The 57671-nt window shown below is 61.5% G+C and carries 51 protein-coding genes and 2 pseudogenes (2 of these 53 running past the window's edge); 21 read left to right on the top strand and 32 right to left on the bottom strand.

Going from position 1 to position 57671, the window contains the following annotated elements; all coding sequences use genetic code 11:
* The 3 genes in view from A3CW_RS0127890 to A3CW_RS0127880 are tightly spaced (at most 51 nt apart) and all read right to left on the bottom strand, a layout consistent with a single transcriptional unit that may run on beyond the window.
* A protein-coding gene (locus A3CW_RS0127890; protein ID WP_028206493.1) for an electron transfer flavoprotein-ubiquinone oxidoreductase crosses the window boundary here: on the bottom strand, window positions 1-1197 show its 5' portion. It extends 468 nt beyond the left edge of the window; only the first 1197 of its 1665 coding nucleotides appear in the window; the start codon lies at window positions 1195-1197; its stop codon lies off the left edge, out of view.
* 51 nt (window positions 1198-1248) lie between these two features.
* Window positions 1249-2487: a CaiB/BaiF CoA transferase family protein gene (locus A3CW_RS0127885; protein ID WP_028206492.1), complete on the bottom strand. Its 1239-nt coding sequence runs from the start codon at window positions 2485-2487 to the stop codon at window positions 1249-1251.
* A gap of 5 nt (window positions 2488-2492) precedes the next feature.
* Window positions 2493-3680 (bottom strand): acyl-CoA dehydrogenase, encoded by a 1188-nt coding sequence (locus A3CW_RS0127880; RefSeq protein ID WP_028206491.1) that lies wholly within the window; start codon window positions 3678-3680, stop codon window positions 2493-2495.
* Between the two features lie 360 nt (window positions 3681-4040).
* Here A3CW_RS0127880 and A3CW_RS0127875 point away from each other — a divergent pair, with 360 nt between their 5' ends.
* On the top strand, window positions 4041-4952 hold the full coding sequence (locus tag A3CW_RS0127875; RefSeq protein ID WP_028206490.1) for a LysR family transcriptional regulator: 912 nt from the start codon (window positions 4041-4043) through the stop codon (window positions 4950-4952).
* A gap of 126 nt (window positions 4953-5078) precedes the next feature.
* Here the strand turns inward: A3CW_RS0127875 and A3CW_RS0127870 are convergent, their stop codons facing one another.
* Window positions 5079-6233 carry a porin gene (locus A3CW_RS0127870; protein WP_028206489.1) on the bottom strand — a complete coding sequence of 385 codons (1155 nt, stop codon included), beginning with the start codon at window positions 6231-6233 and terminating at the stop codon, window positions 5079-5081.
* A 447-nt stretch (window positions 6234-6680) separates the two neighbouring features.
* Here A3CW_RS0127870 and A3CW_RS0127865 point away from each other — a divergent pair, with 447 nt between their 5' ends.
* The 10 genes from A3CW_RS0127865 to A3CW_RS52560 all read left to right on the top strand — a co-directional run bounded on the left by A3CW_RS0127865 (window position 6681) and on the right by A3CW_RS52560 (window position 16003).
* Window positions 6681-7643: a C-terminal binding protein gene (locus tag A3CW_RS0127865; protein ID WP_028206488.1), complete on the top strand. Its 963-nt coding sequence runs from the start codon at window positions 6681-6683 to the stop codon at window positions 7641-7643.
* A 36-nt stretch (window positions 7644-7679) separates the two neighbouring features.
* On the top strand, window positions 7680-8699 hold the full coding sequence (locus tag A3CW_RS0127860) for a phosphotransferase family protein (protein WP_028206487.1): 1020 nt from the start codon (window positions 7680-7682) through the stop codon (window positions 8697-8699).
* Window positions 8700-9026: 327 nt separating this feature from the next.
* Window positions 9027-9614: a cupin domain-containing protein gene (locus tag A3CW_RS0127855; RefSeq protein ID WP_035514151.1), complete on the top strand. Its 588-nt coding sequence runs from the start codon at window positions 9027-9029 to the stop codon at window positions 9612-9614.
* 86 nt (window positions 9615-9700) lie between these two features.
* Window positions 9701-11002, top strand: a complete 1302-nt coding sequence (gene eno / locus A3CW_RS0127850; protein ID WP_028206485.1) for a phosphopyruvate hydratase — start codon at window positions 9701-9703, stop codon at window positions 11000-11002.
* A gap of 120 nt (window positions 11003-11122) precedes the next feature.
* On the top strand, window positions 11123-12124 hold the full coding sequence (locus A3CW_RS0127845; protein ID WP_028206484.1) for a VOC family protein: 1002 nt from the start codon (window positions 11123-11125) through the stop codon (window positions 12122-12124).
* Window positions 12125-12153: 29 nt separating this feature from the next.
* Entirely contained in the window at window positions 12154-12687 is a 534-nt protein-coding gene (locus A3CW_RS0127840) for a carboxymuconolactone decarboxylase family protein (RefSeq protein ID WP_028206483.1), read from the top strand.
* Window positions 12688-12885: 198 nt separating this feature from the next.
* Entirely contained in the window at window positions 12886-13986 is a 1101-nt protein-coding gene (locus tag A3CW_RS0127835) for an alcohol dehydrogenase catalytic domain-containing protein (RefSeq protein WP_245623759.1), read from the top strand.
* A 340-nt stretch (window positions 13987-14326) separates the two neighbouring features.
* A complete protein-coding gene (locus A3CW_RS47850) occupies window positions 14327-14677 on the top strand; it encodes a DUF4148 domain-containing protein (protein ID WP_081771843.1) in 351 nt (116 codons plus the stop codon).
* A 164-nt stretch (window positions 14678-14841) separates the two neighbouring features.
* Window positions 14842-15615: a fumarylacetoacetate hydrolase family protein gene (locus A3CW_RS0127825; protein ID WP_028206481.1), complete on the top strand. Its 774-nt coding sequence runs from the start codon at window positions 14842-14844 to the stop codon at window positions 15613-15615.
* Between the two features lie 106 nt (window positions 15616-15721).
* Complete coding sequence (locus tag A3CW_RS52560; RefSeq protein WP_154678055.1) at window positions 15722-16003, top strand: hypothetical protein; 282 nt, start codon at window positions 15722-15724, stop codon at window positions 16001-16003.
* A gap of 435 nt (window positions 16004-16438) precedes the next feature.
* Here A3CW_RS52560 and A3CW_RS0127820 read toward each other — a convergent pair whose 3' ends face one another.
* The 4 genes from A3CW_RS0127820 to A3CW_RS50625 form a co-directional block, all read right to left on the bottom strand.
* Window positions 16439-17389, bottom strand: a complete 951-nt coding sequence (locus A3CW_RS0127820; protein ID WP_028206480.1) for a LysR family transcriptional regulator — start codon at window positions 17387-17389, stop codon at window positions 16439-16441.
* A 76-nt stretch (window positions 17390-17465) separates the two neighbouring features.
* Window positions 17466-17783 carry a hypothetical protein gene (locus tag A3CW_RS0127815; RefSeq protein ID WP_028206479.1) on the bottom strand — a complete coding sequence of 106 codons (318 nt, stop codon included), beginning with the start codon at window positions 17781-17783 and terminating at the stop codon, window positions 17466-17468.
* A 163-nt stretch (window positions 17784-17946) separates the two neighbouring features.
* A complete protein-coding gene (locus A3CW_RS0127810) occupies window positions 17947-18288 on the bottom strand; it encodes a hypothetical protein (protein ID WP_154678054.1) in 342 nt (113 codons plus the stop codon).
* An 891-nt stretch (window positions 18289-19179) separates the two neighbouring features.
* Window positions 19180-19545, bottom strand: coding sequence for a response regulator (locus A3CW_RS50625; protein WP_028206477.1), 366 nt, complete (start codon window positions 19543-19545; stop codon window positions 19180-19182).
* 482 nt (window positions 19546-20027) lie between these two features.
* Between A3CW_RS50625 and A3CW_RS0127795 the strand changes: the two genes are divergently transcribed.
* From A3CW_RS0127795 to A3CW_RS0127780, 4 genes and pseudogenes are all read left to right on the top strand, one after another.
* Complete coding sequence (locus A3CW_RS0127795; RefSeq protein WP_028206476.1) at window positions 20028-21071, top strand: hypothetical protein; 1044 nt, start codon at window positions 20028-20030, stop codon at window positions 21069-21071.
* A gap of 66 nt (window positions 21072-21137) precedes the next feature.
* Window positions 21138-21374 (top strand): annotated as a pseudogene (locus tag A3CW_RS51295) (aldehyde dehydrogenase family protein); the annotation flags it as partial.
* A gap of 196 nt (window positions 21375-21570) precedes the next feature.
* Window positions 21571-22632, top strand: a complete 1062-nt coding sequence (locus A3CW_RS0127785) for an ABC transporter substrate-binding protein (protein WP_035514149.1) — start codon at window positions 21571-21573, stop codon at window positions 22630-22632.
* A gap of 76 nt (window positions 22633-22708) precedes the next feature.
* The gene (locus A3CW_RS0127780) at window positions 22709-24388 is read left to right on the top strand and encodes a GMC family oxidoreductase (protein WP_028206474.1); all 1680 of its coding nucleotides are present in this window, start codon (window positions 22709-22711) and stop codon (window positions 24386-24388) included.
* Between the two features lie 41 nt (window positions 24389-24429).
* Here A3CW_RS0127780 and A3CW_RS0127775 read toward each other — a convergent pair whose 3' ends face one another.
* The 6 genes from A3CW_RS0127775 to A3CW_RS0127750 all read right to left on the bottom strand — a co-directional run bounded on the left by A3CW_RS0127775 (window position 24430) and on the right by A3CW_RS0127750 (window position 30790).
* A complete protein-coding gene (locus tag A3CW_RS0127775) occupies window positions 24430-25857 on the bottom strand; it encodes an aldehyde dehydrogenase family protein (RefSeq protein ID WP_028206473.1) in 1428 nt (475 codons plus the stop codon).
* Window positions 25858-25877: 20 nt separating this feature from the next.
* Window positions 25878-26678 (bottom strand): ABC transporter permease, encoded by an 801-nt coding sequence (locus A3CW_RS0127770; RefSeq protein WP_028206472.1) that lies wholly within the window; start codon window positions 26676-26678, stop codon window positions 25878-25880.
* Window positions 26679-26683: 5 nt separating this feature from the next.
* Window positions 26684-27592, bottom strand: coding sequence for an ABC transporter permease (locus A3CW_RS0127765; RefSeq protein WP_035514146.1), 909 nt, complete (start codon window positions 27590-27592; stop codon window positions 26684-26686).
* A complete protein-coding gene (locus tag A3CW_RS0127760; protein ID WP_028206470.1) occupies window positions 27593-28927 on the bottom strand; it encodes an NAD(P)/FAD-dependent oxidoreductase in 1335 nt (444 codons plus the stop codon).
* A gap of 2 nt (window positions 28928-28929) precedes the next feature.
* On the bottom strand, window positions 28930-29643 hold the full coding sequence (locus A3CW_RS0127755; protein WP_028206469.1) for an HAD-IA family hydrolase: 714 nt from the start codon (window positions 29641-29643) through the stop codon (window positions 28930-28932).
* Window positions 29644-29713: 70 nt separating this feature from the next.
* Window positions 29714-30790, bottom strand: a complete 1077-nt coding sequence (locus tag A3CW_RS0127750; RefSeq protein WP_028206468.1) for an ABC transporter ATP-binding protein — start codon at window positions 30788-30790, stop codon at window positions 29714-29716.
* A 100-nt stretch (window positions 30791-30890) separates the two neighbouring features.
* Here A3CW_RS0127750 and A3CW_RS0127745 point away from each other — a divergent pair, with 100 nt between their 5' ends.
* The gene (locus A3CW_RS0127745; protein ID WP_028206467.1) at window positions 30891-31862 is read left to right on the top strand and encodes a LysR family transcriptional regulator; all 972 of its coding nucleotides are present in this window, start codon (window positions 30891-30893) and stop codon (window positions 31860-31862) included.
* A gap of 25 nt (window positions 31863-31887) precedes the next feature.
* On the opposite strand, the gene A3CW_RS51290 is transcribed toward A3CW_RS0127745, so the two are convergent.
* The 6 genes and pseudogenes from A3CW_RS51290 to A3CW_RS54465 all read right to left on the bottom strand — a co-directional run bounded on the left by A3CW_RS51290 (window position 31888) and on the right by A3CW_RS54465 (window position 37085).
* Window positions 31888-32181: an FAD-linked oxidase C-terminal domain-containing protein gene (locus A3CW_RS51290; RefSeq protein ID WP_245623758.1), complete on the bottom strand. Its 294-nt coding sequence runs from the start codon at window positions 32179-32181 to the stop codon at window positions 31888-31890.
* A gap of 65 nt (window positions 32182-32246) precedes the next feature.
* Window positions 32247-32488 (bottom strand): annotated as a pseudogene (locus tag A3CW_RS51285) (transposase); the annotation flags it as partial.
* A gap of 190 nt (window positions 32489-32678) precedes the next feature.
* Complete coding sequence (locus tag A3CW_RS0127730; protein WP_028206464.1) at window positions 32679-33833, bottom strand: porin; 1155 nt, start codon at window positions 33831-33833, stop codon at window positions 32679-32681.
* A 213-nt stretch (window positions 33834-34046) separates the two neighbouring features.
* Window positions 34047-34214: a hypothetical protein gene (locus A3CW_RS52555; protein ID WP_154678053.1), complete on the bottom strand. Its 168-nt coding sequence runs from the start codon at window positions 34212-34214 to the stop codon at window positions 34047-34049.
* A complete protein-coding gene (locus A3CW_RS0127720; RefSeq protein WP_028206463.1) occupies window positions 34211-34954 on the bottom strand; it encodes a DUF4198 domain-containing protein in 744 nt (247 codons plus the stop codon). The genes A3CW_RS52555 and A3CW_RS0127720 overlap by 4 nt, the downstream gene beginning before the upstream one ends.
* A gap of 73 nt (window positions 34955-35027) precedes the next feature.
* A complete protein-coding gene (locus A3CW_RS54465; RefSeq protein WP_081771840.1) occupies window positions 35028-37085 on the bottom strand; it encodes a PepSY domain-containing protein in 2058 nt (685 codons plus the stop codon).
* Window positions 37086-37188: 103 nt separating this feature from the next.
* Between A3CW_RS54465 and pdxR the strand changes: the two genes are divergently transcribed.
* Window positions 37189-38706, top strand: coding sequence for a MocR-like pyridoxine biosynthesis transcription factor PdxR (gene pdxR, locus A3CW_RS47845; RefSeq protein ID WP_051481754.1), 1518 nt, complete (start codon window positions 37189-37191; stop codon window positions 38704-38706).
* Here pdxR and A3CW_RS0127705 read toward each other — a convergent pair.
* The 12 genes from A3CW_RS0127705 to A3CW_RS0127650 form a co-directional block, all read right to left on the bottom strand.
* A complete protein-coding gene (locus A3CW_RS0127705; RefSeq protein ID WP_028206461.1) occupies window positions 38693-40486 on the bottom strand; it encodes a methyl-accepting chemotaxis protein in 1794 nt (597 codons plus the stop codon). The two genes, pdxR and A3CW_RS0127705, sit on opposite strands and share 14 nt — an antisense overlap.
* Before the next feature lie 130 nt (window positions 40487-40616).
* Window positions 40617-41369 carry a cupin domain-containing protein gene (locus A3CW_RS0127700; RefSeq protein ID WP_028206460.1) on the bottom strand — a complete coding sequence of 251 codons (753 nt, stop codon included), beginning with the start codon at window positions 41367-41369 and terminating at the stop codon, window positions 40617-40619.
* Between the two features lie 251 nt (window positions 41370-41620).
* Window positions 41621-42787 carry an NAD(P)/FAD-dependent oxidoreductase gene (locus A3CW_RS0127695; protein ID WP_028206459.1) on the bottom strand — a complete coding sequence of 389 codons (1167 nt, stop codon included), beginning with the start codon at window positions 42785-42787 and terminating at the stop codon, window positions 41621-41623.
* On the bottom strand, window positions 42784-44187 hold the full coding sequence (locus A3CW_RS47840; RefSeq protein WP_035514144.1) for an FAD/NAD(P)-dependent oxidoreductase: 1404 nt from the start codon (window positions 44185-44187) through the stop codon (window positions 42784-42786). The genes A3CW_RS0127695 and A3CW_RS47840 overlap by 4 nt, the downstream gene beginning before the upstream one ends.
* Complete coding sequence (locus A3CW_RS0127685; RefSeq protein ID WP_028206458.1) at window positions 44166-44486, bottom strand: (2Fe-2S)-binding protein; 321 nt, start codon at window positions 44484-44486, stop codon at window positions 44166-44168. Before A3CW_RS0127685 ends, A3CW_RS47840 begins: the two co-directional genes overlap by 22 nt.
* A complete protein-coding gene (locus A3CW_RS0127680) occupies window positions 44483-46312 on the bottom strand; it encodes an ABC transporter ATP-binding protein (protein ID WP_028206457.1) in 1830 nt (609 codons plus the stop codon). The genes A3CW_RS0127685 and A3CW_RS0127680 overlap by 4 nt, the downstream gene beginning before the upstream one ends.
* Window positions 46309-47265, bottom strand: a complete 957-nt coding sequence (locus A3CW_RS0127675) for an ABC transporter permease (RefSeq protein WP_028206456.1) — start codon at window positions 47263-47265, stop codon at window positions 46309-46311. Before A3CW_RS0127675 ends, A3CW_RS0127680 begins: the two co-directional genes overlap by 4 nt.
* The gene (locus tag A3CW_RS0127670; protein WP_028206455.1) at window positions 47262-48218 is read right to left on the bottom strand and encodes an ABC transporter permease; all 957 of its coding nucleotides are present in this window, start codon (window positions 48216-48218) and stop codon (window positions 47262-47264) included. Before A3CW_RS0127670 ends, A3CW_RS0127675 begins: the two co-directional genes overlap by 4 nt.
* 67 nt (window positions 48219-48285) lie before the next feature.
* Window positions 48286-49902 carry an ABC transporter substrate-binding protein gene (locus A3CW_RS0127665; protein WP_028206454.1) on the bottom strand — a complete coding sequence of 539 codons (1617 nt, stop codon included), beginning with the start codon at window positions 49900-49902 and terminating at the stop codon, window positions 48286-48288.
* A gap of 27 nt (window positions 49903-49929) precedes the next feature.
* Entirely contained in the window at window positions 49930-51204 is a 1275-nt protein-coding gene (locus A3CW_RS0127660) for an NAD(P)/FAD-dependent oxidoreductase (RefSeq protein ID WP_028206453.1), read from the bottom strand.
* A 31-nt stretch (window positions 51205-51235) separates the two neighbouring features.
* On the bottom strand, window positions 51236-51904 hold the full coding sequence (locus A3CW_RS0127655; protein WP_028206452.1) for a haloacid dehalogenase type II: 669 nt from the start codon (window positions 51902-51904) through the stop codon (window positions 51236-51238).
* Between the two features lie 214 nt (window positions 51905-52118).
* Complete coding sequence (locus A3CW_RS0127650) at window positions 52119-53597, bottom strand: aldehyde dehydrogenase family protein (protein ID WP_028206451.1); 1479 nt, start codon at window positions 53595-53597, stop codon at window positions 52119-52121.
* 240 nt (window positions 53598-53837) lie between these two features.
* Here A3CW_RS0127650 and A3CW_RS0127645 point away from each other — a divergent pair, with 240 nt between their 5' ends.
* From A3CW_RS0127645 to A3CW_RS0127630, 4 genes are all read left to right on the top strand, one after another.
* Window positions 53838-54722 (top strand): GNAT family N-acetyltransferase, encoded by an 885-nt coding sequence (locus A3CW_RS0127645; RefSeq protein ID WP_028206450.1) that lies wholly within the window; start codon window positions 53838-53840, stop codon window positions 54720-54722.
* A 250-nt stretch (window positions 54723-54972) separates the two neighbouring features.
* The gene (locus tag A3CW_RS0127640; RefSeq protein WP_028206449.1) at window positions 54973-55899 is read left to right on the top strand and encodes a 2-hydroxyacid dehydrogenase; all 927 of its coding nucleotides are present in this window, start codon (window positions 54973-54975) and stop codon (window positions 55897-55899) included.
* A 169-nt stretch (window positions 55900-56068) separates the two neighbouring features.
* A complete protein-coding gene (locus A3CW_RS0127635) occupies window positions 56069-57484 on the top strand; it encodes an aspartate aminotransferase family protein (RefSeq protein ID WP_028206448.1) in 1416 nt (471 codons plus the stop codon).
* 34 nt (window positions 57485-57518) lie between these two features.
* Window positions 57519-57671 carry the 5' portion of an Lrp/AsnC family transcriptional regulator gene (locus tag A3CW_RS0127630; protein WP_028206447.1) on the top strand. 345 nt of this gene lie beyond the right edge of the window, so only the first 153 of its 498 coding nucleotides appear in the window; its start codon is at window positions 57519-57521; its stop codon lies beyond the right edge, outside the window.

Genomic DNA, 57671 nt, shown 5'->3' with positions numbered 1-57671 from the left:
GCTCATCCACTGCTTGAAGTTGCGCGCCCTGTACAGNTCCNTGTAAAGCCACGACTGCTTGAACGCTTCCGGGTAGGCCGCGAGTTCATCGCTCTGGCGGCCTGCCTGCACCGCTTCGAACGCCGCATCCGCGGCCAGCATGCCGGTCTTGATCGCCGCGTGGCTGCCCTTGATGCGCGAGGCGTTCAGGAAGCCCGCATCGTCGCCCACGAGCGCGCCGCCCGGGAACACGAGCTTGGGCAGCGACATCAGNCCNCCNGCNGTGATCGCNCGCGCGCCNTACGACACNCGCTTGCCGCCTTCCAGATACTTGCGGATCTCCGGATGCGTCTTGTAGCGCTGGAATTCCTCGAACGGCGAGAGATACGGNTTCTGGTACGCNAGACCNACGACAAANCCCACCATCACCTGGTTNTTGTCGATGTGGTACAGNAACGAGCCNCCGTAGGTGTCGNNNTCCAGCGGCCAGCCNGCGGTNTGGATCACGAGNCCNGGCTNGTGCNTNGCNGGATCGATNTCCCACAGTTCCTTGATGCCGATGCCGTAGACCTGCGGATCCGANTCCTTGCCNAGCTTGAACTTCTCGTTNANCTGNCGGCCCAGNTGNCCNCGGCAGCCTTCGCAGAACAGCGTGTACTTCGCGTGCAGCTCCATGCCGAGCTGGAAGTTCCCGGTGGGCTCGCCGTCCTTGCCGACACCCATGTTGCCGGTGGCGACGCCCTTGACCGACCCATCGTCGTTGTAGAGCACTTCGGCGGCCGGAAAGCCNGGGAAGATTTCCACGCCCAGCGCCTCGGCCTGCTGGCCCAGCCAGCGCGTGACGTTCGCGAGGCTGATGACGTAGTTGCCGTGGTTCTTGAAGTTGTCCGGCAGCGCCCAGTTCGGCACAGCCTTAGCCCCCGTTTCGGAAAGAAAAAGGAATTTGTCCTCGGTCACGGGCACGTTCAGCGGTGCGCCTTGCTCTTTCCAGTCCGGAATCAGCTCGTTCAAGGCACGCGGATCCATGACCGCGCCCGAGAGGATATGCGCCCCGATTTCCGAGCCTTTCTCCAGCACGCAGACGCCGATTTCAGCGCCTTTTTCCGCGGCCAGCTGCTTCAGGCGGATCGCGGCAGACAGCCCCGCGGGGCCGCCGCCGACGATCACCACGTCATATTCCATCGACTCTCGCGATACACCACCGACATTACCATTCATGTCTTTTCATCTCGTGCTCGTGTTGATCGTCTGTCGCGCGCCTTCTCACGCTCAAAGAACGCTGGCGTTGCGTAGCGCTTGAACGTCCGCGTCATCCATGCGCAGCCAGTCAAGCAGGACATCGTCCGTGTGTTCTCCCAGGGTTGGCGGCGCGTTGCGATACTGGACCGGCGATTCGGAGAACCGGACGGGGTTCGCGACCATGGCTACGTTGCCGCCCAGGGAGTGGCGCATCTCAACCCGCACGTTACGCTCCTGCACGTGTGGATCGGCGAACACCTCTGCGAGGTTGTTGATGGGCCCACATGGCACTCCTGCGGCCTCCATCGCTTCAACCCATTCCCGGGTGGTACGCTCCCGCGTGGATGCTTCCATCATCGCGACGAGTTCCGCGCGGTGCTTGACTCGCTGCGGATTCGTGAGAAAGCGTGCGTCGCTTCCCCACTCTGGTCGTCCCAGCACTTCACAGCAGTGGCGAAACTGACCGTCATTACCCACCGCGATAATCATGTGACCGTCGGCCGTGGGAAACTCCTGATAGGGAACGATGTTCGGGTGCGCGTTGCCGAGGCGCTGCGGCACCTTTCCGCCGACAAGGTAGTTGGACGCCTGGTTCGCGAGACTGGCAATCTGTACGTCAAGCAGCGCCAGGTCGACGCGCTGTCCCAAACCCGTGCGCTCGCGCCGCGCCAATGCTGCGAGGACGCCGACAGTCGCGTACAGGCCCGTCATCACATCAGTCAGCGCGACGCCTGCCTTGATCGGACCGGCGCCCTCTGTCCCAGGCGCGCGGCCCGTGAGGCTCATCAAACCACCCATGCCCTGAATCAGGAAGTCATAACCCGCGCGACTCGCGTACGGACCGTCCTGACCGAAACCCGTAATGGAGCAGTAGATCAGCCGGGGATTGACCTCTTTTAACGCTTCGTAGTCGAGGCCATATTGTGCAAGCCCTCCTACCTTGAAGTTTTCGATAAGCACGTCAGCTTCGGTAGCGAGGCGCCTGATGACTGTCTGGCCGTCCGGGTGGCTCATGTCGACCGTCACAGACCGCTTGTTGCGATTTGCGCACAGGTAGTACGCTGACTCACCCGTTGCATCGCCATCGGCGTCGGATAGCCACGGCGGCCCCCAGGCCCGGGTATCGTCTCCTGTTCGCGGCCGCTCGATCTTGACCACATCCGCGCCAAGGTCGGCCAGCAGTTGGCTCGCCCACGGACCTGCGAGCACTCGCGAGAGGTCCAGAACGCGCAGCCCCTCGAGCGCTCCTCGTGATTGCGTCTTGTCCATTTTCGTCAGAAGGCTGCAATACCCGTGATAGCGCGACCAAGAATCAGCGCATGGATGTCATGGGTGCCCTCGTAGGTGTTGACGACCTCGAGGTTGACGAGGTGGCGTGCGATGCCAAATTCATCGCTAATGCCGTTACCGCCCAGCATGTCGCGCGCAACACGGGCAATATCAAGGGCTTTGCCGCATGAATTGCGCTTCATCAGCGACGTGATCTCGACAGCAGCTGAGCCTTCATCCTTCATGTGGCCCAGGCGCAGGCAACCGCTCAGACCGAGGGTGATTTCTGTCTGCATGTCGGCGAGCTTTTTCTGCACGAGCTGGTTGGCGGCCAGCGGTCGTCCGAACTGCTTTCGGTCGAGAACGTATTGACGTGCGCGGTGCCAGCAATCTTCCGCGGCGCCAAGCGCGCCCCACGCGATACCATAACGCGCGCTATTCAGGCAGGTGAACGGGCCCTTGAGGCCTCGCACATCCTGGAACGCGTTCTCCTCGGGGCAGAACACACCATCAATCACGATCTCCCCCGTGATGGACGCACGCAAGCCGACCTTGCCGTGAATCGCCGGTGCCGAGAGCCCCTTCCAGCCTTTCTCGAGAACGAAACCGCGAATGGCGCCTTCGTCATCCTTCGCCCATACGACAAAGACGTCTGCGATGGGGCTGTTGGTAATCCACATCTTGCTGCCAGTCAGCTCGTATCCGCCGTCGACCTTCCTCGCGCGCGTGGCCATGCTACCCGGGTCCGAGCCGTGGTTCGGTTCGGTCAACCCGAAGCAGCCAATCCATTCGCCGCTCGCCAGTTTCGGCAGGTACTTTTGCCGCATCGCGTCAGATCCAAATTCGTCGATCGGCACCATGACGAGTGACGACTGCACACTCATCATCGAACGATATCCGGAATCCACGCGCTCCACTTCACGCGCTACCAGCCCGTAGCTCACATAGTTCAGCCCGGCACCACCGTACTCCTCCGGAATGGTGATACCGAGCAAGCCGAGTTCGCCCATCTCACGAAAGATGGCAGGGTCGGTGGACTCGCGACGAAAGGCTTCGAGCACACGCGGAGCCAGACGGTCCTGGCAATACGCGTTGGCCGAATCCATCACGAGGCGCTCCTCCCCGGTGAGTTGTTGCGCGAGAAGGAGCGGGTCGTCCCACTGGAACGAGGGCGACTTGTGCTGAACAATCATGATATGCACCGTGCTGGAGGAAATGCGTCCAATCTATCGAGGCATATGTCGCGTCACAACCGATTTGTTTGCACTAATCTGTGCGTGAAACGCACAGAAACCATGGATACGTTCCATCACGTAGCTATAATGATTCGCGTACGTCTGGACAGGAGTCATCCTCGTGAAAGTGCAATGATCCAGGTGGACGAAGCGAGAACTCAACACTTCTCTGGGTCAACCCCGATCCGCTCGTCCAGCGCGTTGCAAGATGCGTGAGTGAAAAACCTTCGCCATCGCGAAACGCGGCTTTCCCTGCACCGCGTAGCGCTATCGAAGTGCGCTTTTTGTCGACTAGATATCTCCCGGTAAAGGTTAGGCATGCGACGCAAGATTCCATCGACGATTGCCCTCTCCGCATTCGAAGCTGCTGCGCGGCACCAGAGCTATACAAAAGCGGCTGATGAACTCGCGGTCACACAGAGCGCGATCTGCCGACAGATTTCGGCGCTCGAAGATTATCTGGGCGTGGAGCTGTTCGTCCGGGACCGGCGTGGCGTTCGCCTCACGGAAGCGGGGCAGCTTTACAGTCGCAAGGTCGCCGCGCGACTCGATGAGGTAGAGCGGGATACGCTGGAACTGATGTCCAGGCGGGGGCATGGCGGAACGCTTGAACTCGCGGTCGTTCCAACGTTTGCGACAAAGTGGCTGCTGCCCAGGATGCCGCACTTCAACGCGCAGTACCCTGACATTACCGTCAACCTCTCATCACGGGCGCGGCCTTTTCTGTTCGACGGTACGGAACTGGATGCGGCCATTCATGCGGGCGTGTCAACCTGGCCGGGTACACAAGGCATCTTTCTCATGCGTGAGAGCCTGATTGCCGTATGCAGTCCAATGCTTGTTTCGCCACGCAGGAAGCTCACCGCGCAGGATTGGAACCGGCTAACGCTTCTCCAGCAGAGCACGCGCCCGTATGCCTGGCGGGACTGGTTTGCCTCCCGCGGCATGCAGGTTGAGGCAGACATGGCCGGGCCACGTTACGAGCTTTTCTCGATGCAGGCTGAAGCGGCTATCCAGCGAATCGGCATCGGGCTCATCCCCCGACTGCTCATTGAGGACGAACTGGAGCGCGGCGTGCTCGTCGACGTCGGGTCGTATGCCCAGTTGAGCGACCGCACATACTATCTGCTCTATCCGGAGCACAAGGCCGCGAACCCGGCCCTTGCTGTCTTCCGCGACTGGATCCAGGCTCAGGCTGAGCGGTATCGCGAACCAATGGGACTCGCGTAGCAGATTCAGGGTGGAGTTACTACGCGGTTGCGCGGAGACGCGCGGCACCGGGTACCGCGCTAAAAGGGATATCAGGATACTATCCCGGGCAGCGATCACGCCGTCTGCCCGGCGAGCACATGCGGACTAGAACTTCACGCGGAGCCCGGCGCTTGTGAGGAACTGTTTGTTCGTCGACGAAGGTCCGCCACTGCCGCCGATGAACGCGCCACTGAATATCGTGTTCTGCGCGCCGGTTACGTGCTGATATTCAGCCATCAGGTACACGTCGGTCCGCTTCGACAAGGCATAGGCCGTCATCAGATTGAACTGACTCCAGCGCGGCTTCGCCTGCACTGCCGCGTTTGAGTACTTGCCGTCCGTAAAGGTGTAGGACGCGGCGATCGTCCAGGCGGGCGTCACGAGATAGCGAATATTCGCTTCATAGTTGTCGAATTTCAGGTCGGTCGGTTGCCCGGTTGGCGCCGGCGCCTGGGTGCTACCGCGATAGACCGCAGTCGTGTTGGAGTACGCGGAGTGGCTCCAGACGAGGCCGAACGTTGCCGGTCCGAGCTGATACGAGGCGCCTGCGCCCCACACCTGCTGAAGTGCTGCATGGAATGTGGCATCGCCCGAAGTCGACGAGCCGTCCAGTGCACCGAGCGCACCATCACCGGGCTGGTCGATGCGCATATAGGCGGCGCTCAGGGTGACCGGGCCACCTGTATACGTCGCGCCAGCGCTATATGCCCGGTTGTCCGTGAAGTCCCCGGCCTTGTTTGAGAACGCATAGAGTCCGCCGAACTTCAGCCCCTTGTAATCTGCACTCGCGAACTTGACCGCGTTGTCCAGCCGGAAGAAGTCGCCGAAATTATCATTGTCCATGGGGTGCATGAACTCGAGGCCACCGACGAAGCTTTGCGCGAGGCTGCGCGGCGCGAGATAGTCGACTACCGAGTCGTACTGGCGTCCGAGCGTGATTGCGCCGTACGGATTCTGCAGACCAACCCAGGCCTGGCGACCAAACAGCCGACCGCCCTGCTGCAATCCACCGTTCGTCCCGGTGAACCCGTTTTCGAGCTTGAAGATCGTTTGAAGACCGCCGCCGAGGTCTTCCGTACCCATCAGGCCGAAGCGATTGCCAACGATATTCCCTGACGAGGCAAACACAGCACTATGCCCCTTCTGGTTGTTGACATAGGAAATTCCGTCGTCAATCAGGCCGTACAGCGTAACTGAACTCTGGGCGTGTGCAATTCCGGACAGGCAACTGCATAGCACGGGCAGCAAATACCGCTTCATCGATTGTCTCCTGTATTTTGATCTATTTGTTACGTACTACAAACTTCTACAGCTAACCCTTTCTGATTCAACGTGCGGTGCTGGATGGCTTCTCCGGCCGCAACCCTGAGGCGCCGATTCGCCTTCGCTGCCACCCAGTTGTATCCGTCTCGAGTCAAGGTAACCAGGTTGCGCGCCTTTGCTCTGACGAAACCGGAGGAGTTCTGCTGCACGCTCACTGAACTTTCGATATCATGCGAACGTTAGCACTCCCTTGGGACGCAGTGTAGATTCCCCTTCGGGCAGTGTCAATGCGGTTTTCCCGGTTTTTCTCGTATGCCGTAGGCTGAGACCACAGTTCCGGGATGCTCCGATCTTGGCTATCATCGATTTTTAATGCTAACGTTATACCAAGCCGGATGTCGTTGCGCCGGTAGTCCGCCTGCTTATCAACATCTTCAGAAACCTATGAACAAGACCGTTTTTCTGACTGACTATGCGTGGCCCGACGACAGTGTTGAGCGGGAAGTCATTGAAGGCGCTGGCTTTCGGCTCGTCACGGGCCCCTCAGATCCCCTGCCAGCGACCGGGATTGAAGACCTTGTGCGGGAGCATCGGCCCCATGCGATCATGACCTGCTGGGCGCAGGTGTCGGGTGAGGCAATCGCCGCAGCGCCGGATCTGCGCATCGTTGCCCGGCTGGGCGTTGGTCTTGACAACATCTCGGTCTCCACCGCGACGTCGCGCAATATCGTTGTGACGAATGTCCCCGACTATTGCGTCGAGGAAGTGTCCGACCATGCCGTCGGGTTCGCCCTGGCATGGACCCGCGGCCTGGTCCATTTCGACCGGGAGGTTCGCGCCGGCCGCTGGGCCCCGGCGTCGGCGAAGCTGCGTCGGCTGTCCGAGCTGACTGTGGGCATCATCGGCTTTGGCCGTATCGCGCGCGCGACGGCGCGCAAGCTTGCGGCGTTTCAGTGCGAGCTGCTGGCCCACGACCCGTACGTGATGAAATCTGAAGCCGGCATCGAGTTTACTTCGCTTGATGACCTGCTCGCGCGAAGCGACATTGCTGTCGTGCACTCGCCGCTGACGGATTCGACCCATCGCCTCATCAATCGTGACCGTCTCGGGAAGATGAAGCCAGGCGGCCTTCTCATCAACGTCAGCCGCGGCGGCATCGTCGATACAGAGGCCGTGGTCGAGGCGCTGCAGTCGGGGCACCTGTCGGCCGCAGCACTCGACGTTCTCGAATCCGAGCCAACTGTGCCGGGAGAACTGCTCGAACAACCTGGTGCATTGATCTCGCCGCACGTGGCATTCTCATCGGATGCATCGCTCATCGAACTCAGAAGGCGGGCGGCGGAAGAAGTCGTAAGAGTCCTGCGCGGTGAAGCACCACGGAATCCCTGCAACCCGATCGCCAGGTAACGAGTCTCTTCCGCGATTGCCCACAGCCTAGCCAAGATGACGCAACAGAATAGCCCGGATACGAAGCTGGATGAGTTTCTCGTCCACCACTCCCTCGCCGCGCCAGGCGAGGCCATCAAATGGGAGCCGCTCACAGGTGGCGTATCGTCCGACATCTGGAGAGCGGACCTCCCCGGACGCACGGTGTGCGTCAAGCGTGCACTGTCAACGCTGAAAGTGGCAAGCAACTGGGAAGCGCCTGTGTCCCGCAACGCGGATGAGTGGGCGTGGATGCAGTTCGCCTATGCTCACTGCCCGGCGAACGTGCCGAAACCGCTTGCCCACGATCTGGGACTGGGCGCCTTCGCCATGTCCTTCCTCGCGCCGGACGCGCACCCTGTATGGAAGAAGCAGTTGCTGGAAGGGCATGTAGACCTGGACACGGCCGCGGCTGTGGGTCGGCTGGTCGGCCACCTTCACTCGGTGAGCGCATTCGATACGGACGTCGCTGCAACTTTCGATACAACCGACAACTTCAGGGCACTGCGCCTCGACCCATACTTCATCGCCGCGGGCGAAAAACACAAGGACTGCGCCGAACGCCTTCAGTACCTGGCGGACCGCACGGCGAATACGCGAACTGCGCTGGTTCACGGAGACGTCAGCCCGAAGAACATCCTTGTCGGACCAAACGGCCCGGTGCTGCTCGATGCCGAATGCGCGTGGTACGGGGACCCAGCGTTCGACCTCGCGTTCTGCCTGAACCATCTGTTGCTCAAGTGCCTGTTGCCGGGAGCCAACGGGCGCAGGCTGCTGGAGAGCTTTGCAGCGCTGACGGCCGCCTACTTCGCCTGCGCGGACTGGGAGTCGCGCGCAACCCTCGAAGGACGGGCAGCCGACCTCCTGCCTGCATTGCTGCTTGCGCGCGTGGACGGCAAATCGCCGGTTGAATACATCACAACTGACGTGCAACGCCAGCACGTGCGTTCGCTCGCTCGCGCCCTGCTTCTGCGCCCGGCGACAACGCTGGGCGGGGTCGCACTGGCATGGCAGGCCGAATGCGAAATTGACCGCTGAATTTCGCGACACCGGCAAGGGCCATGTCCAGCGCGGGCGGCGCGGGACATGGCCCTAGTCACTTTCGTCTGGCACGCGCGGCGCAACGGCCCCATGCGAGCGAGGCCAGCGGCTTCGGCTTCCGTCTCCCCGAGACCATGTGTGCAAACGCCAGCACCAGGCGTGCCCATGCCTTTTTACGCTAACGTTAGCGTATAAATGTTGCCCTTGCTGGAAAAGCAATTGAGCTTTGCTTTTTCAATGACTTAATCGCGATGAAATACGGTTGACACCCCTGACTGGATTTGCCAGAATTTGTGCAAACGTTAGCAATAACTGGAGACGATCATGGCCCACGAAGAGCCTCAGGACGCGTTGACCACAGCGCCGGGCGTGCCGGTGCATTTGCAGCGCGTGGTGACCGGCCATGCGGCGGATGGAAGCTCCATCTTCGCGCACGAAGGCCATCCGCCGCGCCCAGGGGAGTACAGCAAAATCCCCGGCATGGTTTCGCGCCTGGTCTGGGCAACGGAAGCGGACACTGCCTTGCCGCACACTGGCGTTGACCCCACGCCGGGCGTCACGACTGTTGTGCCTCCAGCGTCCTCCACCCGCTTTCTTGTCGTGACGTTTCCGCCGGACTCGGTCTTCACGGCGGACGCCTTCGACGCTCAAGCCGCGATCTCGGAAAACCTCGCCCTCGCCCCCGGCCTTGCGGAGCGCTTTGAGCCGGACGGCATGCACGCGACCCCGACTGTCGACTACGGCGTCGTGCTCGACGGCGAGATCTGGCTGGAACTCGACCACGGGGAAACCCGCCACCTGCGCCAGCATGACGTCATCGTCCAGAACGGAACGCGTCATGCCTGGAGAAACAGGGGCGAACGTCCGGCCACCCTCGCGTTCGTCCTCATTGGAGTGCGTGGCGCGCGCTAGGCGTGCGTACCCGCGCTCCGCGCCGCGTCCTCTCCCGGCCTCTGCCGGCATTCATGAACGCGACACCCACACCATCTGGACAGACAATGCACACAATTGATACGACGATAACCAAGGTACACGGCCGCCGCGTATGGGACTCCCGTGGCCGCCCGACCGTCGAAGTGGAGGTTACCCTCGCAGGCGGCGTCAAGGGCCGTGCCATCGCCCCTGCGGGCGCCTCGACCGGCACGGGCGAAGCCCTCGACCTGCGCGACGGCGGCACGCCGTTCGCCGGCCTTGATGTCAAGAAGGCCCTCTCTGCCGTCAACACCGAAATCGCCAGTACGCTCAAGGGTGCCGACGCGTCAGCCCAGGAAAAAATTGATAGCACGCTCGTTGCGCTTGACGGTACGACGAATCGCAGTCGCCTCGGCGGCAACGCCATCGTGGCAACATCGATGGCGGTGCTGCACGCTACGGCGGCCGCGCATGGCCAGCCCCTGTGGCAATACCTCTCTGGAGGCCGGCCGGTGCGCATCCCCCTTCCCGAAATCCAGATTTTTGGTGGGGGCGCGCATGCTGCGCGCCGCGTAGATGTTCAGGATTTCATGCTGATGTGTCCCGCAGCTGCCAGCTTCAGCGAAGCACTCGAATGGACAGCCGAGGTGTACCGCGCCGCCGGCGAACTGATGAAGCAGGCCGGCAAGCTTCAGGGTGTCGCCGATGAAGGGGGCTACTGGCCCGCGTTTGATTGCAACGAGGATGCGCTGGACACCCTGGTCAGCGCGATCGAACTCGCGGGCCTGCGGTTAGGCGACCAGGTCGGCATTTCCCTCGACATCGCAGCGTCCGAGTTTGGGAAGAACGGACAGTACACCTTGGCGCTTGACGGTCGAACGCTCGACTCGGCTCAGATGATTGACATGCTCGGGCGCTGGATGGACACGTATCCAATTCTCTCCATCGAAGACCCGGTTGCGGAAGACGATCCCGCCGGCTTTAGGCATTTCACCGAAACCTACGGCAAGCGCTGCCAGATCATCGGGGACGACTATCTCGTCACGAATGCCGCGCGCGTCAGGACGGCAGCGGCGCAACACGCGCTCAACGCCGTGCTCATCAAACCGAACCAGGCAGGCACCATCACGGAAACACACCTGTCACTTGAGGAGGGCAAGAGCGCGGGCTTCGGAACCATCGTCTCCGCACGCTCCGGCGAGTCGGAAGACGTCACGATTGCCCATCTGGCGGTCGGCTGGGACGCTGGGCAGCTGAAAGTCGGCTCGTTCTCCCGTTCCGAGCGCATGGCCAAATGGAACGAAGTCCTGCGTATCGAAGAGAGCCTCGGCAGCGAGGCCAGATTTAGTGGCTGGTCCGCGCTTCCTTTCCAGCGTCGCGCGGGCTGAATCGATTCATTCGTCAAAAAGTGCACCGAGCAGGCCGCGCTCACGAATTCGCAGCCTGACAGACGCGTTCGACGTACCAACGCGCGCTCCTCGAAACACGAAACCGCTAGAGAGGATTACATGCTTCCCGCTGTCGACCTTCGCCCCCCATTCAATATCACCCGCGCGAGCCACATCGTCCTGAATGTCGCTGACCTCGAGAAGAGCAAGCATTTCTATACGGAGATCGTCGGCCTCGTTGTGACCGAAGAGACTTCCGACACCGTGTATCTGCGCGGCCTCGCGGAAGCGTGTCATCACAGCCTTGCCCTCGTCCGGTCGCGTGATGCCGCCTACACCTGCAAGCGCATCGGTTTCCGGGTCTTCCTCGACGAAGACCTCGACGTCGCATACCGGTTCTTCAGCGAGGAAGGGCTCGACGCTGAATGGGTGGACGTCCCTTACCAGGGCCGCACGTTGCATGTCTCGGACCCCTTCGGCACCCCGCTCGAACTGTGTGCAACGATGGAAACGCGCCCGCGCCTCTATCTCGACAAGGACAAGTTTAAAGGCGCGCACGCCCAGCGCATCGATCACTTCCAGATTTTCTCGCCGAATACGTACCGGTCGTGCGCGTTCTACAGCCGCCTTGGATTCCGCAACTCGGAATACCTGTCGCACGGCGAAAAGCTGCTCGGCGCATTCATGTACCGCAAGGGCACCTGCCTTGACCTTGCGATCGTCGAGAACAGCGGCCCGTGCATGCATCACTTTGCCTACATCGTCCCGGAGTCGCACAACATCTTCACGGCGTGTGACATCGCGGGCATCCACGGCTACGGCCAGGAAGTGGAGCGCGGCCCCGGCCGCCACGGCCCCGGCGGCATGCTGTTCGTGTATCTGCGCGACCCCGATGGTCATCGCGTCGAGCTGTGCGACGGCCACTACCAGACCATCGATACCGAGATCGAGCCTGTGCGCTGGGATGCGGCAACGCTGAGCACCAACGTCCGTTGGGGCCTGCCCGCAGAACACCGCTGGTACTTCGAGGCGAGCCCCTTCGAAGGTACGCCGTTGACGGACCCAGCCGTCAAACCGAATCCCATGACCCTCGAGAAGTACGTCCAGAGCAACCTGACCTAACCCGCAGAACACGAAACAAGGTTTTCATCATGGCACGAGTAAAGTATCTCCAGCGCTCCGACGTCGCCGGTGTCGAAGACGCACTCTTCGACCGCCTCGAGCGCGAACGCAAGGTCCCGACCGCAAACATCTTTCGCGCGCTTGCAAATGCGCCGCGTATCCTCGACCAGTTCCTGTCGTATGCGAACGCCATCCGGGCGTCGTCAATCAACCCGAAACTGCGCGAACTGGCAATCCTGACGGTAGGACATTGCACCGACTCGGAATACGAGATCGCGCATCACCAGTCGCACGGCCTGAAGGCCGGCGTGTCGGCAGAACAGTTGAAAAATATCCCTGATTTCGAGGCATCTCCGCTCTTCGACGAAGAAGAACGCGCAGTCATGGCATTCGCGAAGGAATCGACGCTCAAGGTCAACGTCAGCGATGTGGCGTGGGCACGTGCCGCCAGGTTCCTCAACGAACAGCAGCTCGTGGAACTCACGCTGAACGTCGCCTGGTACAACTCCGGCGTCCGGATCATGGGCGGCCTGAAAATCGAACTGGAGGAAAGCTATCGGTGATGCAGTCCTTTGGTTGAACGGGGAGTCGAGGCCGCCAGCTACCGGTCCAGTTTAGGTCTCCCCTCATTGTTGAGCGCACCACACGCAGTCGGGCAACAGAATGCCGGCGACGGCCAGTGCTGTGCACCCGCACGCATGCTACGCACTGGTCGCGGCCACGTAGAAGAACTTTTGATAGCAGAGGATAGTATGGAACGAATGATGGTTGCAGCTCGCCTGCACGCCCTTCACACCCCGATGACACTGGACAGGATTCCGGTCCCGAAGCCGCGAGCCACCGACGTTCTCGTACGCGTGAAGGCCTGCGGCATTGTCCCGAACATGGGCAACGTCATCAATAACTGGCCAACCTGGTTTCCGCATCAACCGCTGCCAAAATTCCCGGCCATCTTCGGCCTCGACCCGGCTGGCGTCGTCGAAGAAGTCGGCGAAGCGGTCCTGAACGTCAAGCCTGGCGACCGGGTATACGTCAGCCCGTTGCGCTCGTGTGGTTCGTGCAGGGCGTGTCGCGCGGGCCGGCGCAGCGAATGCAGCTACTACACCCTCAACGGCTACTTCAGCACGAGCCGCGACGGCCAGCGCATCTTCGACCTGTATCCGTATGGCGGTTTCAGTGAGTACATGACGGCGCCCGAATACTCGCTCGTCAACCTGCCCGACAACATGACGTTCGAGCAGGCAGGCCGCTTCGGTTATCTCGGTACCTCGTACGGTGCGCTCAAGAACGCAAACGCCGGTCCTGGCCAGGTCGCGCTCATCGACGGCATTACGGGTACGCTCGGCGTCGCGTCAACCGTTCTCGGCCTTGCAATGGGGCTCTCACGCATTCTCGGTACCGGCCGCGACGAAGCGCTGCTCAAGCGGGTGAAGGCACTCGCGCCCGATCGCATCGAAGTCATGAAGCTTGGTGAAGGTTCGACTGGCGAATGGGCAAAGTCGATGACCGGTGGCGAAGGTGCCGATTTCGCAATCAGTGCGCTTGGTGCAAAGGCACCTGCGGCGACGATGCTGGACTCGATGAAGGGCGTGCGTCGCGGTGGCCGCGTCGTGAACGTCGGCGGCGTCGCCGAAGACCTGCCTATCGACGTGAAGTGGCTGATGGACGAACAGATCCACATTATTGGATCGAACTGGTTCACGACCGCACAAGGACAGGAGATGGCGGACATGGTGAAGACCGGCACACTCGACCTCTCGTATCTCGAGCATCGTCTCTTCCCGCTCGACAGCGTCAATGAAGCGATTTCGGGCCTGAAAGATCGCGATGGCGGATTCAGCAACTACATCGTGACTCCCTGACCGTTCCCCGTACCTCACGCGTCACCGGCGTGAGGCTGAAGCAGCAAGCCCGGCCAGCATTCCTCGCTGGCCGGGCCCTTTCAACGGCCGCATTCCCGCTTCTCGCGTCGTTAGTAGCGCCTGACGTCCACGAACGGCCTTTCACCCCGCGTTCCATCGCATCCCAGCGTGCCCCCTCCGCGCCGTGGGCAGCACCATTGCCATTTCACAGCCATTCAGCGAGCACTCGTCAGGCCCCCATATTTTCCGCGGATGATTTTGGCTATGCATACCAGAACGTCGCCCGCATCGTTGCTATCGTGCTAACAAAGCATTGCCATCCAGGTACTTTCCCTTAGAAATGGCGTCGATAGAATGGATTCGAAAGCTGCTGAACATCGAGGCGGCTCAAACTTCCGAAGGGTCATCCACTGTGAAAAATACCGCCAAAGCCTTCATTGCCACCATCGCTTTCTCGTTGCCGATCCTTGCGTTGGCTCAAACGGCGTCCACTCGTGCACAGGTGAAATCAGACCTCGCTCAAGTCGAGAAATCCGGTTACAACCCCACAGGGAGCGACCTGCAGTATCCGGACAATCTCATGACCGCGGAAACGCGCCTGGCAAAGGCGAAAACCGCCAACGCGTCCGCACAGGTGCAGTCTGCTTACGGCGGCGTCGTCAACGCTGTGAGTGTCTCCGGGTCAAACTAAACGTCGAGTGCAAAGCACCTTGTGTTTACGCACGATACAGCGAATATTCGCACCATCGATCGTCTACCTGTTCAGGCAACTGACCACTGCGGGATTTCTGCATTGACATTCTGAACGCCGTTGCGCTAACGTTAGCATTAAAGATCAGCACGAGGAGACAGTGAGTGAAAATTCTCAGATACAGCAGCAACGGCGAGGTTCACTACGGAGTCCTCCGCGACGGCGGAAAGATTGAGCGGCTGGGGGGCTCCCCACTGGACAACGCTGAGCCGAGCGGGCACTTCGATGAAGAAGCTGCTATCAAGGTCCTGAGCCCTTTCTACCGGCCCCGTGTCTTTGGACTGGGCTACAACTACCGTGCGCACTCGAAGGAGGTCGGCAAACCGACCCCGACGCGCCCCGTACTTTTCATGAAGCCCAGCACGACAGTCATCGGCCCACTTGAACCGATTGTCTATCCGGTCGACGGTGAAAACGTCCACTTCGAAGGCGAGCTCGTCGTGATTATCGGCAAGGAGGCACGCAACGTCCCGGAAGCAGATGCTTTCAGGTACGTGCTTGGCTATACATGCGGTAATGACGTCAGCGACCGCGTCCTCCAGCGCCGCGAAAGCGAATTTGGTTGCCTGCTTGTGGGCAAGGGCTACGATACGTTTGCTCCGATTGGCCCGGTTGTCGAAACCGAACTCGACCCGTCCGGCCTGCGTTTGATCACGCGCGTCAACGGCGAGGTGCGCCAGGATGGCAACACGTCGGCGCTGGTCTATGGCGTTCCAGCGCTGATCGCCTATCTCAGCAAATACATGACGCTTCTCCCGGGCGACCACATCATGACCGGCACGCCGGCGGGCGTCGGCCCCATCAAGCCGGGCGATATCATCGAAGTCGAAATCGAAGGTATCGGCACGTTGTGCAACAACGTCGTACTGGCCGGCTGAACATCCGCGGAGTGATGCGGAAACGCCCGCCATCCGGTAGATGCCGGCACACGAGGCGAAGCTCACGCGCCTAACCAGTTGGTGCACCGACTGCTGGAGAATACGGATGGACCACGAGGAAAAGCGTTTTACCTGTGCCCTCATCGCGGCATCGCTGCCCGTCTGCCTGCTTGTTTCTCAAGAATCAGGACGTGGCAGCGAGACGCTCGGCGCCTCGCACGTGCAAACCGACGTCGGGCCAGCTACCCAACGCGTGTCGCGCACGCGTCCTGGTGGCTTCATCCAGTCGCTACCGTGCATCATGATCCGCCTGGGTCAGTGGGGACGACGCTCGCTTCGTCAGGTTTGTAACGTCAACGGGGCTCGTGACCGGAAAACCACGAAGTAAATCTCCGGTGAGTGCGGGGACCCTTGTGCGGGTTCGCGGTGGTCGCTTGCTCAGTCGGAGCCACCATCCAAAGGCGCGACAGCGGCGCAAGCCGTTATGCAATGAGACGACGCAATCACTTGAAGCCCCGGTGTCGCGCCTCGCTTCGTGCGCACGCTGCTCGTCATTCGCCCCCGTCACCTGCCAAGTAAGCAATTGCCATGGCGTATCGACCGCCATATGGACTTCACTTTCCCTGGCGGTGACCATGGCCATTCACGCCGATGCGAGGTTCAGCTGTCGGAGCGACCTCCCGCTGCCTCCATCGACCAGGCTCGTACCCGGCGAGATCCTGGCTGGGCGGTCGCGCGCTGATCGTCGTGCCGGCACCGCGGTACATCTTCGTTGATCCAGGCCAGGTGCGCGAAGCTGCACAACGCCCTTCACATTCGCGAGTCACACCCTCTCGCTTGCGCTGTCGAGCACCCGCAGTTCGCCGATATAGTGTTGGAGGATCTCCGGAATGTCCCCACGTAAGCGGTCAACCCAGGCGCGCACCTTCTTCTCGAGGAATCTCCGGGACTGGTAGAGCACATAGACGTTCACAGGTTGCGGGACATAGCCAGCGAGCAGTCGGATAGCGCGTCCGCTCCTTAGCTCCGGAAGCGCCGTAGAGATTGGCAACAAACCAATTCCGAGGCCCGCTGCGACGGCCGGAGCCAGCGCTTCGGGCATGTTCACGGAGAACCCCATGTGCCCGATGTCGACCGAATAGATGCGATCGTCTCCCTGGAAAACCCATTGCTCTGCCGGAAAGACAGCATTCGCCAGCTGGACGCAGATGTGTCGCTCCAGATCCCCGGGATGATCTGGCATCCCGTGTTCCCGAAGATACGCTGGCGACGCACAGACTACCCCGCCCATGCTTCCGAGCCTCGCGCTCACGAAACTTGAGTCAGGCAGTTCAGGTGCAAAAACAACCGAGCAGTCGTATCGATCTTCAATCATGTCAGCCGGCGTACTGGACAGCGTCAGGTCGAGCTGGACAGTCGGGTTTTCGCGCTTAAAGCGGAGGACCGAAGGAAGGAGCAAGTTCTGTCCAAAGCTCGAAATCGCGTGGACTTTCAACTTCCCCGTCAATCGCGTCGCCGACGCAGCTGCCTCAGCTTCTGCTTCTTCAATGTTCTTGAGAATTTTCTGGCATTGATGAAGATACTTCTCACCCGATTCTGTCAGAGCGACGCTTCGCGTCGTACGATTCAGTAGACGGATGCCTAGATGTGTCTCCAGCTGTACGACAGACCGCGAGACCACCGACGTTGTCGTGTCGAGGCTTCGCGCAGCCGCCGCGTAACCGCCCGTAGACACGACCTTCGAGAAAATCCGCATGCATTGAAGAAGATTCATGGCAAAGCTGAAAGGGACGAGTACGGATATGTTCACACCGCACGAGACGATCGTGAGTCGATCGGTGCACTCGTGATCAATCGGACGCTGTCTGGTACATCCCGGCTCTCTTCTCCACGGGTGTTAAGCCATGCACCGACGCGTGAGAAATGCGAGCAATGGCTTGCACGACCTGCATTTCGCACTCGTAGAAGACGGCTTTCGTTACGGCAGCCAGTTGTTCATCGTATAGGCAGACCAGTCGCTCAACGGGCGAACTCGCGGCGAGCAACCATATCCCCGATTCCTCGGCGTGTTCTGCGGCGAGTTCCAGAACCTGCTCGGCAGCAGTAAACGTGTCGACCTCCGCACTACCCACCCCCTTCTTCCACATGTAGTAGGACGAGTAGGACACACGAGCAAGTTCACACAACAGGTATTTGTTTCCCTTTCCCGCTCGACAAACAGCCAAAGCGAGATGTACGGTGAGAGCGCGTCCTCGCACTTCTTCGTCTGGCAAAGGGAGCAGGGAACCGTGGGGCTGCACCCAGTGCACATCCTTTTCGCGACGGGGTTTGTTACCCCTTCTTCTGCGCATGGGACTCAATCACTGATATATTTGTGTTGGAAACTGGAACCGACGAACGGTTGGCGACGTCCGTGAGCGAAAGGATTTTCGGCTCGGACTGCGCTTCCCTCAGCAATAACAACGATTCGGGCTCTATGTAACGCCACAGAGAGCGTGCACCGGAGGGTAAATACCCGTCCGAAATCGCGTCATTTAAAATGCGGATCAAACTCCCGAGCACCGAACGGATTTCATGAATTGGCAACGCAGTACCGTGCCGTCTCACGCACTGGCGCGCCCCCTCTGTACCTGCGAAGACGAAGCGCTTCTGAATTTGTTCGACGCTGTACATCCAGCCTCCGGGAGACGCCCGGTTCCAGCGCTCCTCCCACGCCAAAGTTCGCATGGTGTGTGCAAAATTGTGAATCTGGTAGACCGCGAACCAGAAGAATGGCCACTCTGCGATTCGCAATCGCCATACTCAAAAGTTGCGGTCCTACGTTTCATCGGAGTCACGATTCCTTCCAGATCCCGCACCCATACATATTCACCGACTGTGTCATTGACGGTCGCCGCACGTCCGGCGGCGAGACGCTCCACCTGCCGTCGCGATGCTGAAAGAAGAATATCTCCGTGGGCTTCTCAGACCTGGCAAACGCCACGCGGACACATCGAACTCGACCAAGCCTCTGCGGTCGGACGCGACGGACCTCCAATGACGAAAGTGCGGCTGACCCGAACCACTTTTCAACGTGGAACCGCAAGGTACACTCTTCAAAATTCACGTTATCCTCCTCGCCACGGGCTACGAGTCATGCGCGCCCTGCACGCCGCCGCGTCGGTTGATCGCGATATCGCCGCGAATCATGACGCACTACTAGCATTCAGTCGCCTTTGCAAGCGACTCATAATGCTATCGTTCGCACAATAATACATGCTGGATCGGCAAAATGCAAAATTTATGAGCTATCGTTCTGTGCGTACGTTAGCACCATAAAGACCGGTGCTTTCCCGCGGAGTGGCTGGCTTGACCCAGGAAACTTTCCTGTATCTGAATTATGTTTCTTCTGACCCCGCAACGTCCGAGCCAAGTGCTGACGCAGGCGTTACTTTCATGACTGGCTTCGCCTGACACAGGATCATCGGCATGTGTGCTGACTTTCATTCAGACGAGTTACAGGGCCTCATGCTTCCGGTGCTCAAGCAACGCTTACGAAAGAAAGGCAGCTTGCCGCGTCGCAAATTACCGATGAGCGTCTAGCAGATTGCCAACCACTTCGATCAGACGCGCTATCGGTGTGGGCTTCCTCAACAGGACGTCCCATAAGCGTTCGCCTGGGGGAGGCTGCTGCGGCTGCGCAGCCGAAAGCATGACAACAGGAATGGCCGCTGTCGCTTGGTCGGCCTTCAGCCGGCGGCAAAGCGCAACGCCGTCCATACCAGGCATCATCCAGTCCGTAACGATGAGGTCGGGCCGGTCTGCTTCGGTGATGGAAACGGCAGCATCCCCACTGAGCGCGGTCAGCACACGAAATCCCTCACCCTCCAGAATGATGCGGAGCGGGCGCAGGGTCTTCCTGTCATCGTCAACGAGAAGGATCGTGTCCACGGTGATCGGGTCGTTGGGGGAGGGAATGGACCGTGAAGCAAACAGTTTCCCGAAGCAAATATCATTCCTGGTCACCGGGCCTACCTGCCTTGCTATGCCGGGAGGCATGCGACGCACGGCGCCCCGATGCCAGCCTTGCCGACTCGGCCCCACTTCAACTTCGCCGCCTCCCGCTATTCCGCCGAGTGGTTAGCGCTGCGAACCGATCTTCTCGGGCAGTGTTTCTGGTTGCAGCTCGACAACGAGGACGACGCGCGCTTTGCCACCGTCTCCAGCCGGCGGGGGCATTTTCTCGCTGTCGTTCGCGCCGCGCCGCCGTGGCACCGCACCCCGCATTCCCTCTACGGCCTCCACCCAGAGAACGACCACCGCCCATCACCGCGTTCTGGGACGAAACGCCCGACGCTACGGTATATCGTGCGCTCGCACGTTACATCCGCAGGCACATTGCTCCGCACTCAACGCGGATCGTCAGGTCCTTCGTGGCAACGGGCGACCCGCTGGAAATCGGTTGCCGGATACAGTCCGACGTGCGCACGCTCCGTGCGTTCACGGACGTCCTCTGGTCACGGGCGATTGAACCTGAGGTCGAGCTGCGCGGCTGGCCCGGTCGAAAGCCACCATGGGACGTTGTCGGTGGGCTGCGCAACCACATCAAGGACGGATGCTGCGTAAAGGGCGCGAATGCATTGAGTCCTGCGCAGGCCCGCTGGGCTGGATATCACGCTGCACGCGTCACGCTGGGCGCCGTCTGGCAAGAAGCGAATCTGCGTGCCGCACTCGTCGCCCACACGGGTGTTGCGGAATGGTCTGATACGGAGTCCTATGCACCATGGAGTAACTGCGCGTGGCTGGCCAGAGCGACGCCCGACGGCCTGCAGTTCGTCACCGCCGCGGCTTCTGCTTGGGGCGCCGCGCCCCAAGCAACCAAGTCCGAACGACGCGCAGCGTACACGGACGCGCTTGAGCAGCGCCGTGATGAAATGCTGGCCGACCATTCCGGCGCGTGCCTGATATGGTCGCGCGATGCCGGGTGGACCGTCATCGAAACGATTGAACCTGCGGAGCTCGATCTCCGGCGTCGGCGCCTGGTCGGGTTCAGGGGCAAGCGCCTGTGGTGCTGGATCTACCGCACCCGGGACAGGCAATTCGCGGCGCGACTGGCAGGGGCCCGGCTGCAGGCGATCGGCGCCACGCCAGGTGACGCCATCACAGCGTTGCGGCGCAGCGCCATCGACTATCAGCGCGTCTGCCACGTTGCCCTGCCACACACCCCGGCTGTCCCGCTTGTCAGACCTGAACCGATGGATCCGCTGCTCGCCGGCAGCTACCACGCGCTGGTTGGTGATGTCCGGCACTTCGGCGGCTTCTGGCGGGCGGGCCCCACCTGGGCGATGCTGCGCGCCGTTACCAGCAAGCCAAGATCCGCGGCTCGCAGCGCCTCTAGCGCACGCGTCCCCGCTGTGCCGCCGAGCGCGAAACGGCACTGGACTGATAACGCTATTTTCAGTCCAGAGCCGACGTGAAGTGAGAGTGGTCGCCGTTAAATCGCGTGTACAAGGAATACCTCCCCGTGCAGCGTCCTGCTTCCCGCCAACGACACGCCATTCGGCCTCGCGTCGTACTTCTACAGCCAGGACGTGCGCCGTATCGACCGTATGTCGCGGGCGCTGGAGGCGGGCATTGTCGGCATCAACGAGAGCGCGATTTCAAGTGAAGCCGCTCCGTTCGGCGGCGTGAAGGAATCGGGCTACGGCCGCGAAGGTTCGAAGTACGGTCTCGACGACTATCTGTCGATCAAATACCTCTGCCAGGGCGGCCTGGATTGAGGTAATCCCGGAGGTCCATGAGGCTCGCGCCAACATAACATCAGGTCATGGACACTCCAACAATTGCGGTATTGCCGCCGCGAAATTGACTCAATATATTCACTTCAAACGCGCGCCTTTTCCGTTTGTGCAATTGCGGGAAAGCGCGCCGCCTGCAAGACGTCCACCGCTTCACCCATGTCGAGGAAACGCCGTGATGAAGATTGCAAGGTTCCATTGTTCGAGCTTTCCGCTGCGCCCGCTGGCCATGACATTGCTGTTCACCATCGCGGGCGCCTCGCCGGCCTTCGCAGCGGGCAAGATCACCTTCGTGTCGCAGGGCGGCGCCTATCAGGAAGCCCAGACCAAAGCGATTCTCGACCCCGCCGCGAAGCAGCTCGGCATCACCATCAACCAGGACAGCATTCCCGACGCGTGGCCGCAAATCAAGGCGCAGGGCGAAACGGGCAAGCCGGTCTGGGACGTGGTCGACACCCCAACTGCCAACTGTCTGCGCGGCGGCCGCGCGGGCCTGCTGGAAAAGCTGGACTTCTCGAAGCTGCCCAACGCGGCGAGCGTGCCCGCCAAGTACCGCACGCCCTATTCCGTTGCATATGAGTTTTATTCGACGGTAATTGGCTACAACAAGAAAACGCTGAAGAAAGTGCCGCAAAGCTGGAAGGACTTCTGGGACGTGAAGAACTTCCCCGGCACGCGCGCGCTGCGCAATGATCCCGTGACCGTGCTCGAAGCCGCGCTGCTCGCCGACGGCGTGCCGCGCGATAAGCTGTATCCGCTCGACGTCGATCGCGCCTTCAAGAAGCTCGAACAGATCAAGCCGGACATTACCGTGTGGTGGACGTCGGGCGGCCAGTCCGCGCAATTGCTGCATGACGGCGAAGTCGACATGGCCATGATCTGGAACGGCCGCGCGAGCGCCGTGATGAAGGACGACCCGGACATCGGCTTCACGTTCAACGACGGCATTCTGCAAAACACGCAATTGTGCGTGCTCAAGAATGCGCCGAACCTGAACGACGCCGTGCGCTTCATCAATGCGGCGCTGTCGCCGGATCTGCAGGCCGATCTGCCGCTATATATCGATTACGGTCCGGGCAACCCGGCTGCGTTCAAGACCGGCAAGATCAGCGAGAAGCGTGCGGCCGAACTGCCTAGCTCGCCGGCCAACGCGGCGAAACAAGCGTTGATGTCGGAGGAATGGTGGGCGTCGGAGCCGGGCATTCAGGCGAAGGCACGCTGGCTCAAGTTCATGCAGTAACGCACGACTCTCTTCACGCTCCTCATTCCTCACGTGCCGCGCATCGTGCGAGATGCGCGGCCCACTCCCTCCACACGTGATCGACTATCTGATTCTGGGCGGCGGCTCGGCGGGCTGCGTGCTGGCCGCGCGTTTGTCGGAAGACAGGGGTGCGAAGGTTTGCCTCGTCGAAGCGGGCCGCGATATCTCCGCGCATACCATGCCCGACGCGATCCGCACCCGCTATCCGGGACGCGCGTATCTGGAAACGCGCAACCTCTGGCAGCAGTTGAAGGCGCGCATGAGCGCGAGCGCCGCCCTGCGCCGCTATGAGCAGGCGCGTTTGCTGGGCGGCGGCTCCGCTATCAACGCGCTGATGGCCAATCGCGGCGCGCCCGCCGATTACGACGAATGGGAAGCGCTCGGGGCCTCGGGCTGGAACTGGGCGTCGTGTCTGCCCTACTTCCGCAAGCTCGAAACCGATTCCGATTTCAGCGGCCCGCGTCATGGCAGCGACGGGCCTTTACGCATCCAGCGCACGAAGTGGCCGCGGATCTCGCCATTCGTGCGCGCCGTGCTCGATACGCTCGGCCAGAACGGCTACGCGCTTCATGGCGACCAGAACGGCCCGTGGGAAGACGGCACGTTCATCGGGTCGATCGCGGTGAGCGCGCAAGGCGACCGCATTCCGACTTCGGTGTGCTATCTCGACGATGCCGCGCGCGAGCGCCCCAATCTTTCGATACGCACGGGCGAAGTCGTCGAGCGCGTCCTGTTCGATGGCCACGTAGCCCTCGGCGCGCGCATCGTGCGGGCGGACGGTACGCGTGAGGACGTGAAGGCGCGGCGCGTGATCGTCTCCTCCGGTGCGATTCATAGCCCCGCCTTGCTGATGCGCAGCGGCATTGGCCCAGCCGATGAACTCGCGGCGCATGGCATCGACGTGATTGCCGATCGCGCGGGCGTGGGGCGCAACCTGATGGAGCATCCGTCGATCGCGGTGTCGGCGTTTTTGCCGCGCGGCGCTCGCACGCCGTTTCCCGACGAGCATCATGAGCAGGCGATCGTGCGGTTTTCGTCGGCGCTCGAACGCACGGTGCCCGGCGACATGCACGGCGCGATCCTGTCACGCTCGGGCTGGCATTCGGTGGGCTACCGGCTCGGCACGCTCTTCTTCTGGGTCAACAAGTCGTATTCGCGCGGCCGTGTGACGCTCGCGTCGTCGAGCGTGTTCGACGAGCCGAAAGTCGATTTCGCCATGCTCTCCGACGCGCGCGACCTCGAACGGCTTAAGCTCGCGCTGCGCTTTGGCGCGGCGACGCTGGCCTCGCCCGCCATGGCGGGGCGTCGCGACGTGATCTTTCCGTCGAGCTATTCGCCGCGTGTGGCGGCAGTGGCCGTGCCCGGCATGTGGAACGCGGTGCAGCGCGGCTTGCTGAGCGGTTTGCTCGACATGGTCGGGCCTTTGCGGCGCGCGTTGATCAAAGGTGTCGTGACGCAAGGCGTGACGCTCGACGCGCTGCTGGCCGACGACCGTGCGATGACGGATTTCGTCAAACGTTCGGTCGGCGGGACATGGCATCCGTCGGGAACCTGCCGCATGGGTTCGGCCAGCGATCCGCTCGCAGTGACGGATTCAGATGGCGCGGTGCATGGCGTGAAGGGCTTGCACGTGTGCGATGCCTCGCTGATGCCGTCCATTCCGTGTGCAAACACGAATGTGCCGACGATCATGATGGCGGAACGGGTAGCGGACCTGCTGCGTCTCCACGCATAAGGCCGTGGCGCGCGGTGACGTGCTGTGACATTGCCGGCGTATCACTCGCCGTAGCCCACGATCCCCTTGACCTCCAGAAACGCCTCCAGGCCCCACTCGCCGTACTCGCGCCCGTTGCCAGACTGCTTGTAGCCGCCAAATGGCGATGACGGATCCCACGCCGGATAGTTCACGTACACGCTTCCTGCGCGCATTTGCAGGGCCACGCGCCGCGCGCGCTCCCGATCCTTCGACTGCACGTATGCGGCCAGCCCGAACGGCGTGTCGTTGGCGATCGCCACGGCTTGCGCCTCGTCTCGATACGGCATGATCGCCAGCACCGGCCCGAAGATCTCCTCTCGCGCAATGGTCATTGAAGGAGTCACGTTGGCGAACACGGTTGGCTTGACGAAGTAGCCGCGCTCGAGGCCATCGGGCTTGCCAGGGCCGCCCGCGACTAGCGTGGCGCCCTCCTCGACGCCGATCTCGATGAGCCGCTGCACGCGTCCGTACTGCACGTCGCTGACGACGGGGCCCATGGTGGTGTCGGGGCCGTCAGCCGGTCCTACGCGCTGCGCACGGGCGACGCGCGCGGCAATCTGCGCCGCTTCGTCGTGACGCGAGGCCGGCACCAGCATGCGCGTGGGCGCATTGCACGACTGGACGCTGTTGCTGAAGCACGAAAGCACGCCCGACGTCACCGCCGCTTCGAAATCGACATCGTCGAGCAGGATGTTGGCCGACTTGCCGCCCAGCTCCTGATGCACGCGCTTGACCGTTGGCGCCGCGAGCCGGGCAATCTCGACACCCGCACGCGTGGAACCCGTGAAGGACACCATGTCGACCCCGGGATGCGCCGCGAGCGCCGCGCCGACGGTCGGGCCATCGCCATTCACGAGATTGAATACCCCTTTGGGCACGCCGGCCGCATCGACGATTCCGGCGAACAAAAGCGCGTTCATCGGCGACACTTCGCTCGGCTTGAGCACCATCGTGCAGCCCGCGGCGAGCGCGGGCGCCACCTTGCAGACGATCTGGTTGATCGGCCAGTTCCAGGGCGTGATGAGCGCGGCCACGCCCACCGGCTCGTGATTAACGAGCGTCGTGCCCTTGAGCCGTTGCCAGCGAAACTGCGCGCAGGCGCGCAGCGTTTCCTCCAGATGACGTTTGCCTAGCGCTGCCTGCCACGCGCGCGACAACTGCGCCGGCGCGCCGATCTCGCGTGAGATGACCGCAGCCATCTCGTCATAACGGTCGAGATAGATGGCGAGTACGCGTTCGAGCAACGCAACGCGCTCCTGCACGTGCGTTTGCGAGAAGGTGGTGAACGCACGCCGTGCCGCGGCAACCGCGCGGTCGACGTCGCGCGTGTCGCCGAGCGCGACCTCGCCTAGCGACTCCTCCGTGCCAGGGTCGATCACGGCCAGCCGCCTCGCTCCCGAAGGCTCGACCCACTCGCCGTCGATATAGAACTGCTGCATATGCTGCATAAAGGTTCACTCCAGGAGAGTCAGGCCGCCGCCGCCGCCGATGAGCGCCTGCTCACGACGACGATCAGCACGAGGCACAGCGTAATGGCCGTGAGCATCGTGCTGATCGCGGCGATGGTCGGGTCGATCTCGTCGCGCAGGGTGACGAACATGCGCCGCGTGAGCGTCTGGTTGCTGCCGCCCGAGACGAACAGCGCGACGACGGTTTCATCGAGCGCCTGAATGAAAACGAAGACCATGGCCGAGATCACGCTTGCCTTGATCTGCGGCAGCGTCACCGTCATGAAGGCCCGCAGGCGGTTCATGCCGAGGCTGCGCGCGACCATTTCCTGGGTGCGGTCGAAGGTGCGCAGATCCGCGCCAACGGAAATCAGCACGTAAGGCAGGCCGAGCATGGTGTCGGCGACGATCAGGCCGCTGAGCGTGTTCACATAGCCCGCCTGCGTGTAGACGAAAAACACGCCCACGGCCACGATGATGATCGGCACCATCAGCGGCAGCATCAGCAGCGTGCGCATGTAGCGCATCGACCAGTGCGAGCCGTTCTGAATGCCGTAAGCGGCCATGATGCCGAGCGGCGTGGCGAGCAGCGCGGCGGACGTCGCGGCAATGAAGGTCGTTCGCGCCGCCGCGATCCACTCGGGGTTGTCGAAAAACGCGTGATACCAGCGCAGCGAATAGCCGGGCGGCGGGAAGGTCAGAAAGCGCGCGTCGGAGAACGACAGCGGCACGACGATGATCACCGGCACCATCAGGAACGCGAGGATCAGCATCACCGAGGCGCCCAGCGTCACGCGCCCGAACGAAAGTTGGCTACTCATCTGCATCACTTGGCTCCCAGCGTCTTTTCGAGCGGAATCACGCGGCTCACCGCATAGAAGATCGCGAACACGCAGATCAGCAACACCACGCTCACCGAACTCGCCGCGCCCCAGCTGTTGTAGATCTCGACGTTGCGGCTGACGATCATCGACACCATCATCGACTTGCCGCCGCCCATCAGCTCAGGCGTGATGTAGAAGCCGAGGCACAGCACGAACACGAGCGTCACGCCCGCAAGCACGCCGCTCATCGACAACGGCAGGAACACGCGCAGGAACACATGCAGCGGCGAGCCGCCGAGGCTCGCGCCCGCTTGCGAGAGGTTCGCGGGAATCTTCTGCATGGCCGAATAGAGCGGCAGCACCATGAAGGGCAACAGGATATGCACCATCGCAATGACCGTGCCGAACTGGTTGTATGAAAGCTGCAACGGCCGGTCGATCAGGCCCATGCCGAGCAGCGCCTTGTTGATGAGGCCGGTGCGCTGCAACAGCACGAGCCAGGCATAGGTGCGCACGAGCACGCTGGTCCAGAACGGCAGGATGATCATGCCGAGCACGAGCGCGCTCCAGCGCGGCGGGATGGAAGCCGCGAAATACGCCACCGGATAGCCGAGCAGCAAGGTCACGGCTGTCACGATGAAGCTGAGCTTGAACGTGAGCAAGAAGGTGTCGAGATAAGCCCCCGTGAACACGCGTCGATAATTGACCAGCGTGAAGGCGCCGTCGTGATAGATGGACTGCCACGAGAGCCACGCGAGCGGCACCACCAGCAACACCACGATCGTCAGCAGGGCCGGCACCATCAGCAGCAACATCGTGCGATCTTCGCGACGCTGGTGACGCACGGCGGGATCGATGGTGGTGGCGTGAAGCATGGTCGGGTCTTGAAACATCCGTTTGGCTGTTGTCATTCATGCACCCACGGCGTCGAGAAACTGATACCACGCAGCGACGAGCCTGACGCCCGGCGCGCGCAGCGCGTGAAATGGCACGGGCCGAAGCCCCTCCTGCGCGAGCATGGCCAGCTCCGGCTTTTCGCCCAGCGCGAGCGCCGCCGCGTGCTGGCCGATGAGGCTCGCCATCGCTACCCCCGCGCCGTTGTAGCCGAGGCAGAACGTGGTCCTGTCGTCGCTGCGCCCCATGTGCGGCAGTGCGTTGAACGTCATGCCGACATAGCCCGACCAGCGGTACTGCACGGGCACGTGCGCGAGGTCGGGAAAGAGCGCGACCATTGCGCGTTGCAGCGCGTCGAAGCCAGTCAGCTCCCCTTCCTTGCCGAACGCGTCGCGGCCGCCGAACAGCATGCGGCCATCGACTTTGCGGAACCACTTCATCATACGGCGCGTTTCGGTGTAGCTGCGGCCGTTGACCATCAGGCGCGCGTCGAGTTCGGGCGGCAGCGACGCGGTGGCGATCATCGCGCTTCTGAACGGCACGAGTTCGCGATGGTACTGCGAGGTCGCATCGGTCAGGTTCGAATACGCGTTGGTCGCAACGATCACCTGCTTCGCGCGCACCGCCCCGCCTGGCGCGCGCAGCAGCACGCGGGCGTTGTCGGCGCGCTGCATGTCGATGACCGGCGTCGACTCGTAGACCGGCACGCCGCGCGCCGTGACGCCCGCCGCGAGGCCGCGCACGTATTCGAGCGGCAGGATGGTGCCCGCATCGGCGCTCAGCACACCGCCGACGAAACCCTTCGATCCCGTTTCGTGCTCGATCTGCGCCCGCGTGAGTACGCTCATCGAGGTGTCCTTGAGCGTGTTGCGCACCCAGTCGGCTTCTGCGCAGATCGATGCCAGCGCGCGCTCGGTATGCGCGCAACGCAGGCTGCCAGTATGTTCGAAGCGCGCGCGTTCGAGGTTGAACTCGTCGATCAGGGACTGCACCGCGCGCACACCGTCATGCGCGAGCCGGTGCATTCGTATGGCGACGTCGAGCCCGTGCGAGCTTGCGATCGACGGGAACGAGAGGCGGAACTTCGACGACACCACGCCGCCGTTGCGCCCGCTCGCGCCCCAGCCAATCGGATTCGCGTCGAGCACTACGCAGTCCACGCCGCGCTGTTGCAGCGCATGGGCGGCGCTCAGCCCCGAATAGCCCGCGCCGATGATCGCCACTTCCACGTCGAGATCGCGGGCGAGCGGCGCGCCGGTGCTGACCGGCGCGTCCATGGTCGGCACGCGGCCGGCCATCGCCCGCCACAGCGATGCGGCATGCGGGCGCGGTAAGTTCGTCGGCGCGCGCATCGTCAGGCTGCGGCGCGCAGCTCGTCGTCCACGGCGTCCGCGAGGCCGGCGAGCGTCGCGAACTTCCAGGTCGGCGTGGTGAAGCTTTCCGGCGTGGGTGTGGCGCCGTAGCCCTTCATGCCCTGACGACGCTCGATCCAGCACGTCGAGTAGCCGAGTTTCGTCGCGATGCCGATGTCGTGATACTGGCTTTGCGCCGTGTGCAGAATCTCGCTGAACTTGTAGCCGAAGGCCGCCTGGCGTCCGCAGTTATAGGCGAAGAATTGCGGGTCGGGCTTGGCGACGCCGGTTTCATCGCAGCATACGGTGTCGTCGAACGGGTCGCCGAGCGTGTGGGCGTAGGCCGAAAGCGCGACGCGGTCCGCGTTGGTCATCGCGACGAGGCGAAAGTGCTTGCGCAGGCGCTTCAATGCGGCGACGGAGTCCTCGAACGCGGGCCAGTCGAGCACGTCGCGCTGGAACGCCGCCGCGCACTCGGGGCTGTCGGGCAGGCCGAGCTTCTTCGCGAGATGCAGGTAGACGTTCGCCATTTCATGGCTGGAGCGGCCATAGAACTTCGCGCGGCCTTCCATGTACGGACCGAAGATCTGGTCGTCGGTCAGGTCTTGCGCCTTCGGACCGCCAAGGCGGCGCACGGAGCCGAGCACGCCCGCCTCGAAGTTGATCAGCGTGCCGACGACATCGAACGTCAGGACCTTGAAATCGGTGAGCTTCATTGCTTCATCCTCTACGGGTTGCGTATCTGCGTTTGCGTCGAAATCGCCCGTGCACAGGCGGGGAATGAACTTATGCGGGTACGACGATGGTGTCCTGCGGATCGAGCGCAACGGTCATGGCTGCGCCCGGCTCGGGAATGCGTTGCCGCGCGTCGTGGCCGCCCGGCTGCCTGAGGCTGATTGCGGTGCCGTCGGCAAGCGACGCGAACACGCGCAGGCTCTCGCCCTGATACAGCACTTCTGTTACCCGGCACGACAGGCGGTTGGCTTCGGCATGACGGCTCTCGCCGTCGATGACCAGTTTCTCGGTTTGTACGGCGAGCAGGAGTTTGTCGCCACGCGGCAAGGGGTGGGCGGTACGCAGGAGCGTGTTGCCCAGGCGCACGGCATTGTCGCCTGCGCGGCTCACGTCGAGCAGCGTCGCCTCGCCGATGAAGCTGGCCACGAAGGCATCGCACGGGCGATCGTAAAGGCGCTCGGGCGTGTCGATCTGGACGAGCTTGCCATCCTTTAGCACTGCCACACGATCGCTCATGGTGAGCGCTTCGCGCTGATCGTGCGTGACGTTGACGATGGTCGCGCCGAGCTGCCGATGCAGCCTGCGCAGCTCGATCTGCATGGTCTCGCGCAGTTGCTTGTCGAGCGCGGAGAGCGGCTCGTCCATCAGAATGAGCTGCGGCTGGAACACTATGGCGCGCGCCAGCGCGACGCGCTGCTTCTGCCCGCCCGAAAGCTGATGCACGCTGCGGCTTTCATAGCCCTTGAGCTCGACCATGGCGAGCGCGTCGGCAACACGCTTAGCCCACGTCGCCTTCGGCTCGCGCCGCGCGCGCAGCGAGAACGCCACGTTTTCCCCCACCGTCATGTGCGGAAACAGCGCGTAGTTCTGAAACACGATACCGATATTGCGCTTGTGCGGCGGCTCAAATGTAATGTCTCGTTCGCCAACCCACACGCTGCCCGAACTCGGCTGAACGAATCCGCCCAGAATGCCGAGCAACGTTGTTTTGCCCGATCCCGACGGGCCGAGCAGCGAGACGAACTCACCCGGCGCGATATCGAGCGAGACATCGTCGAGCGCTGTCACAGCGCCATAGCGCCTGGTAGCACCCCTGATTGACACTCCGGTTTTATCACGTTTATCCATGGTGTGGCTCTCACGGTCAAAGCATCAGTTGGAAAAAATATAAGGCGCGATCTTTTTGGCGGCAATTCCAAAATTGTTGGATGAGGCATAACATCAGGTCATGCCAAACCTTCGCAGGAAATTGCCGAGCGCCAACGCGCTGTTCGTGTTCGAAGCGGCCGCACGATGCGGAAACTTCACGCGCGCGGCGCAGGAACTCTATGTGAGTCAGCCCGCCGTGAGCCGCATGCTGGCGCGCATGGAAGATCACATTGGTGTGAAGTTATTCGAACGGGTGCGCGGCGGCATCGAGCTGACCGACAACGGCAAGATTCTCTACACCAAGATATCCGAAGGCTTCAGCGGTATCGAGAGTGCAATACGCGAGATCGAAGCGCGCGCGACCGGCGTGGAGACCGTCACGCTCTCGGTATCCACCGGCTTCACCACGCACTGGCTCATGCCGCGCATGAGCCGACTGCATCAGGCGTTTCCTTCAGTTGACCTGCGGTTTCAATTGATATCGGGGCGCATTGGCGGCCCGCTCGTCGACGTCGATCTCGGCATGCGCTTCGTGCACGACGAAGAGATCGACGAGAACGCCGTGCTGCTGATGCCGGAAACGCTGCTCCCGGTATGCAACGCGCGGTATCACGAGCATGCGATGAGCGATGCGGGCCGCGAGTATGGCGACACGGTCATCATCATGGACGACGAGGAGCGCGGCTGGCACGAGCGCTTTCAGGCCTTCGCCTCGAAGCGGCGGCATGCGCAGAGCATGTTGAGCTTCAACGACTACGCCATCGTGGTGCAGGCCGCGCTGCTCGGCCAGGGCATTGCGCTCGGCTGGCTGACCGTGACATCGCACTGGCTCGCGCAAGGCGCGCTCGTGCCCGCTGAACAGGAACTGCTCGTGACGAGCCGGCGCTGCTGCCTGCTCACGCCTCCCAACCGGCCGCTTCGGCCCATCGTCGCCGATGTGCGCGACTGGCTCATCGAGGAAACGCGCAGCGACATGCGCGTGGTCGAGAGCAAGTATCCTGGGCTCGGCTTGCGCGATGCCCTCAGACAGACGGGCATCGTGCTGGATTAGCAGCCGCGCCGCAGCGCAGCGCGCCTCACAGGACCTTTCCGGGATTGAGCAGTCCATCGGGATCGAGCGCCTGCTCGATGCGGCGCATCAGTTCGATCTCGGCTTCGCTGCGCGTATGGGGCAGCCACGGCTTCTTCGTCAGACCAATGCCGTGCTCGGCGGAGATCGTTCCGCCGAAGCGGCGCACATTCGTATAAACGATCTCGTTGATCGCCTCCTTCGGCTGCGGCGACATGCCCGGCACACACGCGACGATATGCAGATTACCATCACCGACGTGTCCGTAGAACCGCGCGCTATCCTTCCCCCTTCGACACATCCCTTTACCGGCGGCCCCTTCACAACGGCATCTGCCGGCCAAGTGGCGCATCGCGCCGGCATGCTCATCACGTCCAGTTCGCGATCGCGTTCGGCCAGCATCTTCTTGCTTCCTGAGCCGGGCATTCTTTTGCTCCAGCTGCTTCAGTGGCTTGACGTCGGCCGCATCCATGCCGCCATGTACTGGCGCCAGTTATCGATTGTCTGGTCGCTTACCCCGTATTTCTTTGATATCTCCGCGACCGACGTCTTGTCCGCCTCGCGCAGCGTCGTGACCATCTGTCCTCCGTGAACCGGCTCTTCTTCATGGTTTCCATTCTCCGTTGGAAGCCATTCTCTCAAGTTTCAAGTGGTCCGAAAATCGCCAGGCATGTCAAATTCCTTGCCAGTTCACTTTGCTTTGAATGCCATCCGATTGCTGCCTGAGCAGCTGATCGCGTACGAGACTCATTTTCACCGCACCCGGCGCGTCAAACTGAAGCGTGCTTCAAGCTTCTGCTAGAAGCGATGCCGGATGCCAACAACTCCTTGTACCTGGTTCTGAGTTGTGGAGGCGGTCAGGCCGTTGAGGTTTGCGACCGCCTTCCCGCCGGTCGAATCGGTGCCCGACGCATGCTGGTAAACCGCGACTGTGTAAAGGTCAGTTCGCTTGGATAGGAGGTAGTTAGCCCCGATCGCGCCTTGATTGTACGTTGCACCGTTGACGCCATATCCTTTCAGGTAGTTATAGGCGACGCCGAGGTGGAGGAACGGCGTGAGTTGATAGCCGACATTGGCTTCAATGTCGTGGAATCTTGCGTCGCCGCCTGCGCCGGTAGCCGGGAGACCCGGTAGCGTCCCGATATCCTTGAACTGCGTGTTGCTGTATACAACGCCGAACGTAGCGGCACCAACGACATAAGAAGCGCCGGTGACGAAGATCTGCTGGCTTTTCGCGGACGCATAGCCCGAATACACGCGGCTTCCGGTCATGTTGGACCCCGTAGTGCTTGAAGCCGCGGTATTGCCAAAATAGGAAAAGTTAGGATCTCGCGCGTTAACGAAGGCGGTGCCAAGCGTGAGTGGTCCCAAATTGTAGTTCGCCCCGACTGACCAGATCTGATTCTGGTTGAATTTCCCAGCGACACCCCCGAAGCTGTAGAGGCCCGCGAACGTCAATCCACCGTACGACACGCTGCGAAACTTGATCGCGTTGTTGACGTGGTTGCTACCATCTGTGTTGTCTACATCGCCAGGATGGGCGCTAGCGAATCCGCTCCACATTTGAGCCGCCACGAACATGTAGGTCAAGTCGTTAATCAAATCATATTGACGCCCGAACGTGACGGTACCTATGTTCGACGATGAAAAACCGACATAGGCTTGGCGTCCGAACTCGTCGCCCCCTTGACCTAGCTTTCCGTTCGCAACACTGAAGCCGTTTTCAAGCACGAAAAGTGTTTGCAGTCCACCGCCGAGGTCCTCAGTGCCTCGTAGCCCCCAACGGTCGCCACTCAGATTTCCGGCGACCATCGAATACTGCTTGTGGCCACCAATGTTGTTCGCATAGTTCATGCCGACATCGATCACACCGTAGAGTGTGACGCTGTTCTGAGCATGTGCCGTACATGCGAAGGAGGCTGCGAGCGCTGCCGCAGTCAAGGACTTTTTCATATGAAGGTCTTGTGGTTGGATAAGAAAATAAATTGAAACGACGTTCGTCTCGCGTCGTCACCAGCCCATCCCGGATGAGGCACGGTAAATAGGAGTCCTTCTGGATCGCGACGTCGAGATGAATGTAACTGGTTGCGGTGCAGCGCTTCCGGGAACGATGAAAACGCCGTAAACGCCGGCAACCATAGTTGCCGCCGTCCAGGGAAGCCTTCCTTACTTCATGACGAAGCGCGCGCTGCTCATCGACTTGTCTTCCATCGTTACGAGAGCGATCACCTTGTCGCCCTTGACAAGCTTCGTGCTGCAAGCGGCCGCGGCAAGTGCGGCCAGCCAGAAATTCGTTTCATTGGGGACAAGCTCCAGCAGATAACGCTTGATCACTCGGGCAGGTGCTGCAGCACGAACGACAGTGTGGCCTTATGCTCGTCCTGGTTCGCCTTCGCGGGTTCCGACGGCGGCGTATCGAGTGTTGCTACGACCACGTTCAGACCCTGGTTGCGCACCTTGATCGTCACGGTGCCGTCTGCGCCGGTCTTTAGCGGTTTGGAATCAGGGTCATTGACGAAATCCGGCTGCACCTCGGCACCTGGCGCGGGCTTGCCGTCGTAGAGCACCCGAACCGTGAGCGCCTGGCCCATCTGATCCGGCATCTGTTTGCCGACCGGCACGATCTGCAGCTTCTGCCCAGGCAGTACGGGCATCACGCCATTCAGGGGCCGGCACAGATGCACCGCGTACTTGAATGTGTGCTCGCTGAACGTGGCGCCGGGCACTTCGTCCTTGCCCTTGTTTTGCCACTCGCCGTTCGTCGTCTTACTCCACAGGCCGTAGTCCATCATCCCTGCAACGATTGCCGGCTGCTTGTCGGTATTCACCACGAGCAGCGGCCCGTTGGGCGTGAGCTGCGCGGAGACCTCCTTGCCCTGCTCGTCGTAGGCTGTGACGCTCTTCACCTTTTGCTGGCGCTTGATGACATCCAGGTCGTCGCTGCCCTCGCCGTAGATCAGCGCCAGTTGGTTCGAGCGCTGCGCGAAATAGATGCCATGGGCCTGCGCCAGACTGGCGGCGCCCATGCCTGCAAGCAGGCTCGCAACGACAGCAAGCTTTCCGATGATCCTCATTTGTGTCTCCTTTCAGTGGTTGAAAAAATGCCGCCTTTGTTTACACTTTTTCCGGCAGTGCCGGCCTTTCCATCTACAGGTCGAGTACCAGCATCCGGCTATTGGCACGCGAACAGCAGGGAGTGAATCGATCGTTCCTGTTTTTCTCGTCGTCGGAGAGAAACACGTCGCGGTGCTGCGGTTCGCCTTCCAGCACGCGCGTCACACAGGTGCCGCAGACGCCTTGCTCGCAGGACGCCGTAATATGGATTCCCGAATCGGCCAAAGCAGCTATTACCGTCTTGTCTGCAGGGACACAAATAGTCTTGCCGGTGCTCGCGATCGTGACGTCGAATTCGACATTGTTGTCGGATTCCCTGCGCTCAACGCTGAAACATTCCCTGTGCATACGGTCCTTGCGCCAGCCTTTTTGCAATGCGGTGTCGATGACCGCATTCATGAACGCCTCGCCGCCGCATAGGTATAGGTGCATTTCGGGACCGTGCGTTTGGAGAAGCGCGGCTAGATCTATCCGTTGCTGTTTCTCGTCTTCCGTGAAGTGGAAGACAACGCGGTCGGCGAATTTCGAGTGCTTGATGCGGTCGACAAAGGCTGCGCGCGACGGCGAGCGCGCGAAGTAATGCATTTTGAAATCGGCTCCGAGATCAGCCAGGTGTTCCGCCATGCAAAGAATCGGCGTAATACCGATACCACCCGCGATGAGCAGGGAGTGCTTCGCAGATTCCACGATCGGGAAGTGATTTTTCGGAGCGCTGACTTCAATTAAGTCGCCTTCCTTGACCTGCTCATGCATGGCCCTCGACCCACCGCGCGTAGGTTCGGTGCGCATGACGGCAATGAGATAGCGATGTCTTTCGTCAGGAGGATTGCACAGTGAGTATTGTCGAACCTTTCCGCCGGGTACACGAACATCAAGGTGGGAACCGGCCGTAAACGACGGCAGCGCTTTTCCGGCAGGGTCGACAAGTTCAAAAGATTGAATGTTCTCCGCTTCGGCCGCTTTCCTGGCCACTTTCAACGCGAGAGTCGTTCGGGGCGACACGGGAGCCGGCGGAGGCCGTTTGCCGCGCAGATAACTGCCAATGCCGAGGTAAGCCAATACCGGTACAGAGAGCATGCCGATCAGTTGCAGCAATTGAACAAATCCGCCGCTCAGCCATCCGTAATGAAACGCAAGCGCCGTCAGGTAAATTCGATGACCTAAGCTGTTCTCCGAATATGGAGTAAAGCGCAACACTTTACCTGTGCTTGAATCGAGACTAGCAACGGAAAACGCATTTATATGCGGTGCGTCGCGTGCGACAAGATCGAAGTTGAACGCATCCCCGGGCTTGCCAGGGTAGCGAATGCGGGCATATATTGGTTGCGGCACCAATGCCTGTGCGCGTCGCCAGAGGGCCTCGACTGGCAGGCTTTGCGCATCGGCCCGCACGACCAATTTAGGAGAAGGTGCGGGGGGCTTCGAGGCCGTCAGTGTGTAGAGTGCATCCCTCACGAACTGAAACGATTGCAGCGCGCCGGTGAGCGCGGAGGCAAGTACGATGATACTGACATAGGCGCCGAGCGTTTTGTGCAGACTGAGCCAGCGCGCGCGACCGGTGAGCTTGGGCTTGATCGTGACGGGTCGCCTGCGTTTGCGCAATGTCTCTGGAATCCACAGAGCCAAGCCGCCACCGACCAGGACAATCGCGAATGTCAGCGCAAGCGTTCCAGCGAAGACGCTTCCATTCTTCTTCAGAAACTGAAAGCTGTGCAGGCTGGCCATCGTACCGAACAGGCCGCCGTAACGATCCTCGTTTCCAAGCACTTTGCCAGTGCATGGATTGACGTAGTACCACCGGTTGTCGCTGAAGAGAACACGCGTGCTGGAATCCGCGTCGGCGTATATGCGCACCTGCTTTGGCCGGCCTGCGACTGGATTAGAAGCGCTCGCATTGGCAATCAGCGTATCGAGCGGCAGGCGGTTTTTGCACGATTCGACTTTGAGCAGACCGTGGTAGACGACGGGTTCGAGTGACTCTCGAAACAGCATGCCCGCGCCGGTAACCGCCACCATGACGACGAATAGACCAATGCTCAGGCCTATCAGGCGATGTAACTGACGAATACACTCACTTAGAGATACACGCATAGGAACCCTAATAACTGAAAAGGCTTTGTTCGATGGCGAGCCTTGACAGTACGCGTACCCGCTGCGAACCTATCAGTCCAATTCAAAAAGTTGGTTAGGTCCAATGGTTGACTCGTTGCTTGCTGACCTCCTGGTCGCCCGTCTCCGTCGAGACGGGACCGTACCACTACAGATCCAGATCGCGAACGGGATCCGAGACGCGGTATCCGACGGCACGCTGAAGGCTTCTGCACGTTTGCCGTCCTCCCGAACGCTCGCGGCTGCCCTGGAAGTCTCCCGAATAACCGTTGTAACGGCTTATGAAAGGCTGTCGGCCGACGGCTATCTCCATACCGATTCCACGAGTGGCACGCTTGTCTCCGACAAGCTGCCGCAATCGATGAAGTCGGCGCCTCGGGAATCAACCGCACGAACCCTTTCCGAGCGCGGGGAGCAACTGATACACGCTCCTGCAGGCATCCAGGAACGCAAGGGGGCCTTCGTGCCGGGTGTTTGCGATACGGATTGTTTTCCTTATCAGATTTGGAGGCGTATCCAGAATCGCTATCTTGGAGAGCAGCATGCGGACCTCATGGGCTACTCCAATCCAGGTGGATATCTGCCGTTGCGCCGCGCGCTGTCGGAATATTTGTGCGTATCGCGCGCGGTCCGGGCCTCCCCGGAACAGATCATCGTGACGATGGGGACCAATCAGTCGATTGACCTTTGCTCACGCATTCTGGCCGACGTGGGTGAACTGGCCTATGTTGAAAACCCTTGCCACTGGGCGACGCCAATCCTGTTGCGCGCCAACGGGTTGGAAGTGGAGGCTATTGCCGTCGACAGTAACGGTATGAAGCTCGAACGATGTTTGCGCCGACCTCGACTCGTGGTGACGACCCCATCGCATCAGTTTCCAATGGGGGTGACGTTGTCGGACGAACGGCGTGCCTGTCTGCGTGCGGCCGCCGCGCGGTGGGACGCATTCGTTCTGGAAGACGACTATGACAGTGAGTTCCGATATGACCAGCGTCCGCTTCCGTCTCTTCAAGGCGATGATGAAAACGGCCGTGTCATTCTGATGGGAACGTTAAGCAAGGTAATGTACCCCGGCATGAGGCTCAGCTATATAGTTGTTCCACCTGACTTGGTCGATTCCTTCGCAGCTGCGTCGTTGCGCCTATACAGACCAGGGCACCTTTCCTTGCAGGCCGCAACGGCAGACTTTATTGCGGACGGGAATTTCTCGAAGCACATTCGGCGGATGCGCGATATATACGGTGCGAGACAATCGGAATTGCTCCGATGTCTGGACCATTCCTTTGGCGATGCACTTGAAACTTCGCGGAACGCGGCGGGTCTGCATATGACAATCAGGATCCGGGATCTGGTTGACTTCGATACGACTGTATCGCGATCGCTTGAACAGGGAATCTACCTTCGCCGGCTGCACACGTTCAACCAAGGCGATCCGGGATTTCGTGACGGATTTCTGTTGGGGTTCGGCGGGCTCGATATCGAAGCCATCCGTCCCGCTGTCCAGACCTTCGCCCGCATCGTCGAGAGCGTAATATCCGTGCCGGATTCGCGGAATCACCCCGCGGACGCTTCCCGGCAAGCGCAGATGTTCAGTCGACCTTGAATCTTCCGATCGTCGACGCCAAGGCGTCTGCCTGGGTCTGCAGCGCGGCCGACGCCGCTGCCGATTCTTCGACCAACGCCGCATTCTGCTGAACCATGGCGTCGAGTTGCGTAACCGCTCGATTGACCTCCTGGATTCCGCGTGTCTGCTCCGTGGTAGAACGTGCGATGCCCGAGATGACCGATTGCACATCGGCCGAATTCGCGACAATCTGGTTCATCGTCTCGCCCGCTCGACGCACTTGAGACGATCCGGCTGCAACGCGCGAGACCGTCTCCTCCACGAGTTGCTTCACTTCGCGCGCGGCCTGCGCGCTGCGCTGGGCGAGACTGCGAACTTCATGCGCGACGACGGCGAAGCCACGGCCTTGCTCCCCTGCACGAGCGGCTTCGACAGCGGCATTGAGCGCCAGAATGTTGGTCTGGAACGCGATGCCGTCGATGACGCTAATAATCGCGCCGATTCGGCCCGACGCTTCCTCGATCTCTCCCATCGTGCCAACCGCATCGGACACGACCTCACCTCCGCGCGAAGCCATTTGCATCGCGATGCCCGATCGCTCGTCGGCCCCGAGCGCCGCGGCGGCAGACCGGTCCACCGTCCCTGAGATTTGCTCCATCGATGCGGCTGTCTGTTGCAGGCTCGCTGCAGCAGATTCGGTGCGGGACGACAAATCGTGGTTCGCCTCGGCAATTTCACTTGCGGCGGCACGCACCGATTCGCTCGCACCGCGGATTTCCAACATTACACGTTGAAGTTTGGCGACGAACTGATTGAACGAACGCGCGATGTTGGCCACTTCATCCCTGCCCTCGTCCGGTAAGCGCTGCGTCAAATCGCCCGCGCCCGAACCGATCGCTGTCATGGCCAGGCAAACGTGACCTAGGCGACGGAACGCCGTCGTGGTAAGGGCGACGCCTATCACGGATGCGATGCAGACGATGACGATAAGAGAGATCAGTGACGCACTCAATAGCGAGCGCATTCCAGCGGTCGCCTCGGATTCGTCGAGGGCGATCACGATGTCCCAATCCGTACCCGGCGCACTCTGCGCGCGCACCATTTTCGTCTTTCCGTCGACCACCAGTTTCATCGGCGCATTCCCCGGGCCTGCCGACGCGGTGGTGACGCCAGCGAAATCCGCTGCGACATCAGTGACCGGTTTGAGCTGCAGCTTGGGATCGGGATGTGCAATCACGCGGCCGCTGTGGTCGATCAGCATGCCGAAACTTGACGGGGTCGGATGGATCGATTTTACGTTCTCAATTACGCTGTCCAAGGCGATATTGCCGTCCAGCACAGCCTTCACCACGCCGTCGCGTATCACGGGAATCCCCAAGCCTACCAGCAACGCCCCGCTCGTACTGACGTAAGGGATGGCGACGGGTTTGCCCGATCGCACGGCGGCTTTGTACCAGGGTCGGCTAGTCGGATCGTAGCTGGCAGGAGGGTTCGGCCAATCGTTGAATTTCGCGGTTTTGTCCGGGTAGCCGACGCCCACGTCAAAGAATCCACCGGCGACGGCGATCTGTTGAAGCATGGGCAGAGAGTCTGCCGTCAGCACCACATCCTGCAGCGATGAAACCATTTGGGTTTTCGCAGCGATCCACTCGCTGATTGCAGCGGCGTGATCGTTGGCGGACGACGTCAAGTCGTGATCGATTGCAGCCTCCATGCTCGACTTCGCGATCGAATAGTCAGTCGCGGTGCTGGAGACGACGGAGAAAACGACCAGCGCTATGCAGGCAAGAACAACGCGCGTGCGAATGGACGATAGCATCGGGTGGTCTCTATGGTTCTTATGATTTAATTTGCGCACGCGTGCCCGCCCGTGCGCTCGGCGCGTCAAAAAAGCCCGTAGACAGAGGCTGCCTGCGGGCGAAGCTACACCGGCGGCGTGATTCGCGGAGTTAAGCCGGACGATAAATCGCGTATACCTTGGCGACGTGCTCGCGGCTATCCCAACTGCACCGCGCGCCTTGCTCGACGAGGAAGATGTCGCCGCGCCCGAACGTGGCCGTTCTGCCGGCTTCATCCTCGAACGTGACACTGCCTTCCAGGAGATACATCAGCTCGCAATGGTGATAAAACATTGCGCTGCGTTGATAGGGCGTTGAGTCCCAGGTGCCGCAGACGAATTCTCCATCCGCAGACCGGTAGTCCGTGAAGTTACGGCAGAGGGGCGCGGGCGTGAGTAACAACTCCGCGGAAGGCGTGCCCGAGGTCTCCAACAGCGGCGCGTGCTGGATGGGGACAATCTTTCCATCAGCAGACTGGCTGCCGTGGTAACGCATGAAGATGATCGAAACCGGCCCTCGCGCCGACCAAAAAAACTCAGCGCCATGAGCAAGCACCGCGCTGTCGCCTGGCCCCAGCGCCATGGCATGCTCTGCTTGCGTCAATGTGATCTCGCCTTCCGCGACGATGACGAATTCATCTGCAGGCTGGGGTGGCACCACACCGCATCCTGTGTCGAGCGCTATTACGCCCGCGCTCATGGGACCCGGCGGCCAATCTAGAAAGTGGCGACTAGCAAGGAAGCGACTCTCGCCTACCGAAGCAATTGCCTCAATCCCCTGGATATTATCCGCCGCGAACTTTCGGAGATCGACAAACGATCGGGAGCCGGACTGCTCCACCGCTGCTTGCTGCAATTTGGACATGTTGTGTTGTGTTCTGGTAGTTTGTGGCGAATCCGACGACGGCTATGCCGCGCCGCCCGCGGACCGTTCGATCAATGGGCCAAAGCCCTTCCTGAATAATTGTCTTGCACTACTAAATCAATACGTTCCCGATCTCAACTGGACTGGTTCCTTATCTGCCGTCCCGCCCGAGCCACATCTGCCGCGCAAGGGGGCTTCGACTGGGATCGTTTCACTGATCAACGGGAAAGCCCCGTGGTAGCCGTGGTCTGTCAGCCGTCGTGCCCGATGGCTAAAGCCGAAGCAGTGGCGGACGTCGCAGTGAATCGGTCGATTGCGTATGTATCGAGCGGGATTGGCGTACGCCCCATGTCGATCAGCTCCGCGAGCGTTTCGCCCACCCCTGGACCAATCTGAAACCCCGAGCCACTGAAGCCAAATGCATAAAAGAGACCGTCTACTTTCGAACTCGGCCCGATGACAGGTTCTCCGTCGGGAAGGTAACCCTCCACCCCGCTCCAGACGCGGATCACGTTGAGCCGAGCCAGCGCGGGCGCGAGACGACGGAACTGCGCCATCTGCTGCACGGTGTTCTCCGGCAACACCGACGCCCGGCGCGTGACGGCATCGGCGGGACCGGGCGGGCCACCGCCGAGCACGATGTTGCCGCGCGGAATCTGCCGGAAATAGACGCTCTCTTCCTTGATCGACGTGTAGACGCCCATCGATGACTGAAAGACGTAAGGCACCGGCTCTGTGACGGCCATCTGGGGCCCGTGCGCTATCAGAGGCACCGGCTCGCCAAACTGCTGCGAGAGCGCACTCGCCCACGCGCCCGCACAGATAACGAGCCGCGCTGCTCGATACGTTTCGCCTGTCGCGCTCTGCACCCGGAATTCAGCACCGTCCTTCTCTACGCTGACGATCTCGGTGTTCTCGACGATCTGTGCGCCGTGCCGCACGGCAGCGCGTGCGAAAGCCGGCGATGCGATCCGCGGATTAGCGTGTCCGTCGAGCGGTGAGACGGACGCGGCGAGAACTTCCCGTCCCAGAAATGGGAAACGCCTGAACATTGCAGCACCGTCCAGCACCTCAAGGTGCAGGCCAAACGCGCGCGCCTCATTGGCATAACGATGAAAATACTCAGCATCGTGCGCGTGGTAGCAAACGCGCGTATGACCGGAAGGCAAAAATTCAATGTCCTCACCAAGCAGTTCTCTGGTTCGGTACCAGACATCCAGTGCGCGATTGGCTATTGCAAGCTGAGGCAAGGAGCGACCCTGCCGGCGGACACCGCCAAAGTTGGTGCCGCTGGCCTGCTGTCCGACGAGTCCGCGTTCAATCAGGATCACCGAGCGCATGCGCCTGCGCAGAAAGAAAGCCGTCGAAGTGCCCATGATGCCGCCACCAATAACGATTACGTCGGCGTGTCGGTTCATCGAACAGTCTCCATCCCGGACCCTGATTCCAGCGCTATGGGCAGCGGCTTGACAGGGGCCTGGCCGCGTAATCGCCCGACGGCTTCCAATGGCACGCGCGCTTCTGCTGCGATGACTTCAGCACCGGCGTGCGAGCAGTAGCGTCCCTGACATCGGCCCATGCCGACGCGGGAAAATGCCTTTGCGCGGTTTGCCTCTATCGCGCCCATCTCACGAACGACCTGCCGCAATTCGCCGGCAGTGATTGCCTCGCAGCGGCACACGATGGTGTCATCCGGCAGGGCTGCCGCGAAGCGCGCGGGCCACGGAAAGGCGGTGCGCAAGCCGGCTGCGAAACGTGTGAAACGGGAGAGTTCCGCGCGTAGTTGCGCGGCGCCCCCGAGTTCGATACCTGCGTCGTGCAGCGCGGCCAATGCGGCGAGCCGGCCCGCGCGTTCGGCCGCGTCAGCACCGCGCACGCGCACCCCATCGCCTGCCAGATAGATGCCTGCGACGCTGCTACGGCCATCCTCATCAATCTGCGGAAGCCACGTCTGCGTGATCGTGTCGAAACGAAAAGCGCAGCCCGCGAGATCAGCAAGCTGTGTTTCGGAACGCAGGTGATAGCCGAGTGCGACGGCATCACACGTCACATTCAGCGTCGTGTCGTTTGCCAGCTTCACGCGAACGCCTGTGACACCATGCTCAGACGAGCCTTCGATTGCGACAGGCACCACGCCACGATGAATCGGAACCTCCGCGCGGCGCAACACGCGCATCAGTGCGATGCCCTTGCGAAGCGTCGATGGAATCGCGAGCAACTGCGGCAGCGCTCGCAGGCGCTGCGCCAAGGACGATGTATCCAGGACGGCGCTCACTGTCGCACCTGCCTTGACATACTGCGCGGCGACCAGATACAGCAATGGCCCGGTTCCCATCATCACGATCCGAGCACCGATCGCGCATCCCTGCGACTTGAGGGCTACCTGTGCGCCGCCCAGACTGTAAGTACCCGCGAAGTGCCAGCCGGGAACCGGCATCAGCCGATCGGTGGCTCCGCTGCAGATGATCAGCGAATCGAATGCAAGCTTGCGGTAGCGCGAGCCACTCACGATATGCACCGCCTTTGGCCCGATATTCCATACGAGCGTGTCAGGCAGATAATCGATTTGCGCGCGCAATGCATCGAAGTCGCGATGGAGCGATGCGGCACGCGCAGCCTCCGTCCCATACAGCGTTTCATACGAACGCGAAAAGCCGTCCGGCTGGCGCCGATAGATCTGGCCACCATCGCGGCGCCCTTCATCGATCACCGTGGGCCGCAGCCCCGCGTCAACCAGCGCCTGCGCGGCGCGCACGCCCGCCGGTCCAGCGCCAATGACGACGACGTTCGGACCCTTCACTTCTGCAGACGCGGCCATACGCCCTCCCCCACTAGCGCTACGCGCGTGATGATCGACATGCCGGGCATTGCTGGCGTTGTACAGGCGCGGACACGCTCACCTTGCGCAGTCCAGACCCAGCAGTCCTGGCAAGCACCCATCAGACAGAAGCCCGCACGGCGGCCGTCGCCAAACTCGGAATCGCGTAACGTGTCTTGTGCCGTCAGGAGCGCGACCAGCAGCGTGTCGCCTTCGGCGGCCTTCACTGCGTCTCCATCGACGGCGATCCCGAACGTCTTGCGTCCGGTCTCCGCCACTCTCACAAAGCGTGCAGTCATGCCGTCACCGGGTCGGCTTTCTGCGCGAGCTCGAGTTCGGCGGCAGAGCGGTGGCAAAGGATTATGGCGCCCGAGGGCAGCTTCCTGGCACTGGGGGGTGTAACGTTGCACTTACCGTCGATGCGGACCGGACAACGCGCCCGAAAGCTGCACAGCTCAGTGGAGTCACTGGCGGGCCCCATCGACGGCAAGGCGGCGCCTGTGAGCGTGCGCCGTGAGTCGAGCCAGCCTGGGTGCAGTGCGGGCACCGAATCGACCAGTAGCTCTGTGTACGGGTGGTGGGGGGGCGCGGCCAGGACGTTGCGCTGACCGGCTTCGACACACCGACCGGCATAGAGGACCATGACGTCGTCGCAGATCGCCCGCACCGTCGAAATATCGTGGCTGATGAACATGTATGACAGACCCAGTTCGCGCCGCAGTTCCACGAGCAGGTCAAGAATCGCTGCGCCGACTACGGTATCCAGTGCGGAGGTCACCTCGTCGCAGAGAATGAGCGCAGGCTCGGCCGCAAGCGCGCGAGCCAGGTTCACGCGCTGCTTCTGGCCGCCCGACAGGCCGCCCGGCTGACGCCCGGCAATCGATGCTGGCAGCTTCACCAGATCGAGCAGTTGGAGCATGCGCTTGCGCGCCGCTGCCCCGCGCAGCCCGTGATAGAAGTTCATCGGCCGCGCCAGAATGTCGGCGATCGTGCGGCTCGGATTGAGCGCCGTGTCCGCATTCTGAAAAACGATCTGCACGCGCCGGTACTGATCAGGCGTGCGCCCGGAGAGCTTCGCTGGCAGCGGCTTGCCGTCGAGCAGCACCTCACCGCGGGCACGATCCACCAGTCCGGCCACCACGCGTGCGAGCGTCGTTTTGCCCGAACCCGATTCCCCGATCACGCCGAGTGCGCTGCCGCGCGAGATCCTCAGGTTTACGTCCTCAAGCACACATACGGCAGGCACGCCGTTCGCATCGATCCGTCCATACCCGGCGTTCAGATTGCGGACCTCGAGCAACGGTGGTGCCACATCTGAAGCCAGAAGCGCAAGGTCCGGCTCCGGGCGGCGCGTGGCCGCGAGCAGTTGCCGCGTATAGTCGTCGGCCGGCGTATCGAGCACCTGCCCGGTCGTGCCATTCTCTCGCACGATGCCCCCGTTGAGTACGACAATGCGGTCCGCCATCTGCGCGACGACGGCAAGATCGTGCGAGACATAGACGGCTGTCGTGCCCAGTTCGCGGATCACTTTCTTGAAAGCAGCGAGCACTTCGATCTGTGTGGTGACGTCGAGCGCCGTCGTCGGTTCGTCGAACACGACGACAGCGGGATCGGTAATCAGCGCCATCGCCGCCATCAGGCGCTGCAACTGACCGCCCGATACCTGATGCGGATAGCGTGCACCAATGGTTTCTGGCGACGGCAAAGCCAGCGAGCGAAACAGTCCCACGGCCTTCTCGCGGGCCGCAGCAGGCGTCATCAATCTGTGTAGCAGCGCGGGCTCGGTCACCTGGTCCATGATCGTGCGGGCCGGGTTGAAACCCGCCGACGCGCTCTGGGCGACGTAAGCGACGGTGCGCGCGCGCAACCCGCGACGTCCGGCTGCATCGAGTGACAGCACTTCGACGCCCCCGATCTTCACCGATCCGCCCGCAATAGAGCAGCCGCCGCGTGCGTGCCCCAGTAGCGACAGCGCGATCGTCGTCTTGCCCGAGCCCGACTCGCCAATCAGCGCAAGCACTTCGCCTTTCTTCACGGTGAAATCGACGCACTTGACGATCTCGACGACCGGGTCGGGCGCCGAGCCCGCGACCACGCGCAGGCCCTTGACTTCGATCATGTTCATTTGGCGTCTCCATGGCCGCGCGCGGCGTGCCGGCGCAGGCTGTCGATCAGCAGGTTCACGCCCACCGTGAGCGTCGCGATCGCGACGGCGGGCACCAGTACGGCCGGTGCGCCTTCCGCCAGAGCGCCGATGTTCTCGCGCACGAGCGAACCCCAGTCGGCATTCGGAGGCTGCACGCCGAGGCCGAGAAAGCTCAGGCCGCTGAGCAACAGCACGATAAACACGAAGCGCAGGCCGAAGTCCGCGAGCATCGGATGAATCATGTTGGGTAGCACCTCGACGCGCGCGATGTAAAACAGTCCTTCGCCGCGCGCCTTTGCGACCTGCACGTACTCGAGTGTCATCAGGTTGACTGCCAGCGAGCGCGAGATGCGAAACGCGCCAGGAATATAAGCGAGCGCGGCGACCATGATCAGTATCGACACCGACGAACCGAATGCGGCGATCACGACGAGCGCGAGGATCTTGCTCGGAATCGAGATCAGGGCGTCGAACAGTCGGCTCATGATTTCGTCGACCCAGCGTCCGGACACGGCCGCAACCAGCCCGAAGAACGTTCCTATGCAACTGGCGAGCACGGTCGATGCCAGCGCCAGTCCAACTGTGTATTGGGTGCCGTACAGCACGCGGCTGAGCATGTCGCGGCCCAGAAAATCGGTGCCGAGCAGATGCGCCGCGCTGTACGACCCGAATATCTCAGTCGACGTCACGGCGCCCCCCTTGTACGGAGCGACGAGCGGCCCGAAGAACGCAACGCAGAGCCAGAACACCACGATCACGAGGCCGATCAGGCCAAGCAGCGAGAGACGGTTCGCGAGACGGCGCAGCGGACCACGTTTGTTGACAGGAGCTGTGGCGGGGGCGTCCTGAAGCGTATCGGCGCAAGGGCGGGCCTCTTCATCGGGCACCGAGTACAGGACGGTCCCCGCATGGGATGTATCGGGTCGGTTCATCGTTGACGCAACCTCGGATTGGAGAAGATCTGACATAGGTCGGCAATGAGTACCAGGGTGAGATACGCCGCGCAGAACACCATCACGCAGCCTTGCACGAGCGGCATGTCCCGATTGGTGACGGCATCGACCATCAGGCTCGCGAGCCCCGGATAGTTGAAGATCGATTCGACGATGACGACGCCGCCGAACAGATACGACAGGCTGAGGGCGACCGCGTTGGCAATGGGGCCAATCGTATTCGGCAGCACATGGCGCAACACGATTCGGACCGGTGAGGCGCCCTTGAGTACGGCCATCTCGACGTACGACGCGTTCAGCTGATCGAGCACCGCGGCACGTGTCATACGCGCCATCTGCGCCACAATCACACAGCACAGCGTCATAACGGGCATCGCATAAATACGCACCAGCGCGCCGAACGACGTGACCTCCGACAGATATGACAGCGCCGGCAGCCAGCGCAGCTTGACAGCAAAGATCAGCACGGCGATCGTCGCTATCAGAAATTCGGGCACAGCGACGGTTGACAACGTCAGCACGTTGAGGGTACGGTCCAGCAGCGAACCGCGATACATCGCCGACAGAATGCCGATCGCCAGCGCGACAGGAACCGACACAGCGGCCGTTAGCCCTGCAAGCATGAGCGTATTCGGCAGGCGGGTCGCGATCAGCTCGCTCACCGGCGTGTTGTTCGACAGCGACGTGCCGAAACTGCCACTCACGATGTGCAGAAGCCACTGGAAATAGCGCTGCAGAGCGGGCTGGTCGAGACCAAACTGGTGACGCAAGGCTGCTACCTGTTCCGGTGTGGCCGCCTGGCCGAGCGCCTGCTGCGCCGCGTCGCCCGGCAAAAGGCCAGTTATCGCGAATACGATGGCCGACACCAGCAGCAGCGTGACCAGCGCGAAACCGAGGCGCGCTGCAATGAGTCGTTGCGCGTTTGCGTTCATACTAGAAACGCCTCCTGTACAGAAATGGTGCGCCGCCAGGTAGCGGCGCGACTGAAGACGTGACAGCTCAGGACTCGAGCCAGACGTGTTCCGCAAACGTGAAGCCCATCAGTCCGGCCAGCGGAATCGTGCCCAGACCTTTCAGCCGGGTCGTATGGGCGTCGAGTGAACTCACGAACAAGGGGATGCCAATACCGCCGGTTTCATGCACCATCACCTGCATGTCGCCGTAGATTTTCTTGCGCTTCGCGTCATCGGGTTCGCCGCGCGCGGCGAGGAGCAACTGGTCGAACTTCGGGTTCTTCCAGTTCGCTTCGTTCCATGGCGCGTCGGACTTGAAGAACTGTGTAAAGAGCACATCGGCGCTCGGCCGCGCGTTGACGTTGCCAAAGCTGAGCGGATGCCTCATCCAGTGATTTGACCAATAGCCATCCGCCGGTACACGGTTCACCTGGAGGTTCAGGCCAGCGCCTGGCGCGGCAACCTGGAGCAGCGTCGCGATTTCGACCGATCCGGTGGCCGCCGGCGATGCATATACCTGCAGCGGAGCGTTGCCGAGCTTCGCCTTCTGAAAATGGAACCTGGCCTTGTCCGGATCGAAGCTTCGTTGTGGAATACCGGCAAAGTAGTACCTGTTCGTCGGGTCGATCGGCTGGTCATTGCCGATTGCCCCGTAGCCGCGAAAAGCCGCACGAAGGATCTGTTCGCGATCCAGCAGGTACGTCATGCCACGGCGGAAATCCTGGTTACCCGTGATACCACCTTCGTCGCGCATGATCAGATCGGTGTACTGGCCCGTTTTCGTCTCCAGGACCGAGAAACCGGACGTCCCCTTGATTCGCTGCGCGGAGTTCGGCGTCACTGCATTGATCAGCTGCACGTCACCCGAAAGCAACGCGTTGACGCGCGCCGGTTCGTCTCCGATGCCGACCAGCTCAATCTCGTCAAGGTGCGGCAGTCCAGTCTTCCAGTACGTTTCATTGCGCACCCCGACGGTACGCACGCCCGGCGAGAATTCCTTGAGCCTGAAAGGACCAGTGCCGACCGCCGTCCTGAAATCCTTCGTTCCGTCCTTGATGATCATGAAGTGCGAGGTCGCCAGGATCACCGGCAGGTCGGCGTTTGCACCTTCGAGGGTAATCGTCAGTTCATTCGCGCCCGTCGCCTTCACGTCCTTGATCTGGTCCGCGAGCGTCTTCGCCTTCGAGGCGGTCGCCGGATCCTTGTGGCGCATGATCGAGTAGACAACGTCGGCGGGCGCGAGCGCCTTGCCGTCATGGAACTGCACGCCCTTGCGCAGCTTGACAACCCACACGGTCGCATCCTTAGTTTCCAGCGAATCCGCGAGCGCCATTTTTGCGCCAAGATGCGAGTCGAACTCGGTCAGACCGTTGTAGAGCATATTGGCGCGCACGTAGTCCGTGCTCAGCGCGCCCTTCGCCGGATCGAGCGTATCCGCAGTGGACGCCGATTGCGTCGCGACGCGAATCTTGCCGCCTTTTTTCGGCGTCTGTTGCCCGAATGCCGACCCGCTCGCGGCCAGCATTCCCGCGCCAGTCATCGAGAACATCCCACCGGCAGCCATCGCGCGAAGCAGATTGCGTCGCGACACGCCTTTGCGGTTGAGCTGTTGAAGTTCATCGCCGACGCTGGCGTCGGCGTCGCGCATATTTATCTTGTGCATCTGTCTCCTCCACAAGGGAGTTGTTCGTCAATAGAGGACGTCTTTTAGCCGGAAGTACGCCCCGACGAGCGGCAGGAACCACGGTTTGCCCGTATGCCCTGGAATCGCGGACCAGTCAAAGTCTCGCCAGGGATTCGCTTCAGAATTCCCGGCCATCACCTCGGCCATCACCTGGCCCATGTGCGTTGCCATCTGCGTGCCGTGGCCACTGTAGCCCATCGAGAAATAGAGGCCGTCGTGTTCCCCGGCGCGTGGCAAACGATCAGCCGTAATATCGACGAGACCACCCCAGCAATAGTCGATACGCGCCTTGGCAAGGCTCGGGAACATCTGCGCGAGGTTCGCCTGCAGGATACGGCCGCTTTTTTCGTCCGATGGTTGCTCCGATGCCGTAAAGCGTGCACGTCCACCAAATAGCAGCCGCGAATCGGGCGTGACGCGGAAGTAGTTATGCATCAGGCGGCTCGTTGTGTATGAGCGCCGATTCGGCAGCAGCCGGGCGAGATGCTCAGCACGTAACGGCTCCGTCACAATGATGAATGAACCGACCGGCGCCATACGCCGCCGGTACCAGCCGAACGGTCCATGCCGCGATGGACCCGTCGCGACCAATACCTGCTGCGCGCGTAATGTGCCGCGTCCGGACTCGATCTGGTAAGCGCCGCGGTCCTTCGCGATCGACGTGACGGGCGCGTGCTCGAAAAGCCGCGCACCGTTGCGCACGGCCGCATTTGCCAGACCAACCGCGAACTTGCCCATGTGCATCTGCCCGCCGTGCTTATGCAGCAGGCCTCCGAAGAAAGCGTCTGATCCGACTTCACTGCGAATGCGCTCACGCGGAATGATCTCGACATCGGGATCGACTTCGCGGCGGATCAGCTCGGCCGTATGCTCGAGGTGCGCCAGATGTTGCGGTTTCGCGGCCAGTTTCAGCTTGCCCGACGCGAGATAGTCGCAGTCAATCTGCTCTTCGCGAATCAGCCGCTCGACCGTATCAACCGCCTCGGCATACGCGCGATAGCAACCTTGCGCGCGCTCGACGCCCAGTTGCTTGCGAAGCGCTGCGTAGTCCTGCGCAACGCCGGTGTTGCACTGGCCGCCATTGCGACCAGATGCCCCTCCGCCGATACGACCAGCATCGAGTACGACAACGCTCGCGCCGCGCCGGCCGAGTGCCAGCGCAGCGGACAGCCCGGTGAAACCGCCGCCAATGACGGCGACGTCGACTTGGCCATCGACGGGACCCTCGCAAACCTGGGGCCCGGCGGGTGCCGTGTCGAGCCAGTAGGAGTCGAGTTTCATCGGGTGTCCTTGCATGAGAGGAGGCAGGGAGTCACAGACCGAGTTGCGTTGCGAGATCGCCGATGGTGTCGACTTCATAGTACTCGTAGTACGGCGCGTCCGGCTCGTGACCGCGTTTGACGAACGCCTTGTGCTTGATGCCCATGTCATGCGCCGTCATCAGGTCGTAGCGAGGGCTCGACGACACATGCAACACGTCCTCCGGGTTGCAGTTCAGTTGGTCGAACATGTACTCGAATCCCTGCATGCGCGGCTTGTACGACTGAGCCTGCTGCGCGGTGAACACGCGATGGAACGGCGCGCCCAGCTTGTCGACGTTGCTCTGGATCTGATCGTCCGACGCGTTCGAAAGAATCACGAGCTTGTACTTCCTGGCCAGCCGCGACAGCCCTTCCGGCACGTCCGCGTGCGGACCCCATGTCGGTACGGCGAGGTAGAATTGCTCCGCTTCCGTTTCGATAAACTCGACATTCATACGCTTGCACGCGCGGCGTACGGCATTGACGACGACGTCGCGATACGGCTTCCACGCGCCGAGCACCTCGTCGCGGCGATAGCCCGAGAAGAATGCAACGAATTTCTCCAGTTCTGCGCCGTGAAGGCGGTTACCGTAGATCTCGCGGGCCATGTCACCCATGCGAAACTTCGTCAGCGTGCCGTAGCAGTCAAACGTGATGTACTTTGGTTCGAAATCGATCATCGTCTCAGTCCTATCGTGTTGTGAATCCGCGTGGAGCTTAGCGGGAAAACAGGAAGTGCATTCCTGAACAGAATTTAAGCATTGCAAAAAAGAATATGTCGTTTGTTCTGCCGGCAAAAACATGGCTTCAACGCTTTATACAAGGCCCAAACGGCACAGTCTGCCGAGCATCTCGCACGCCATCCGTGCTGCTCCCCGTCGTTGGAGTAACCGTTCATGAGCGCGTGTCGATCAGGACGCTCTTGAAGCGAAGATTTGCCTCATAGGCCTGCCGTCCCAGATCTTTGCCAATGCCGGAGCGCTTGTAGCCGCCCGTAGGGATCATGAAATCGCTGGTTCTCCCGTAGCGATTCACCCACACCGTACCCGCTTCGATGCCACGCACGAAGCGCAGTGCTCGGCCCAGATCTGCGGTGTGCACGCCGGCAGCCAGGCCATAGTCGGGGTGGTGTGCCAGAGCCAGCGCTTCCGCTTCCGTATCGAATGTCTGCAGCGTCAGAACCGGGCCGAACACCTCCTCCCGAACCGCTTCGGATTGCTCATTGACGTCGCAGAGAATCGTTGGCGAATAGAATGCGCCGCCCGGTTCGCCATCCGCTCGACGGCCGCCGCATCGCAAGGTTGCGCCGCCGGCCACTGTGCGCTGCACAATTGTTTCAATGCGTGAGGCCTGGGCTTCAGAGATGATCGGCGATAGCGTCGTGCCTGCCGACCATGTCGCGCCCGGCCGGAGTTCCGCGAAGATGCGTGCGATCCGGTCGGCCAGGTCCGCCGCAATCGAACGCTCCACCAATAGACGTGATCCCGCCACGCATACCTGCCCGGCGTTGCCCGCGACCGCCGCTGCTATGCGGCGCGCGACGTCCTCGAGCCGTGGCGCATCCGCAAAGACGATCTGCGGACTCTTGCCGCCCAGTTCCAGGGTAACCGGCTTCGTGCCAGAATGCGCGCATGCCGCCATGATCGCGGCCCCGGTGCGCGTGGAACCGGTGAACGTCACTTTTGTTATATGCGGATGACGCACAAGCGCATCGCCAGTCATGTGACCGTCGCCCTGTATTACGTTGAAAACACCCGGTGGCACGCCCGCTTCGACCGCCAGTTCCGCGAGGCGCAGCACCGAAAAGGGCGTTGTCTCCGACGGCTTCAGTACGACCGCATTGCCCGCCGCCAATGCCGGTGCGAGCTTCCACGACGCCATCACCAGAGGGAAGTTCCAGGGCGCGATTGCGCCGACGACTCCGTACGGTTCAGCGATTGTCATACCAAGGTGATCGTGATCGGTTGCTGCGACATCGCCGCCGATCTTGTCGGCGAACTCCGCATAAAAGCGGATGCCCTCGGCTGTGAAGGGAACGTCCCAGGCTGCCACCTCGCGGATCGGGCGGGTGGACCCGAGCGCCTCCAGGGGTGCCAGCGTCTCGCCGTCGGCGGCGACAAGCTCGGCAAAGCGGTGCAGCACCCTTGCGCGTTCGCGAGGAGCGATTCGCCCCCAACCACTCGAACGCCAGGCCGTCCACGTATTCTCGACCACGCGATCCGTCATTTCCGCATCGGCCACCGGAACCGTCGCATAGGCAACGCCATCCGAAGGGCGAACCACTTGCAGCTTCTGCGTGCCCTCGTCGATATATTTTCCCCCGATGAAATGCCCGGAACGCACCGCAACCTTGCCGGGATCGAAGCTGTCCATTTCGTCTCCTTTTGACTCGCGCATCTGCCGTTAATTTGGTGCTTTCACTCAGTTGAAATCGTACCGCTGGCGACCCTCCGCAATTCACTGACTGACGGGCTGCTTTAGCAGAAGTGACGCGTTTTTTACGCGTTGACGCTGCAGTTTTTATCGATTTGCTTTCCACCCAGTCAACGTTATGGACAACACAGCAAGGCAATGCGAGAGTTGCGGCGTAAGCATCCAGCCAAGGAGAAAGGCATGTCGCGCCGAAATGAAGCCCCCGCCACAGGTCACCAAGTTGCCTATCGCCCGTTTTCGCTTCTGGACGTCGCGCGCGCGCGCGCCCTGTCGAGTGAATTGAGGTGGCCTCATCGCGTCGAAGACTGGCAATTTGTCGCTGAAGCGGGCATGGGATTCGTCGCGGAGGATGCGAGCGGAACGCTTGTTGGCACGGGGCTCTGCTGGAAGTTCGGCGATGATCGCGCGTCGCTCGGAATGGTCGTTGTGTCGCCGCAGCAGCAAGGCCAGGGCATTGGCCGCAAACTCATGGAACTGCTGCTGGAAGAACTGGGCGAGCGAACCGTCATTCTTCACGCAACTGCAGAGGGTCGGCATCTGTATGAGACGCTCGGCTTCGAAGCGATTGGAACCGTTGATCACCATCAGGGAATCGCACTCCAGCCGCCGCTTGTTTCACTCCCTCCCGGCGAGCGGCTGCGCCCGCTCGGCTTGAACGATACCGCGCGCCTGATAGAGCTGGCGTCGCGTGCGAGCGGCCTCGACCGCGGGACGCTCCTGCCGGCGCTCCTCGAAGTTTCACAAGGGATCGCAATCGCGCGCGATGACGACCTGATTGGTTTCGCCCTCATCCGACGCTTTGGACATGGTTTTTCCATCGGTCCGGTCGTGGCACCGGACTCCAACGACTCCAGCCGTGCCAAGGCATTGATCAGTTACTGGCTCTCGCTCCACGCCGGCACGTTTGTCCGTATCGATACGCCGCACGAATGCCAGCTCTCGGCGTGGCTGGAAGCACTCGGACTTTCCCGATTCGGTACGGTCGTGAAGATGGCGCGCAACGGTACGCTTCGCGCCGATGCATCCTTTCGCCAATTCGGTATCGTCAATCAGGCGGTGGGCTAGTAAGCCAATTCGGCTTGAACCGGTTGCCATTGCACGACGTGCGCACCAATTTCCCGCAGCATGGGCGTGTCTTTCTGACCGATCGAACGGGCTGCCCTTGATTTCCGCGGCCTGTTGCGATGGCAGGAGGCCGCAGCGATCCCTCCCCAAAGCGCGGCACCGGAATGTCACGACTAACTTCCGGTCTTGCCGGAGCGCGTACCGTGAGATTGCTCCCAGCGAAGCTGACAGTTCGACAATTTGATCAAACATGACACTACTCTACAAAGCCGACCCTGAACGCGGCAAGCAATGGGCACAGCTCTTTGCGCTAAAGGCACCCGATATTCCGATTCGCCTGTGGCCCGACATCGGCGAGCCGGCGCCCGTACGCTTTCTCGCCACGTGGCAGCCTCCCGACGATATCGCGTGCACGCTACCCAACCTCGAAGTGATCTTCTCGGTGGGCGCAGGCATCGACCAGTTCGACCTGTCCGGAGTGCCGCCACATATTACTGTCGTGCGCATGGTTGAGCCGGGTATCGTCGAAGGAATGGTTGAGTATGTCACGCAGGCCGTGCTGACCATCCATCGCGATCTGTTCGACTATGGATTGCAACAGCGGCAGCGCATCTGGCGCGAATTGCCGGTGCGCGCTGCGGCGTCCCGACGTGTTGGGGTGATGGGGCTCGGCATGCTCGGTAAGGCGGTGCTGGAACGTCTGGGGCAGTTTGGGTTCCCGTGCGCGGGCTGGAGCCGTTCGGCGCATCGCCTGGAAGGGATCGACTGTTATTCGGGCGCCGAAGCGCTCGATGCGTTCCTGGCACGCACCGGCATATTGATCTGTCTGCTACCGCTCACCACTGAGACGCGACGTCTGCTGGACAAGCGCATATTCGCCAGGCTGCCGAAGGGAGCCTCGTTCATTAATGTCGGGCGGGGCCCGCAGTTGAACCAGGAAGACCTGCTTGATGCGCTGGCCAGTGGCCAGTTGCATAATGCTATCCTCGACGTCACCGACCCCGAGCCGCTGCCCGAATCGCATCCACTCTGGAACCATCCGCGCGTGCGCATCACGCCGCATATCGCGAGCGCGACGCGGCCGGAGACAGCCGTCGACGTGGTGCTGGAGAATATCCGCCGCCACGGCGAAGGTCTGCCAATGCTTGGACAGATCGATCGTAATCGCGGCTATTAACGCGATCACCGCGAACTCCCGACGATTCACGCGCAAGCACAAAATGCTACGCGTACCCCGCAAAAAACCGCACTTGCGTTTTTTCACGGCTTATTTTGCGAACCGGCGAAAGTTCCTCTCTCGTAGTATTGGAATGGTCCAAAGCCCATTCCGAGAAGAGAACTGCACCATGGCTATCCAATCGCTCATCGAAGCCGATCGTAGGCATCTGATCCACCCCGTCGTCAGCTATCGCGCGCATGAAGCGCGCGGCGTCACCGTGCTGGAATCTGCGCGGGGCGTGTTCCTGCGCGACATCGACGGCAACGAGCTGCTCGACGCTTTCTCCGGCCTCTGGTGCGTGAACACCGGCTACGGCCATCAAAGCATCGTCGAGGCCGCCACGAAGCAGATGACCCGCCTGCCCTATGCAACGGGCTACTTTCACTTCGGCTCCGAACCGGCCATTGAACTCGCTGCGAAGCTCGTCGAACTGTCGCCGGCATCGCTGCAGCACGTGTACTTCACGCTGGGCGGGTCTGATGCCGTCGACGCTGCGCTGCGCTTCATCACGCATTACTACAACGCGACGGGCCGTCCGTCAAAGAAGCACATCATCGCGCTGCAACGCGGGTATCACGGCTCGTCGTCTATAGGCGCGGGGCTCACTGCGCTTCCCGCGTTTCATCGCAACTTCGACGTGCCGCTACCAACCCAGCATCACATCCCGTCGCCATACGCGTACCGCAATGACTTCGCCAATGACGCCGCGCTGATCGCCGCCTCTGTCGCGGCGCTCGAAGCGAAAGTCGCAGAACTCGGCGCCGATAACGTTGCTGCGTTCTTCTGCGAGCCGATCCAGGGTTCGGGTGGCGTGATCGTACCGCCTGTCGGCTGGCTGAAGGCGATGCGCGAAGCTTGTCACAAGCTCGGCATCCTGTTCGTTGCAGATGAAGTCATTACGGGCTTCGGCCGCACGGGCCCGCTCTTCGCGTCTCAAGCCGAAGGCGTTGAGCCGGACCTGATGACCGTCGCCAAGGGCCTCACGGCCGGGTATGCCCCGATGGGGGCAGTGCTGATGTCGGATGCCGTTTATCAGGGCATTGCCGAGGGCGACGTGGCGGCGGTGATCGGCCATGGGCACACATACTCGGCCCATCCGGTTAGCGCTGCGATCGGACTCGAAGTAATTCGGCTCTATCTGGAAGGCGGGTTGCTCGCGAACGGCATCGCTCGCGCGCCACGCTTCGCGCAAGGACTTGATGCGCTGCTCGCGCACCCCCTGGTCGGTGATTCGCGGCACCGCGGCCTGCTGGGCGCACTCGAGCTGGTGTCTGACAAGGATACCAGGCAGGGCTTCGACACCTCGCTCAAGCTGCCCGATCGTATCGCCGCGGCGGCCTACGCAAACGGGCTCGTTTTCCGTGCCTTCGGCGACAGCATTCTCGGCTTCGCGCCCGCGCTGTGCTACACGGAAGGCGAATTCGACATGCTGTTCGAACGTCTCGAAAAGACACTCGATGACGTGCTCGCCCAAACCGATGTCCGTACCGCGCTTAAGGGTTCGATCGAATTCAAACGCACTTTGCCCGCGTGCCAGTCTTGACTGATCCTTGCCATGCCAGCGGGACCAAATCACGATGAACGCCGATTGCAAAGTGGACCGCATCGATCTGCGCATCCTCTCGCAGCTGCAAATACGAGGGCGTATTACCAACGTCGAGCTCGCCGACGCCGTCGGCCTTTCGCCGAGTCCTTGCCTGATTCGCGTGAAGCGTCTGGAGAAAGCAGGC

Source organism: Paraburkholderia nodosa DSM 21604 (assembly GCF_000519185.1).
In the GTDB taxonomy this organism is placed as follows: domain Bacteria; phylum Pseudomonadota; class Gammaproteobacteria; order Burkholderiales; family Burkholderiaceae; genus Paraburkholderia; species Paraburkholderia nodosa.
The sequence above is the reverse complement of the archived record's forward strand: the minus strand, read 5'-3'. Positions and strand labels throughout refer to the sequence as shown.

What these genes read in the sequence shown, in the direction of transcription:
- A3CW_RS0127855 (WP_035514151.1), top strand. Translation starts at nt 9,027, where the DNA reads ATGGCCCACGAAGAGCCTCAGGACGCGTTGACCACAGCGCCGGGCGTG.
- A3CW_RS52560 (WP_154678055.1), top strand. Translation starts at nt 15,722, where the DNA reads ATGGACCACGAGGAAAAGCGTTTTACCTGTGCCCTCATCGCGGCATCG.
- A3CW_RS0127885 (WP_028206492.1), bottom strand. Translation starts at nt 2,487, where the DNA reads ATGGACAAGACGCAATCACGAGGAGCGCTCGAGGGGCTGCGCGTTCTG.
- A3CW_RS0127755 (WP_028206469.1), bottom strand. Translation starts at nt 29,643, where the DNA reads ATGAAGCTCACCGATTTCAAGGTCCTGACGTTCGATGTCGTCGGCACG.
- A3CW_RS0127730 (WP_028206464.1), bottom strand. Translation starts at nt 33,833, where the DNA reads ATGAAAAAGTCCTTGACTGCGGCAGCGCTCGCAGCCTCCTTCGCATGT.
- A3CW_RS0127645 (WP_028206450.1), top strand. Translation starts at nt 53,838, where the DNA reads ATGTCGCGCCGAAATGAAGCCCCCGCCACAGGTCACCAAGTTGCCTAT.
- A3CW_RS0127760 (WP_028206470.1), bottom strand. Translation starts at nt 28,927, where the DNA reads ATGCGCGCGCCGACGAACTTACCGCGCCCGCATGCCGCATCGCTGTGG.
- A3CW_RS0127660 (WP_028206453.1), bottom strand. Translation starts at nt 51,204, where the DNA reads ATGAAACTCGACTCCTACTGGCTCGACACGGCACCCGCCGGGCCCCAG.
- A3CW_RS0127675 (WP_028206456.1), bottom strand. Translation starts at nt 47,265, where the DNA reads ATGAACCGACCCGATACATCCCATGCGGGGACCGTCCTGTACTCGGTG.
- A3CW_RS0127870 (WP_028206489.1), bottom strand. Translation starts at nt 6,233, where the DNA reads ATGAAGCGGTATTTGCTGCCCGTGCTATGCAGTTGCCTGTCCGGAATT.
- A3CW_RS0127635 (WP_028206448.1), top strand. Translation starts at nt 56,069, where the DNA reads ATGGCTATCCAATCGCTCATCGAAGCCGATCGTAGGCATCTGATCCAC.
- A3CW_RS54465 (WP_081771840.1), bottom strand. Translation starts at nt 37,085, where the DNA reads ATGCGTGTATCTCTAAGTGAGTGTATTCGTCAGTTACATCGCCTGATA.
- A3CW_RS0127835 (WP_245623759.1), top strand. Translation starts at nt 12,886, where the DNA reads ATGATGGTTGCAGCTCGCCTGCACGCCCTTCACACCCCGATGACACTG.
- A3CW_RS0127820 (WP_028206480.1), bottom strand. Translation starts at nt 17,389, where the DNA reads ATGAATCTTCTTCAATGCATGCGGATTTTCTCGAAGGTCGTGTCTACG.
- A3CW_RS0127875 (WP_028206490.1), top strand. Translation starts at nt 4,041, where the DNA reads ATGCGACGCAAGATTCCATCGACGATTGCCCTCTCCGCATTCGAAGCT.
- A3CW_RS0127680 (WP_028206457.1), bottom strand. Translation starts at nt 46,312, where the DNA reads ATGAACATGATCGAAGTCAAGGGCCTGCGCGTGGTCGCGGGCTCGGCG.
- A3CW_RS0127670 (WP_028206455.1), bottom strand. Translation starts at nt 48,218, where the DNA reads ATGAACGCAAACGCGCAACGACTCATTGCAGCGCGCCTCGGTTTCGCG.
- A3CW_RS0127775 (WP_028206473.1), bottom strand. Translation starts at nt 25,857, where the DNA reads ATGCAGCATATGCAGCAGTTCTATATCGACGGCGAGTGGGTCGAGCCT.
- A3CW_RS0127765 (WP_035514146.1), bottom strand. Translation starts at nt 27,592, where the DNA reads ATGACAACAGCCAAACGGATGTTTCAAGACCCGACCATGCTTCACGCC.
- A3CW_RS0127705 (WP_028206461.1), bottom strand. Translation starts at nt 40,486, where the DNA reads ATGCTATCGTCCATTCGCACGCGCGTTGTTCTTGCCTGCATAGCGCTG.
- A3CW_RS0127685 (WP_028206458.1), bottom strand. Translation starts at nt 44,486, where the DNA reads ATGACTGCACGCTTTGTGAGAGTGGCGGAGACCGGACGCAAGACGTTC.
- A3CW_RS0127665 (WP_028206454.1), bottom strand. Translation starts at nt 49,902, where the DNA reads ATGCACAAGATAAATATGCGCGACGCCGACGCCAGCGTCGGCGATGAA.
- A3CW_RS0127840 (WP_028206483.1), top strand. Translation starts at nt 12,154, where the DNA reads ATGGCACGAGTAAAGTATCTCCAGCGCTCCGACGTCGCCGGTGTCGAA.
- A3CW_RS0127845 (WP_028206484.1), top strand. Translation starts at nt 11,123, where the DNA reads ATGCTTCCCGCTGTCGACCTTCGCCCCCCATTCAATATCACCCGCGCG.
- A3CW_RS0127640 (WP_028206449.1), top strand. Translation starts at nt 54,973, where the DNA reads ATGACACTACTCTACAAAGCCGACCCTGAACGCGGCAAGCAATGGGCA.
- A3CW_RS0127720 (WP_028206463.1), bottom strand. Translation starts at nt 34,954, where the DNA reads ATGAGGATCATCGGAAAGCTTGCTGTCGTTGCGAGCCTGCTTGCAGGC.
- A3CW_RS0127770 (WP_028206472.1), bottom strand. Translation starts at nt 26,678, where the DNA reads ATGAGTAGCCAACTTTCGTTCGGGCGCGTGACGCTGGGCGCCTCGGTG.
- A3CW_RS0127785 (WP_035514149.1), top strand. Translation starts at nt 21,571, where the DNA reads ATGAAGATTGCAAGGTTCCATTGTTCGAGCTTTCCGCTGCGCCCGCTG.
- A3CW_RS0127700 (WP_028206460.1), bottom strand. Translation starts at nt 41,369, where the DNA reads ATGTCCAAATTGCAGCAAGCAGCGGTGGAGCAGTCCGGCTCCCGATCG.
- pdxR (WP_051481754.1), top strand. Translation starts at nt 37,189, where the DNA reads ATGGTTGACTCGTTGCTTGCTGACCTCCTGGTCGCCCGTCTCCGTCGA.
- A3CW_RS0127810 (WP_154678054.1), bottom strand. Translation starts at nt 18,288, where the DNA reads ATGTACAGCGTCGAACAAATTCAGAAGCGCTTCGTCTTCGCAGGTACA.
- A3CW_RS0127650 (WP_028206451.1), bottom strand. Translation starts at nt 53,597, where the DNA reads ATGGACAGCTTCGATCCCGGCAAGGTTGCGGTGCGTTCCGGGCATTTC.
- A3CW_RS0127865 (WP_028206488.1), top strand. Translation starts at nt 6,681, where the DNA reads ATGAACAAGACCGTTTTTCTGACTGACTATGCGTGGCCCGACGACAGT.
- A3CW_RS0127750 (WP_028206468.1), bottom strand. Translation starts at nt 30,790, where the DNA reads ATGGATAAACGTGATAAAACCGGAGTGTCAATCAGGGGTGCTACCAGG.
- eno (WP_028206485.1), top strand. Translation starts at nt 9,701, where the DNA reads ATGCACACAATTGATACGACGATAACCAAGGTACACGGCCGCCGCGTA.
- A3CW_RS47850 (WP_081771843.1), top strand. Translation starts at nt 14,327, where the DNA reads ATGGCGTCGATAGAATGGATTCGAAAGCTGCTGAACATCGAGGCGGCT.
- A3CW_RS47840 (WP_035514144.1), bottom strand. Translation starts at nt 44,187, where the DNA reads ATGGCCGCGTCTGCAGAAGTGAAGGGTCCGAACGTCGTCGTCATTGGC.
- A3CW_RS0127860 (WP_028206487.1), top strand. Translation starts at nt 7,680, where the DNA reads ATGACGCAACAGAATAGCCCGGATACGAAGCTGGATGAGTTTCTCGTC.
- A3CW_RS51290 (WP_245623758.1), bottom strand. Translation starts at nt 32,181, where the DNA reads ATGTGTCGAAGGGGGAAGGATAGCGCGCGGTTCTACGGACACGTCGGT.
- A3CW_RS0127745 (WP_028206467.1), top strand. Translation starts at nt 30,891, where the DNA reads ATGCCAAACCTTCGCAGGAAATTGCCGAGCGCCAACGCGCTGTTCGTG.
- A3CW_RS0127655 (WP_028206452.1), bottom strand. Translation starts at nt 51,904, where the DNA reads ATGATCGATTTCGAACCAAAGTACATCACGTTTGACTGCTACGGCACG.
- A3CW_RS0127695 (WP_028206459.1), bottom strand. Translation starts at nt 42,787, where the DNA reads ATGAACCGACACGCCGACGTAATCGTTATTGGTGGCGGCATCATGGGC.
- A3CW_RS0127880 (WP_028206491.1), bottom strand. Translation starts at nt 3,680, where the DNA reads ATGATTGTTCAGCACAAGTCGCCCTCGTTCCAGTGGGACGACCCGCTC.